Here is a 57,671-nt window from a genome sequence, read left to right on the forward strand (position 1 = left end):
AGTGTCGGGCTTCTCAGGACAGAAGGTGGATTCCGTATCAAGGCTGATCAATTTCGCGAGCAGTTTCCGGGGCGAAAGGGGATTACGTCTGTCGTCGACTTGAGGATCACGCATCCGCTCGTCGAGAACGCTGGCGACATCCTGCTGGAACATCAACTTCGGCTTGACGGCGAGCGCGCGTTGGTCATGTCGCGTCCTGCCCTTGCCGGTATGGAACCGCGTTTGGCAGAGATGGGTTTCGTCCACTTGGGTGACTTGGGTGAGCCACTGGGCAACAACTGCTGGGTGCTTGACCCTAACCACAGCGATAAATGGACGAAGAACTCCGAAGGGAAATGGCAGCGGGCAGGCAAACCTGAGATGTATCTTTCAAAGATGGAAAGCGGTGATGTCGATACAGAAGCAAGCAGCGAAGCCGAGCTGAGCGAAACGGATAGTGAGGCATCATCATCTGATGATGATCTTTCTTGGTATTTTCTGCAGAGGATGAATCTGGCCTGAGGAGGAAAGGCGGGAGCGCTCACCAGGGGCGAGCGCTCCCGCCTATGCCGCAGTCGCCGGCATGAATGCGACCGCACTCGCAAATTCCAGATGACTGCCACGGATGGTAAAGGAGGAGGGGATGTTCCGCTCAAGTCGAATCCATTTCGTCTCGAGCATGATCTGAACCCGAAGGTCGTGTCAGCGCAGAGTGCGCCGCGGTTTTGTCTCGCAACAAGCACGAAGCGGAGATCATACTCGAACAACAGCCCCTTGGCCAAACAGCGTCGGCTGCGCGACCGGCGCGCTCCTGGGCCTCAACCGCGGCGACCGCCGTCATGTTGAGCACATCGCGCGCCGTCACGCCGGGGGTGAGGATGTGAGCCGGCCGCGCCGGTCCGATCAGGATCGGGCCGACCGGCAAGGCATTCCCCAGCACCTTGATGGTCTGATAGGCGATGTTGGCGGCGTCCAGCGTCGGCATGATCAGGATGTTGGCCTCGCCCTCCAGCCGCGACTGCGGCAGCACGGCCTTGCGCGCGATCTCCGAGAGCGCGGTGTCGGCCTGCATCTCGCCGTCGGCCTCGATCTCCGGATGCCTGTCCTTGAGGAGCTGCGTGGCGCGGCGCATCTTGCGCGCCGAGTCGGTGTCGTAGCTTCCGAAGTCGGAGTGCGAGACGAAGGCGACCTTGGGCTTGAAGGCGAAGCGCTGGGCGTGAACCGCGGCCAGTGACGCCACCTCGGCGAGTTCCTCGGCGCTGGGATTCGGCCGAACCTGGGTGTCGGCGAGGAAATAGGCGCCCTTGGTCGTGATCATCAGCGACAGCGCCGCGTAGTCGCTGATCCCCGGCAGGAAGCCGATGATTTCGCGAACATGGCGCAGATGGCTCATGAAGCGGCCCTCGACCCCGCACAGCATCGCGTCGGCCTCGCCGCGCGACACCGCGAGCGCCGCGATGACCGTGTTGTTGGTGCGGACCACCGTGCGCGCCGCGTCGGGCGTCACGCCGCGCCGGCCGGCGACGTCGATATAGGACTGCACATAGGAGCGGTAACGCGGATCGTCCTCGGGATTGATCAGGTCGAAGTCGCGGCCGGCCTTGATCGCGAGGCCGAAGCGCTTGATCCGGGTCTCCACCACCGACGGACGTCCGACCAGAATCGGCCGCGCCAGCTTCTCCTCGAGCACCACCTGGGTGGCGCGCAGCACGCGCTCGTCCTCGCCTTCGGCGTAGATCACGCGCACCGGCTGGGTCTTCGCCTTGGCGAACACCGGCTTCATGGTGATGCCGGAACGGAACGCATAGCGCTGCAGCTCGGCGCAGTACTCATCGAAGTTCTTGATCGGCCGGGTCGCAACGCCGGATTCGATCGCGGCCTTGGCCACCGCCGGCGCGATGCGCAGGATCAGGCGCGGATCGAACGGGCTCGGGATCAGCGAGCCCGGACCGAACCCTGAGTCTCGGTGCTCTCGAAGCCATGGGCCACGGCGTCCGACGGCGGATCGCGCGCGAGCTGCGCGATCGCATCGACCGCGGCATGCTTCATCGCCTCGTTGATCGCGGTGGCGCCGACATCGAGCGCGCCGCGGAAGATGAACGGGAAGCACAGGACATTGTTGACCTGGTTCGGGAAGTCCGACCGTCCGGTGCAGATCATCGCGTCGGGCCGCGCCTGGCGCGCCTCGTCCGGCATGATCTCCGGCACCGGATTGGCGAGCGCCATCACCAGCGGCTGGTCCGCCATCTGCTTGACCATCTCGGGCTTGAGCACGCCCGGTGCGGACAGGCCGATGAAGATGTCGGCGCCGGGAATGACGTCCGCCAGCACACGCGCGTTGGTCGTCTGCGTATAGACCGCCTTCCAGCGGTCCATCGTGGTGTTGCGGCCCTCATAGACGACGCCGTCGATATCGCAGACCCAGATGTTCTTGCGCTGCGCGCCCATCGAGACCAGCAAATTGAGAGTTGCGATCGCGGCCGCCCCGGCGCCCGAGCAGACGATCTTCACATCGGCAAGCTTCTTGCCGTTCAGCAGCAGACCGTTGACGATCGCGGCCGCGACGATGATCGCGGTGCCATGCTGGTCGTCGTGGAACACCGGGATCTTCATGCGCTCCTTGAGCTGTGCCTCGATCTCGAAGCACTCCGGGCCGCGGATGTCCTCCAGATTGATGCCGCCGAAGGTCGGCTCCAGCGCCGCGACCGTTTCGACCACGCGCTCGATGGTGTCGGCCTTGATCTCGATGTCGAACACGTCGATGCCGGCGAACTTCTTGAACAGCACCGCCTTGCCTTCCATCACCGGCTTCGAGGCCAGCGGGCCGATATTGCCGAGGCCGAGCACCGCGGTGCCGTTCGACACCACCGCCACCAGATTGGCGCGGGCGGTCAGAGTGGCGGCCTCGGCCGGGTTGGTGGCGATCTCGGTACAGGCGGCGGCGACGCCTGGCGAATAGGCCAGCGCCAGGTCGCGCTGATTGGCGAGCGGCTTGATCGCCTGAATTTCGAGTTTGCCCGGCCGCGGCAGGCGGTGATAGGCGAGCGCCGCGTTGTGGAGTTCTTCAGACGATGACGACATGCACTCCCCCCTCGGCCCCGCACTGAAATTCGGTGGCCGGACGTAAGACTTAAGGCAAAAGCGGGATGACAGGTATGCCGCGAACGACCGCTGTATTCAGCTCATCCAGCAAGTAGTCGGCAAAAACCGGAATATGGACGGAAGTCCGAGGAAGTACGCTTGACGATAAAGCGTCCATGCTCGCGGGATTGATCTCCATCGCAGCCTTTTAGCGGTTGCGCATGCGATGCCCCAGATCGCGCAGAAAGGAGAGGCGATTCTTGCAGGGCTGACCGAACGGTGAGTGATGAAAGGCTTGTGACGAATGCGCAATAGGTCCAGCCAATCCTGTCTGTGCGATTTGCGGCCTCAATGACATTCCAACCCGCCGGGTCATGGGCGTCCATCTCGTGGTCGTCGGCGAGGATGGCAACCAGCAGTCGTGGTTCATCGCCATTTGTGCGCTGAAGCAAGAAGGTGCTTGGCCAATCTCAACGAATGACCGCATGACGGCGTCGCTCTGATTCATACGTGATCCGTCCTATGTGCGGTAAGCACGGCTTGACCTCCGAGCTCGGAACCGGCCGCTGCACCGAAGGCCCGTCTAGGATACCGCCGATCACGTCGCCAATCTTCGCGCCATCGGTGTGACGCCGCATGTGACACAGAACCAGGCCGTCACCAAAACCGGCAAGACCCGCAACAGCGCCATCGACGAACGAACCACGCGGCATCCGGGATATGGCATGTCGCAATCGCGCCGCGCGATGATCGAGTGCATCTTCGGATGGGGCAAGCAGCATGGCACCATGCGCAAGACCAAACATCGCGGCATCGCTCGCGTTGCCGCCGACTTCCTGCTCAATCTGATCGCCTATAATCTGATCCGCATTCCCAAACTGCTTGCCGCTTAGCCGCCTCTCGTCAGGGAGCGGCCAACCTCAGCCTAGCAAATTATATCCGACGCCACCGCGCCTCCCTCCAAACGACTGGCGAGAACAAGAAAGCTCCTCACCTCAACGTTCTTCAGCAGACTGCTAGAGGCAGAGAACTCGCGCCCGATTGCGTCGACGCTCGGCGAGGGCGGCATCTGCCCCGTCAGAGCTGCACCTTGCCGAGGACAACCTCTCTCGCGATGACTGAAACCAATTCGCGATGACTGGGTACTCAGACCGGCCGGTTTTCGTTACGGTTTTTCACGGGCTCCATCCTCTTCAATCCTTCTTCGTAGGAGATCTGCTCGTACGACACATCGAGATCCTTGGCTGCGTCGAGCAGGTAATCGAGCTTACCGCCTGTATTGAGCTTCTTGATGTCATCCTTGTTGATCCCGATCAGGTCCATCATCTCCTTCCAGACGGTGGATTCATCGCATGGTAGGATGTGGAAGGTAATATTGCCGAGCTTGGTTCGATATTTCGCCAACAGGTCGATGTTGTTGCAGAACATAAAGTATCTGCCAGCTGGGCTTAGCGCGCCGTCAAGGACCTCTGCGACGTCAGCAAGATATTCGAAGGAATGCAGATAGCCGGCCAGCACCGGAATCGTGCTTTCACCTTCTTGCGCGATCGTCAGAACCTGCTCGATCGAATAGTCTGGCGGCCGCTTCTCGTCCGCGACCTGGACCTGGAATTTCAGGGCGATGTCGCCGCGAAAGCCGAATCGGCCCGGCTTGCTGGTTTCGTCCTTGAGGACGGCGTTGAGCAGCCGCCCCTCCTTCTCAAGTCGGCCGAGTGCGGTGTTCTCGATTGCAGTCATTAAAATCGTCCTTGGTCGAAGCTCAATTACCGACGCCTTGGCCGGCGCGACATGCAATGCAAATTGCTTGCCGCCGCATGTGTGGCGTCTGTCCGCCGCAACATCTTGCGAAAGTACGTAAGCGTGCCGCGACGGCCGCATGAGCTATGTCAGCAAGCTGACATAGGTCTCAAAGCGAACGCGTGCGATTGAGAAAGGCAAGCGTTATCAGGCGTGTGCGTGCTGGCATGCGACTTGCCAGCCCACAGTCAGCCGTTCCCGGCAGCCAGGGGTGACTCGTGATCAATCTGACAGAGAGCGCAGTGAATGCGGTCAAGAACGCGATTGCCGCATCGACGCAGCCGGCAAGCGGCCTGCGCATCATGGTCGAGGCGGGCGGCTGCGCGGGGTTCAAATACATGATGGGCCTTGCCGGTGCGCCAGGGCCCGATGACACCGTGATCGAGCGCGACGGGCTCAGGGTGTTCGTCGACAATAAGAGCCATCAGCATCTGGTCGGCACGACAATCGACTTCGTGATGGCGCTCGAGAACCCCGGCTTCACATTCGATAACCCGAATGCGACGTCTAGCTGCTCTTGCGGCAAGTCCTTTGGATGATGGCACAAAAGAAAGCGAATCATGCTGATCGAGCCTGAGCAACTGAAGCAGCCGTCGGCCACCGAAACCGAGCGGGAGCTGGTTATTCGCGGCGTGATCGAGGAGATCCGTCCCCGTCTGCGGCGCGACGGTGGCGACTGCGAGCTGATCGATATCGATGGCGACAGGATCATGGTCCGACTAACAGGTGCCTGTGTGTTCTGCAAATTGTCCAGCGCGACACTCGAAGGCATTCAGGATCGCCTGGTCGAAAAGCTCGGTGGGCTGATCCGCCTGATTCCGGTCGCCGGCGCGCCCAACGCGCGCCATTGAGCGAGACCTGCGTGCCCATTTACCTCGACAACAATTCGACGACGCGAGCCGATCCATCCGTCGTCCAAGCAATGTTGCCGTTCTTCGCCGAACGGTTCGGCAACGCGTCCTCCAGCCATGACCTTGGCAGCGAGGCCGCAAGCGCCGTGAACCAGGCGCGCCGCAGCTTGCAGCAATTGTTAGGAAATGCCCATGAGCACGAAATCGCATTCACCTCCGGTGGAACCGAGGCCAACAATACTGCCATTCTCTCAGCGCTTGCGACCCAAGATGGGCGCGACGAGATTGTCACCACCTCTGTCGAACATTCCGCGATCCTTGCGCTGGTCGAGCAACTGGCGACAAGGGGCGTCAAGACGCATGTGATCCCCGTAGATTCGTGCGGCCGAATCGATATCGAGGCGTTTCGGCGGGCGGTTGGACCGCGCACGGCGATTGCGTCCGTGATGTGGGCCAATAACGAGACCGGTACGATCTTTCCAGTAGAATTTCTGGCTGGGTTGGCGCGTGAGGCAGGTGCGCTGTTTCACTGCGACGCGGTGCAGGCCGTTGGCAAGGTGCGCATCGATCTCAAGGACAGTGCGATCGACATGCTGTCGCTATCCGCGCACAAACTGCACGGTCCCAAGGGCATCGGCGCGCTTTATTTGCGAAAGGGTACGAAGTTCAAGCCGCTAATCTGGGGCGGATCGCAGGAGCGACGGCGCCGCGGCGGAACTGAGAATGTCCCCGGCATTGTCGGCCTTGGAAAGGCCGCAGAGCTTGCGGCCGAACGGCTCGAGCCGGAGCGGGTTCGCATTGGCGCATTGCGCGATCGTCTGGAACAGGCCATTTTGCATGGTGGCGACTGCACGGTGCTCGGCGATGTCGGCAATCGGCTATCGAACACGGCCGACATCGCCTTTGAACATCTCGACGGCGAAGCAATCGTCCATCATCTCAATCGTGCTGGCATTGCAGCCTCGCTCGGGGCCGCCTGCAATTCCGGCTCGATGGAGCCGTCCCATGTTCTGCGCGCGATGCGGGTGCCGGCGACGAGCCTGCGCGGCGCAGTGCGCTTTTCCCTGTCGCGTGAAACGACCGTCGAAGATGTCGATCAGGTCGTGAGTGTACTATCTGATATCGTGGCCCAGTTGCGCGCCATGCCGCGCGCGTGCGCCAATCCAGCCAGCGATACGGCATCATTCAGAAGGCTGACCTCATGAAAATCATGATCCGTCGCTCTCCCGAGGCGGGGCTGTCGATCTACGTGCCCAAGAAAGATCTCGAAGAGCCGATCGTGGAGTCCGAGTATGAAACGCTTTGGGGCGGCTGGATCAAAATAGCCAATGGCTGGGTACTGGACTTGCCCGAGATGGCGAGCGACACGCCGCTGCCGATTACAATCAACGCCAGGAAGCGTGGGGAGGACGGGGACAGCCGATGAGGGCGTCCCCGCGAATCGATTATGTCAACGCCGCCGATGCCGAGGCGGTTCTCACCGACGTCGCGGACAGCTTGAGAGATGGCAGCATCGTTCCCTATCTTGGACCTGACCTCGCCGCCTTGTCCGCTCCCCAAGTGCCAATGACGCCCGAAGCCTTGGCGGCGTTCTTTGCCAGCAAGGTGGCGGTGCCGCGCCGGGTCAAGGGCAATGCCTGGGCGTCGGCCCAGTACATCGAGAGCAGAAGGCATCGTTCCACGGTGACGGCGTTGATGGCGCAGGCGTTCGCCCTCCCGGTCGATCCGACGCCCCTGCATCATCATCTTGCGGCTCTGTCGGTGCCGATGATTGTCGATGTTTGGTACGATGGCGCCATGCGTGCCGCACTCGGCAAACGCGACGGATGGGGTGAGGTGCAGGGGGGCGTGCGCAGCGGCATAGGCGAGGACCGCTGGTATCGCTTTTACGATTCAGCGGGCAAAGAGGTTGATCGTGCCGCAGCCGGCAATTGGACGACAGTGCTGTACAAGCCGCATGGCGGCGCGCTGCCGGCCAAGAACTTCCTGATTTCGGAGGCTGATTACGTCGAGGTTCTCACTGAGATCGATATCCAGTCGCCGGTCCCCGACATCATCAAGGAAAGGCGGACCGGTGGGAGATTCCTTTTCGTTGGCTGTCGCTTCAACGACCAGCTGTTGCGTACCTATGCGCGCCAGATCACCAAGCGTTCGGCCGACATCCACTACGCGATCGTCGATCCGGACAGGCTTACGCGCAACGAGCTTCGCTTTCTGGTCGAGCAGGACCTGATACCACTCGCGATCGGGCTCCCGCGCGCGGTGGAGATATTGATCAGCTAGAGCATGACCCGGAAAAGTGTGATGCGGTCCTCCCGAAAGGATCATAGTTAGACCAGGCGCTAAAGCGCGATGAGAAGTCAGCTCAAACCCATCGTGCTTTAGGCGCTCGCAAAGCGGAGCCGGCGAGGCTCGACCCGCACCCCGGGGGCGAACGGCCGGGCTTGCGTCCGGAGAATCTCGGCGACTCACTTGGCGGACGATTGTGCTGACAAACGCCGGCTCTGCGCCAAATCGTTCGGCTTGTCGTTTTTCCAACACGTGCATCATCGTTGTCCTACAAACGGACGAGCCCGATCGCTCCAGCTAACTCATTGACGTGAAGAACAGATCCGGTCGTGTCAGCGATGGCACGCCGGTTGCTAACTCCTCGCTATGCTCGCCTGGGCCGGTCCAGGGAGCCGATCCGGCCCGCAGGGGAGAACCGAACATGAAGGCAGTGGCGGGAGGCGGAAATGGCGCCAATCATCCGGCGACGAGCAGCAAGATGCTGCCCACTGGCGAGCATAAGGGCTGCCGCGCCTCGGCGGCCGGAGGCAAGGCGAGCTGTGGCTCATATGCGGGTCAAGGCGATTTGCCGAGCGAAGTCTGGGAAAAGGTGAAGAACCATCCCTGCTACAGCGAAGAAGCGCATCATCACTATGCCCGCATGCATGTCGCGGTCGCGCCAGCCTGCAATATCCAGTGCAATTACTGTAATCGCAAATACGATTGCGCCAATGAATCGCGTCCCGGCGTGGTGAGCGAAAAGATCAGCCCTGAGCAGGCAGCGAGAAAAGTGCTCGCGGTTGCCGCAAACATCCCGCAGCTGACCGTGGTTGGCATCGCAGGTCCCGGCGATGCGCTCGCGAATCCCGTAAAGAGCTTCAGGACCTTCGACCTGATCGCAACGACCGCGCCCGACATCAAGCTGTGCCTGTCGACTAACGGGCTGGCCCTGCCTGACCATATCGACGCAATCGTCCGCTGCAAGGTCGATCACGTCACCATCACGATCAACATGATCGATCCAGAAATCGGTGCGAAAATCTATCCCTGGATATTCTTCAATCATAGGCGCTACACCGGGACCGAAGCCTCGAGGATACTCGCGGACCGTCAGCTTGAGGGCCTTGAGATGCTCGCGCAACGAGGCGTCCTGTGCAAGGTCAATTCGGTGATGATCCCGGGCGTCAACGACGAGCACCTGGTCGAGGTCAACAAGGCGGTAAAGTCGCGCGGTGCCTTCCTGCACAATATCATGCCACTGATCTCCGCGCCCGAGCACGGCACGGTATTCGGCCTCAATGGCCAGCGGGGGCCAACCGCGCAGGAATTGAAGGCACTGCAGGACACTTGTGAAGGCGAGATAAACATGATGCGGCATTGTCGCCAATGCCGCGCCGACGCCGTCGGCCTACTTGGACAGGATCGCAGCTCCGAGTTCACGGCAGAGAGGCTCATGACCATGGAGCTCAAATATGACTTTGAGACGCGAAAGGCCTACCAAGCCAACGTCGAGCATCAGCGCGCGGCAAAGGCCGCAGCCAAGCAAGAGGAGCTTATGGAATTGGCTGGCGAGATGAGCGATATCACGCTTCTGGTCGCGGTCGCGACCAAGGGCTCGGGCCTGATCAATCAGCATTTTGGACATGCCAATGAGTTCCAGGTGTACGAACTTTCGACATCCGGCACCAAATTCGTTGGCCACCGCAGGGTCGATCTCTATTGTCAGGCCGGTTATGGCGAGCAGGACAGGCTTGCACCCACCATCGCCGCCATTGGCGATTGCCATGCGGTATTCGTCGCGAAGATCGGCGGTTGCCCGAAGAACAGCCTGATCAATGCCGGCATCGAGCCGGTCGATCAATACGCCCATGAGTTCATCGAGACCTCGATGATCGCCTGGTTCAAAGCCTATCTCCGCAGGGTGCAAAGCGGTGAGATCCAGCATGTCGCACGCACGGCAATGCGAGATTCAGCGATGACCTCGGTGGCGTAGGGGAACTATCGATGCCGTTCAAGATCATCGCTTCGCAATGCACCGGCTGCTCAGCCTGCGAGCCGATTTGCCCGAACGTTGCGATCGTCGAGAAAGGTGGAATCTTCGCAATAGATCCGAAGAAGTGCACCGAATGCATCGGCTATTTCGACGATCCGCAATGTGTCGAGGTTTGCCCGGTCGACGACACCTGCGTGATCGATGTGTCATTGCCGCGCTACAAGGCACCGGGTTAACGGGATGAGACGATGAAGTTCAGGCCAAGCTGCGTCGGAGCGCAGTCGATAAGTTCCGTGCGGCGCGTTGATGGTGTCCCAGAAGCCCGCTTTCGGTTCGGATCAAGGGAACCGATCGCTCGAGAGCGTTCGTCGCGCGCATCGATGCTGCATCGGCCTCCGGGATCGGGTGTGCTGGTCGAGCCCAGTGCTGGTCAAAAGTTGCGCTTCGAGGCCGTGGACCGATTGTCTATTCGGCAGTGTCGCTGCCGATGTGATCGACGTGGCGGCGCAGTTCGTAGCAAGTCAATCGGAACCAGGAGCACCGCTGCCCAACGACGCAGAGAGCGCTCCAATAAACGAGCAAGGCCGACGATTACGCGGAACATTGCAGTCGACCCGACATGTTGCCGCAAGGGGGTGCAGATCATGCACACACAGCACGGTGACGACCTGCCGCGTGACGCCGAAGATCAACTGCGGTGGGCTGGACGTTACCAGGACGAGACAGCCGAAACTTACCTGTTGAAAGCTCAAGCGCTGGCCGCGGACCATGCCGTGGTCCGTTACCATGTCTGTTTCTACACGGCTCGGTTAACCCAAGCATTGGAGATCGCAAAGCCCTGTCTGCGCCGGATCAAGCGCGGAAACACAGGCGCCGACGGTTGGTTAACAGTCAGCGCGGCCGCGAGCGCTCTCGATCGCTATGAGACGCGCTTCTGTCGATTTTTGCTGAAGATGGTGTTCGGCAATCCGAATAACGGCTGTGGCAACGAAAATCTGCTCGAATTCGAACCCGCCGGCGAGGTCGGCGCCGGCGTTTGCCTTGGACGTTCCAGAACAGATGAGCAAGTGCGATGACGATTGACATCGGCGATGCCCTCGACTGGCTCGGGCATGAGATCGATTGCGGCGCCTGCCCTCATCGGTCGCTGAAGAAAGGGGGCGGCTGCGAGCCCTCGCACGCCTGCGTCCACGACAGGTACGCTCGCCGCATCGATCGCTTCTTCGAGCAGAACCCGGGGCTCGCCGACGGTTATATTGGCCACCCGTATTTCGAGGTGCGAGCGATTGTGGCCAGATACGCCAATCGCTTTCTATTGCTGCGGCTAATCAATGACGGGGATGAGACCGTGCGCTGGAACGCGGCGCAGCGGCTGCCCAGACGTTATGTCCTGCGTCTGCGCAACGATCCGCATCGCGCGGTCAGGATTGGCGTCGCGGCTTTGCTTGATGACGACGAACTGGTGCCGATGCTGTCGGACGATGACTATTACGTCCGTCGCGTCGTGGCATACCGGATTGCGCCGTGGCGGCTCGGATCACTGATGAATGACGAGGACACCGAGGTTCGCCGCATGGTGGCGCGACGTATTCCATACGATTGGCTGATGGCCATGGTGAACGACCCGCAGGCTTCGATCCGCCTCGAAATCGCGCGGCGACTGTCACCTCAGTCCCTGACCACGCTGCGGCGTGACCCTGATTGGCGTATCCGTTACGAAGTCGCGAGCCGCATTGCGGCCGACGAGTTGGCAGATCTTGTCAAAGACGAGGATAGCATGGTGCAGGAGGTCGCCCGCGCTCGGTTGACCGTCTCGTCCATCAGCCCACAAGGATGGCGAGCATGAGCAACATCGCTCGCGACAGTGACCTGGTTGAGCTGGACGGGCCCCCGGCCTTCAATTTCGGCGACAAGGTGCGGGCCAACCGCAATATCCGCAATGATGGCACCTATCCCGGCAAGGACATCGGCGCTCTCCTGGCCAAGAAAGGCGAGGTTGGTTACGTCGTTTCCATCGGCACGTTCCTCCAGCAATTCTATATCTACGGAGTCGAATTTCTTGAAACCGGCTACCGCGTCGGTATGAAGCGCAAGGAGCTCGATCCGGTCGGCATGCGCGAGGCGTCTGATCATCTGGCGCTGCCGAAAACGAGCGGATCATGACGGAGACGGGCCTTCCGAAATATCGATCAGGCCAGCGGGTCAAAACCGCGGTCGACCTCATCAATGACGGTTCTTTTCCCGATGCGCCGGCCGACGGACTCCTGCTCAGTGCCGGACGGATCGGAAACATCATCCGGGTCGCCATGCATACGCAAGCGGATGTGCCGATCTACATTGTCGATTTTGGTGGACAGCTGGTCATCGGCTGTCTCGAAGAAGAAATTGCGCTACTTTGAGGGGAGACTTTCGCGATGACTGCAGCGGTAGTGCGGAAGTCACAGACCGGGCTTGTTCCTCACCCGAACGAACTCGATCGCAAGCGGATCGAGCGCGCGTTGATCACCCGCAATCGCTATCGCTACGTCATGCCGAATGTGAAGCCGGTGAGGAGCGGCTATCTCGTCGAGAGTCCCTGCTGCTCGCACAATATCGACAAGGGCGGCGGCCTGATTGATATCGCGCTGGTCCATTATGATGTCGTGAGCGAGGTCTGGAAGCTTTTCTTCAAGAACCACGTGCGAGAGAGCTGGGAATTTTACAGCATTTTCCAACGGTTGACGTCAGCGATCGACGAGCTGAACGCGGATCCCGAGCGATTGTTCTGGCAATGATGCGGTCGGGGACCGTCATGGAGGAGCTACAATGGCGCTGGCTGCCGATGAACTGACCGAAATCGAACGGCTGCTTGCGGCGACTAGCGCCGATGCGGCATCGCTTGAGGCGTTGCGCCGTCGCTTTCCGAAGCTCGCCTGGATGCGCTGTGACGCGTCCGATGTGACGGAGCAGCCATTCCGGCGCTTCTTGGACTTCGATCTGCATCTCATCGATGGATCCGATCATTGCGTTCACATGACGGCCGACCCTGCAAAGGCAACCGGAATGCTGCTGGCGAGAAGGAATATTGGGCGGTGAGCGGTATTGGACTGGCGGAGAACCACAATAATTGTGCCGCCGACGCAAGGATGGATGTTTCCTTCGTTCCGCTGTCCGATCCCGATATCACAAGCGCCGAACTCTCTGCTGTGGAGGCGTTGCTGTGTTCGCCGCGGCTCTCGAACGGGCCGATCACCGATGAATTCGAGCAAGCATTTGCGAGTTATGTTGGCCGCAGCTATGCCGTTGCCGTGCCGAGCGGCACTATCGGTCTTCTGCTTGCGCTAAAGGCGCTCGGCATCGGGCCAGGGCAGGAGGTGATCGCCTCGCCCTACTCGTTTCGCGAGACGGTCCATGCGGTCAGTCTCGCAGGCGCGCGAGCGGTGTTTGCTGATATTGACTATTGGTCCGGAGCGTTGGTCCCGGCGAAACTCGAAGAGCGAATCACGCTCAACACGCGAGCGATCATCGCTGGGAATCCAAATGGCCATCCGGCACCCTGGTCGGAGCTGCGCGCAATCGCGCAGCGCCGCCGGCTGCTTCTTTTGGAGGATTCCACCGAGGCGATTGGATCAAGATATAGGGGCGAACTTGTCGGATGCTTTGGCGACGTCGCCGTTTTCGACTTTGCTCAGCCGTCGGCACTGAGTTGTGGCGAAGGCGGAATGGTGGTCACCGACGACATCGACTTCGCCGTTAGCCTGCGTCGCCACCGCGCCCATGGAGCAGATGAACGCTTCTCCGTCGTCGTCGGAAGCGCGCCGCCCTACCAGGCAGGCATGAGCGATCTCACAGCGGCCTTAGGACTTGCGCAGCTCAAGCGCCTTGCGGAAATTCTGGAGCGGCGGCGGCTGATCGAGCAGCTCTACAATGCGCATATGCAATCGTTTGAGGGCATCAAGCCGCCCTATATCGGCCCCGATGCGACCGAGGTGAACTGGTTTCTGTATTTGGTTCATCTCGGGACGCGCTTTACGCGATCGAGCCGCGATGCCATTGTCGACGATTTGCGCGTCGAGCAGGTCGAAGCTGTCGCCTACAGCCATCCGTTACATTTGCAGCCTCACTATCTTGATCTCGGCTATCGACGGGGTGATTTCCCGGTTACGGAAAAAATTGCCGATCGCGCCGTGGCTCTGCCATTTCACACTCATCTCTCGAACAAACAGATCGAGTTTATCGTGGAGACGATGAAGGATGCATCGGTCAATGTAGGCGCTGGCGCGGCCATCTACTGAGCTAGCCGCCATCTCATAAACCAGGCTGGGCAAGCATCGAATGATGATCACCGATTTGCCATTGCCCAAGACGGCGGGGTCGATTGCTGCGCATCTGTTGCCTGGCGCGGAGAATGCCACGTGAGGCAAATTGCGAGGGCGGAGCAGGTCGGCTCCAACGGGGCGTGGGGAAGAGCTCAGGAGGCGCTCAAAGGTCGGGCGCGAGGACAATGGCAAGCGCGAACGCAGCGTAGATGCCGCTTCGAACCCGCTGTTCGACGCGACGCTCAGCGCTTCGAAGCCCAGGGTGTCAGGGACCAATCTCCTGAGCGTTCGTCTCAAGCCTCGAAATTCGACCAAAAAAAGGAACGAGTATGAACGCGCAACAGGTCATCATTCACGTCCGATTCGCCCCAGACGGGACGGTGGCGCAGATCAGTGAGCGCCCCGCGAAGCTCACGCCAAACCAGTGGTTCAATGTTCTCAACGCGCGCGCAGGCCATGCCTATCGGCCGCTCGCTCGCGGCTGCGGGCTATTTCGGTTGCCGCGAACTGCGGTCGATGCCTTCAGACTGGAAGCTGTGAGGCGGCGATAAGGGATCAGCGACGATATGGCGGCTCGCGAGATCGACCTGTTTGCCGTCTGTCCTGCCGGCACCATTGAGCGGGGCGGTGCCAAGGGGTTTAGCCTGGCCCGGATCGACGGCGGCGGTGAGAGCCGGCCATTCCCAATTGTCGTCGTGCGGACGTTTGACAATGACTTTTTCGGTTATATCAATCGCTGCCCACATGACGGGGTCTGGCTCAACGTCGGCGGTGGCGAATTTTTCTCAGCGGACCGCTCTTTTCTTAGATGCGGCCGGCATGGAGCGATCTTCGAGATCGACAGCGGCTATTGCATCGACGGCCCCTGTAATGGACGCCTCCTCGAGCCGATCGCGATCACCGTGAAGGAGGGCGAAGTCTGTCTGTGTGGCGTCAAGCTGCTGGAGGACAATCGGCCTTCCGATTGGCTCGAAGACAGCGATGAAACCATGGCTATTGCGATCCATCCGGATTAGCCGGCGCGATCTCTCGACCGTTGATCAGGTCGTTCACGCGTTGTGTGACCAGCGGATGGAGCCACCCGTCTTGTCATTATCGACCCAAGTCTACCCGCGGAACTGCTTGTGATGCCATGAAAGCCAAAGGGGACCCGCGTGCGCCGGCGCAAGTCGTGTGGGCAGAATGCCCAAGCCGCAACGGTCGGGCCAGCCATGTTCCGATCGTCGAGCGCATTTGGCGGCCTCGCAAGGATCGGCCGGCTGATCGACGCCTGGCTCGCAGATGGAGTGAACGAAGCGAACTCATTCGCATCATGCACCGGGACGATATCGGCGGCACCAAGGAGGCGGCTAAGCGTTATCCCGAATGGACTGGCTGGCCCGAATTCAATCCTTGTTTGTGACGGATAGGAATGACTTCGACGAAAAAAGAAATGCCCTCGGCGGCCTTGGAGTCCCACCGAGGGCACCGTCTGGGGCAGGGAGAATGGGAGGCCCAGACTAACAGGACCGTTGGGGGCGTGAAATGACGATCCTGTATCGTAGATCCTTGGGAAAGTGACGCGACGGCTGCACCTGCGGCGATACGGGGAATAACCCTGCAAAGTACGAATCCTTCGTAAATGCACCGTCGCGATCGGCGCGATCGGTGAAAAGGCTATGTCCGTCGCGGGCCGTGGCTTCGATCATTGTTATGCTCGCCTCGCAAGATTGAATGCCGAGCTCATGAGATCCGCCACAAAGGTTTGAAGTGGACTTATTGACGCGCTGTGTCCCGGAATGAATCGAAGACAAACCAGATATCGATGTTTTTGATGCCGTCGACTTCGCTGTCCGCATTTCAGCGTCGGCTTCGATATCTCGCCACAGATGAGGTAACCGGGCATTGTCGGCCCGATGCCTGCCGTCACGCCGGGACATGGCTCGATCTGATGGATCAGGCCTCCTCGTCGTCGGTTTGGCAGAGAAATCAGGCTGACTAACATCCAGCGTTGTCATATGGTGACGTCCTCCATCAAGCGCACTGCAATTACGGTGCCACAGCGTGTGCTCCTGTGACGGATTAGCGCGTGACTGCGATTGCCGTCGTCGGTCTCGGCGTCCCGCGCCGATGGCTGAGTGACCTTGGCACCTTAAGCCAGCGCGTGCGCATGTTCGCGGTGAAGTGGCGGCAAGCGTCTTTCTGGGGCATGTCGTGGTAGCCGCAGGCCTTATGGAGAGGACGACAATCACGAGGATCGTTTTCCGATCCCGTCAGATGCTGTTGCAGGGGCCGGCTCATAGAGAAGGAGCGAGCGTTTTGGCTGACCTGGATCAGGCGTTGGAAGCCTGAAACGTGAGTGCGAAATCGGCGCTCGATGTGCGCGATGTCCAGCGAAAGACAACATTGCTGTCGCAAATCTGACAATGGTCGATAGTTGCAATCCGGCAAACCGAGGGCGATCGCCGCAGAAGTACACCTCGTGTCTTGGTGCGGAGCTTGCATAGAGAAGGCGGGGCGATGAAACAGACGAAGCGGAAGCAAGTAATGACAGGACGAGACGTTGTAACCTTGATCAGGAACGCCGTTCCAGACGGTGGAGGCGTCCGTGACTGATCGCTCGCCCGTCGACAATTGTTCTAGCATTCGGACCGTCCGCGTTTCTTCGCGGGCTGAAAAGACCGCCTGCCGCATCGGATCGTCTATGCGACGATCAATACGAAATTGCGTCGAGCGGCATGGGCTTCGACCCACAATTTCTTCAGATCAAGCGAACTGATCACGGGCAGGCGTATGAACGCAGAAACCAAGTTCGAACTTCCTCAGCTCTATAGGCATCATGTCTTCGCCTGCCACACCGAGCGTCCGCCCACTCATCCGCACGGCAGCTGCGTCACCTCAGGTGCGCAAGCCCTGTGGGATAGGATGGTCAAGTCGATCGAAACCCAAGGTCTCACCGATATCGGTTTCACGGCAACGAGCTGCCTCGGCTTTTGCAGCGCCGGTCCCTTGATGGTGGTCTATCCCGACGGCGTCTGGTATCGTGCGACCACGCCTGAAGACATTGACGAAATCGTAGAGTCCCATCTCAAGCGAGGCCATCGTGTCGATCGTCTCGTGATGGCGTTGAAACGGTAGCTGGAGGCTCGCTCGGCGGCGCGGACTGTCGGCCCGGTTTATCCATCGAAGGTCAGGCAACTCCGGATCATTGGACTCCCCTCCCTGGTTGGACGGCGAGGGGAGCCTCACATTCCCATTCAAGACCGCCGCGCGGACGGGCCGTGCTCTCCACTTTGCAGGCGTGACCGTCGATTTCATCGCAATCTTCGATGAGATGAGATGGATGTTCCCCTGCTTGCCGCGCTTCATCTGTGGATGAAGTCAGCCATGTTGCCGCCGCACTGATCTGATGTCAGGGCGGATGTTCTGCACGCGCCGGAATCAGAAAGTGACCTGATCACTCCCAAGCCTGACTGATAGCCTCCGCGCACTTCATTTCGGAGCCGCCGATCGCTCGCGGCTAGAGCGGATGCTGCGCTGTGCTCGACTTCGGGCACCGAGCGGGATGATGCTTTGATCGTCATCGCGCTCGATCCCGCTGTTAAGTGAATCGGTTTGCTTCTTCTCGGATCGTGCCGCGCCTCAGAACTTGTATGTGATGCCGCCGCTGACGAACCACGGGTCGATGTTGACGCGCCCGGTGACGGGAATTACGCCGTTGACGGTCGCCGAATATTCCGGCCGTAGCCATAGTTTCTTCGCGTCAACGTTGATGCCCCAATGACGGTCCAACATGTAATCGAAGCCGAACTGGACTGCTGGGCCGACCTGGTTGTTGATGTGCAAATCCGTCACGGTCAGGCCGGCGAACGGCGTATTAGCTGCCGTTTGGTTGAAAAATAGGGTGTAATTGATGCCAGCGCCGATATACGGCTTGAAGGCGCCGAAGTCCGTGAAGTGATACTGCAGGGTCAGCGTCGGCGGCAGCAGCGAGGCCTTGCCGATGTTGAGCCCATTGAGCGCACCGTCGCCACTGATGTGATGCCGGCTTACACCGAGAATCAGTTCGGCGGCGACGTTCGGAGTGAAGAAGTAGGTGATGTCGAGCTCAGGGATGGCTTGATCGCTGATCGAGAGCCCGGAACTCGGCGAGGACAGGGGCGAAACGCCGATAACATTGACCGAGCTGCCCCGGGTGTCCGGCAACACGCCGAGTAGGCGCAAGCGGAGCATCCACGGATTGAACGGCTCAGCTTGTGGGGGCGCTTTGAAATAAACCGGCGCTGGCGCTGGCGCCAGATCCGCTGCGCGTAGTGGCGTGGCCATTCCACCAAGCCATGCCGCAAGCACGAGCGGTGATGCGGTAATCATCAAGATTGTTGTCGTTCTCATCAGACTCTCCGTTCTCGAACTCAGCGCGAGGAATCGCACGATGCTCTCTCACATGAACGAGGTGGCGAAGGATTTGATGCGGATCAAATCGAACTAGTCACTTCGCAATTGCGTCGTCGAGCCCATGGTCATGTACGCACCAAATCGATCTTGCACAGCGCCTGTTGTGTCGAGTGCTTGCGCGAGATCCGATATGCGCGGTACGAAATCCGGGAGCGGGAAGACCGTCGTCTCCTGCATTCTGGATAGTGTCTCTCACCCCGCGACCGTCCCAGCGCGAGCCTCTCTCCTTGTAGCTTCATGAAGCATCAGAGGGGCTATCGTCTTGACCTCGCGCCGCGGTTGGTCGATTGCTGTGATCGATCGGCATCCGCGGACAGGACGGGTCGGCTTCTTTGCGCGAGCATCGATCGAGTTCGTCTGGGATAGCCTGCCCCAGGAGCGCTCGCGCGAGCGCCTGGTTGAATCCTGCACATCTGGCGCTGCCGGCCTCAATCAGCGGGCGCCGGATCAGCAATGGATCGTCCAGCATCAGCGCGAGTGCGCTCGCCGCGTCGCAGGTGCCCGGATCGATTTCTCCCGACTTGATCCGCGGGGCGGCACGGTTGAACCAGGAAGCGACCGGCATATCCCCGAAGAAGCGACGCAGTGTCTGCGTGCACCACGGCTCATTCAAAATATCCTTGGCGATCACGTCGTGTCCTGCCGCCCTCAACGCCTGCATCTGGCGCGCATTGGTGGAGCAGCCGGGCTTTTGATAGAAAATGATTGTCGCCATGGTGGCCTGTTCGTGCACGTTGGGAACGATCAAAGGGACGCTGGCGGGTTTGAGAACGCTCGTCCTGGTCTACGGGCGGCTTGCATGGTTAGCGGCTCGATCAGCGTGTCCGGCCAGACTTGCATGATCGCGCTCCTCGGACCTGCCGAGGTGGTTTGCAGGGCGATCCGCAAGTTTCGTTCCACAGATGGGGACATCGAACTGCTGAAGGCAGGCGCGTGTTGCAGCTTGGTACTCGGATGTTCTGTTCGATTTCTGACAGGCCACCGAATCCTGTCATGTCCAAAACACCCGAGCTCTGCTGCGCTCTTGTGACGATTGTCGAACCAAATCAGGAGCTTACAAACGTCGGTAGGCACTGGCACGACGGTTGCTACTGCGATGCAGCACCACTGAGTGAGGGCTGAGTGCACGCCGACGCGCAAGACGAGCGATGCTCTCCTTCCCTTGGACCCGTGTGCCCCGTTTCTGAGAGAGAAACAAGCTCGCGCGCAAAACAGCGCGCAACGTTCGGCAAATCGGTTGATGGAGAGCAACATGTCTTCACTGAGACAAATCGCATTCTACGGCAAGGGCGGCATCGGCAAGTCGACGACTTCGCAGAATACGCTGGCAGCGCTGGCTGAGATGGGTCACAAGATCCTGATTGTGGGCTGTGACCCTAAAGCGGACTCGACCCGCTTGATCCTTCACGCCAAGGCTCAGGACACCATCTTGAGCCTCGCAGCCAGCGCCGGAAGTGTGGAGGACCTCGAACTCGAGGACGTCATGAAGATTGGCTACAAGGACATTCGCTGCGTCGAGTCAGGCGGGCCCGAGCCAGGTGTGGGCTGCGCGGGGCGCGGCGTCATTACCTCGATCAACTTCCTGGAGGAGAACGGTGCCTATGAGGGCATCGACTACGTGTCCTACGATGTGCTCGGCGACGTCGTCTGTGGCGGCTTTGCGATGCCGATCCGCGAAAACAAGGCACAAGAAATCTATATCGTGATGTCCGGTGAGATGATGGCGATGTACGCCGCCAACAACATCTCCAAAGGAATCCTCAAATATGCCAATTCCGGCGGTGTGCGGCTCGGGGGCCTGGTCTGCAACGAACGACAGACCGATAAGGAGCTGGAGTTGGCAGAGGCGCTGGCCAAGAAGCTGGGAACCACGCTGATCTATTTCGTACCGCGCGACAACATCGTACAGCACGCGGAGCTGCGCCGCATGACGGTGCTGGAGTATGCGCCCGATTCCAAGCAGGCCGATCATTATCGCAACCTCGCGACCAGGGTCCACAACAATGGCGGTAAAGGCATCATCCCGACTCCAATCTCGATGGACGAGCTCGAGGATATGCTGATGGAGCACGGCATTATGAAGCCGGTTGACGAATCCATCATTGGCAAGACCGCCGCCGAACTGGCGGCCTCGTAAAAGGCTGCGACTCGTGGCCTCGTAAGGGCACGCGAGCGGATGCCGGTCTCCCGAACCCCCATCCCCGGGAGATCGGCATTCTGGCGGAAGACCCGTCTCCGGGATGAGGACGCGGCGTGGCATGTTTGGCCGCTGTGGAGAAACCATCATGTTCGAAACGCAAACGCTTCCGTTCTCGGCCGGCGGGACGACCGACGCGAGCGAGGACCTTCATACGGGAATGGCCGCCTACCGCCTGCTCACTGGAGTGGCGCCCGCAGACGCCGACATTACCAGCGACAGAGATTTCGATCGTCATGTGCTGGCATCGATTCTGTCCGTTGCCACGATGGATGGTGGTCTACTTGCCGAGAAGGCTGGCCTGTCGTGCCACGAACTTGCTGCCGTGCTCGATCAATACTTCCCGTCAATCCAGATCGAAGTCGAGGAGCCGATCTCGAACTTTGAGTGCGACGGGGCCGACGAGATCGCAATGGTGCGTGACCTTCTGCTCGCGCAACGATCGACGAACGGAGATATCGGCCGCTGGCTGGCTGCAATGATCGCGCGCCGCGCCATAGAGCCAAACCACCTGTGGGAGGATCTTGGATTGCGCAATCGTGGCGAGCTCTCTCGGCTCCTCAACCGCCATTTCGCGCCGCTCGCCGCGCGCAATATCAACAATATGCGATGGAAGCGCTTCTTCTATCGCATGCTGTGCGAAGATGATGGCCTCCTGATGTGCACGACGCCGGTATGCACACAATGCAACGACTTCAGTGTCTGCTTTGGCGATGAAAGCGGCGAGAGCCGGATGGCCGAACGCCGACGCGACGTTTTGCTGCGGGCGGCTCCCTGATCTCAAGCCCACTTAGGGCACGCACAAGTCTGGTGTTCCTGGCGATTTCTCCACCCACGCAAGCCGCGTTAGCTCGAGCTCAGCGTGACAAGAATTGAATTGAGGCGTCGACATTGTAACGCTGTCGCGTTTGCGACACTCGGCTCACTACGAAAGGGTTGAGTTGTCAATGACTTGAGGAGAGGGCGGCGTGGCATGGCGGTTGCTGAAACGCTGCTTGATCAAACACGGTAAGGAGTTGTCGTGATCGCTGCCACTGCCAAACCTTCCTGGTCCGAGATGACACGGGCCACGCCGATCGTGCTCAATGACACGACCCTGCGCGACGGCGAACAGGCGCCTGGCGTTGCGTTCAGCGCGGATGAGAAGCTCGCGATCGCGCAGGCGCTGGCGCGGGCAGGAGTCACGGAGCTCGAGGCAGGAACGCCCGCCATGGGCGGTGAGGAGATTGCTGCCATCCGCACCATTGTCGAGGCGGCTCTTCCGCTGACCACGATTGGCTGGTGCCGGATGCGTGAAGCCGATGTCGACGCGGCGATCGAGGCAAAGCTGTCCATGGTCAATATGTCGATCCCGGCCTCCGATGTGCAGATCGCCGCCAAGATCGGCGGCAGTCGCCAGCTGGCGCTCGAACGGGTGAAGCAGGTGGTGGGTTACGCCCGTGAGCGGGGGCTTGAGGTCGCGGTCGGCGGAGAGGACGCCTCCCGCGCCGATATCGAATTTCTCAAGCGGCTGATCGCAGCCGCAGAAGCCGCGGGTGCGCGGCGATTTCGTATTGCCGATACGCTCAGTGTGCTCGATCCCGATTCCACCTATGCCCTGGTCGGGGAGCTACGCGCGGCCGCGAATCTTGAGCTCGAATTTCACGGCCACGATGATCTCGGGCTTGCGACCGCAAATACGCTTGCAGCCATCAAGGGCGGCGCGAGCCATGCCTCGGTGACCGTCATCGGACTGGGCGAGCGGGCCGGAAATGCCCCGCTGGAGGAAGTCGCGGTGGCACTTCAACAGCTCTACGGAGTCGAGACCGGCATCATTCTGTCGGAACTCGAGAACGTCGCGACCGTGGTCGCGGCCGCGGCGGCGCGTACGATTCCGCTGAATAAGGCGATCGTGGGTGAGCACGTGTTCACTCATGAATCAGGTATTCATGTCGATGGCCTGTTGAAGGATCAACGCACCTATCAGTCGCTTGATCCCCACCTGTTCGGTCGCTCCAACCGCTTTGCGATCGGAAAGCATTCCGGGCTTTCGGCAATCACCTTGCTGCTCGACGAATTGCAGCTTGCAGCCAACGCCGATCAAGCAAGGCAGATACTTTCGCGCGTGCAAAAGCATGCCATCGCGCACAAACTGCCGGTTCAGCGCGAGACGGTGATTTCCATCTGGCGCGACGTCTGCGAACACCCTTGAGGCGGCGATGTCCAGCATTGTCGCTTGCGAACGCTTCGAAAAAGCCGCCGCACGCCGAGCGCAGTCTTCGATCTCGTTGATCGGCGAAAATAGTGTAGCCGTCCGCTCGTGCTTGCGCGGCGCGCTCCGTGGACTCCAGAGCTTTTGGTCCTGTGGCGGTCCACCGGCCAAGGCAACCGACAGGTGCCGCCGAGCCTCGAAAGGCTGCGTCGTACTCGGCCCGGACGTCGAGAGGATCCCTCCCTCGACGGGCGGCAAAGGCGCGGGTCAATGCAAATTCTCCGGCCATCGCGCATGCTCAACGCTACGCCACTGTGCGCGATCTTCTGACATGCCTGCGGCCGCAAGGCGGTCATTTCCGGCCTGCTCACCTCGAGCGTTACTGTCAGCTGATCACGACTCCTGCCGGCGATGTCATCGCCATTCCGGTCCATTTATTCGAACTTTTACAGGCGTGGTCGAGCGATATCTAGCGCCTGCGCGAGGAGCGACTGTATCGAGAGCATCAGGCTTTGCCGGATTTCAACGAGCCACCGGCGGCCCAACCCGACGGAGATTTTTCGATGAACGGCGCACAGGGAACAGGCAGCATCCTGGATCGACTCGACGAAGCCTCCTCGGCGGAAGACTTTTTTGCACTGCTCGGCGTTCCCTACGACCCCAAGATCCTCAATGTCGCGCGCCTGCATGTCTTAAGGCGCATGGGGCAATATCTCGCCAAGGAACAATTCGCTGGGGTCGCGGAGGCGGAGGTGACGGAGCGTTGCAAGGCGATGCTGGAGCGGGCCTACGCCGATTTTGTGGCGTCATCGCCGATCGAGCAGCGGGTCTTCAAGGTGTTGAAGGATGCAGTCGTCGAACCGAAGAAGCCGGCGGCATTCGTGCCGCTGAGTGCACTGAAGTAGTCCTGGGCATCACGTCGCTGCCCTCAATGGGCGTTGTTTCGGCGTGTTACGTCGTCTTCGCTTTCATCCGGATCGGCTGCGCGGCGAAATACAAGGCGGTGCTGTCACATTCCGGACCGATGTCCGGAGTCGTCGTGTCGGCGATCGTGACTACGCCGTCCAATCAGCCTCAAGCGGTTGCTTTGACACATGATTTTCGGCGGCCTCGCAACTGGTATGGCGCTTGCTGTCCGGCAGTCTGTTATCGACGCCGACGCTACAGACTTGGCAAGGTCCGAAGAGAGTTAAGGAAGATCAATGACGTTTCTTTCACTGCTCGCCGCTCGCGCCGCATCAGTTTGCGGACCAAAGCTTGCGTTCGAAATCGCCTTTGACGCGGTCGAGGCCGGGCTTGGCCGGAAGGTGGTGGCCAATGGGTCGTTCCTGCACCCGCGCAACAGCTGGAGAAAACATGCATAACGTCGTGTATATCAAGTCGGTCCTCGGTTCGGCGCAGTCCCGCGTCCAGCGCTTGACTAACAGCATCAAATGTCGAGGGAAGCGGCCGCAGACGGCTTGCTCGTCCGGCGCCACGCACGAACGTCACAAGCGGCTCAGCAGCAACGTCACATGGCTCGCCACGTCGTATGCGGCGCGCTGTGCCGCGGCTGGGGTGCAAGCATCTCGCGCAAGGCGCACTTGCCTGGCCGATCGTGCCGGACGTGATCTGCCAGATTCGACGCGGTTGCAGGGGCGGCGCGGTGCCAGCGGTGACGCTCGTCGTGAAACGGAGTGGGCAGGGTCTGCTGTCGAGAAAAGCTCGAACTACGATCCGCGCGGTACGGCCGCCATCGTCAAGCGCCTCCTTACTCACCGCGCCTGCACCGGGAAGACAGGCCCCGTGCAGACTGCCGAGAAGCTGTCAGATGCTGATCAGGTCCATCTTCGGGGACGACCCGGCAGGAAGACTAATCTTATGGCGCAGGTGCGCAGGTTCTGAGGGGAATTCATAGATATGAGCAAAGTCACTCAAGCCGCGATGCCGGCCGCAGGCGGTCGCGCAGCAGCCAAAAAAGAACTGCCGGAGCATTTCAAGGCCTACAAGCATGTCTGGGTCTTCGTCGAGCAGGAGCGCGGTCAAGTGCATCCCGTCTCCTGGGAGCTCATGGGCGCCGGCCGACGGCTCGCCGACAGGCTGAATGTCGATCTCGCCGCCGTTGTCATCGGTCCGGAAGGAGAGACCACGCGTAACGCCGCCCTTGAAGCCTTCTGCTACGGCGCCGATCTGAGTTATCTCGTCTCCGATAGTGTGCTGGCAGAGTATCGCAACGAATCCTATACCAAGGCGCTAACCGATCTCGTCAACACCTATAAGCCCGAGATCTTGCTGTTGGGAGCGACCACCCTCGGCCGCGACCTTGCGGGTTCTGTCGCGACCACGCTATTGACCGGGCTCACCGCCGATTGCACCGCCCTCGAAGTCGATGCCGATGGTTCGCTTGCGGCCACGCGTCCGACCTTTGGCGGTTCGCTGCTTTGCACGATCTATACGTTGAATTACAGGCCGCAGATGGCAACAGTCCGCCCGCGCGTCATGCCGATGCCCGAGCGCGTGATGCGCGATGCCGCCCGCATCATCATCCATCCGCTCGGTCTCATTGAAGACAGTATTGTCACCAAGGTGCTGTCGTTTATCCCAGATCGCGATTCCGAAACATCCAAGCTCGCTTATGCCGATGTCGTGGTAGCCGGCGGCCTAGGGCTTGGATCGTCGGAGAACTTCGAGCTGGTGCGCCAACTCGCAGGCGTGCTTGGCGCCGAATATGGTTGCTCGCGCCCTCTGGTCCAGAAGGGTTGGGTTCACTCTGAGCGCCAGATCGGCCAAACCGGCAAGACCATCCGACCAAAGCTCTATATTGCTGCCGGCATTTCCGGCGCGATCCAGCACAGGGTCGGCGTGGAGGGCGCCGATCTGATCGTCGCGATCAATACCGACAAGAACGCCCCGATCTTCGATTTTGCCCATATCGCGATCGTCAATGACGCCATGCAGTTGTTACCGTCGTTGACGGCGGCATTTCGAGCGCGGCTTTTGCCACAGTCGCGCGCCCGGATCGCAAGCTAGAGGAGATTGTCATGATCCAGGAGAGATTCGATGCGATCGTTGTCGGGGCCGGCATGGCTGGAAACGCTGCGGCGCTGACCATGGCCGAACGCGGGATGAAGGTCCTGCAGCTCGAGCGCGGCGAATATGCCGGATCGAAGAACGTCCAGGGCGCGATCCTCTATGCCGATATGATGGAAAAGCTGATACCCGACTTTCGCGAGGACGCGCCGCTCGAACGTCATTTGGTGGAGCAGCGGTTTTGGATGATGGACGATCGGTCCCACGTCGGCATGCATTACCGCTCCGAAGACTTCAACGAGGAGCGGCCAAACCGCTACACCATCATCCGCGCGCAGTTCGACAAATGGTTCTCGTCGAAAGTGCGGGAGGCTGGCGCGACCGTTCTGTATGAGACCACGGCCACCGAGCTTGTACGAGACAATTACGGGAAAGTCAGAGGTGTTCGGACGGATCGCCGTGACGGTGAAATCCAAGCCGACGTCGTTGTGCTGGCGGAAGGCGTCAATGGCCTGCTCGGGACGCGCGCGGGCTTGCGTGCGCGGCCGACACCCGACAAAGTGGCACTCGCGGTGAAGGAAATGCACTTTTTGCCACGCGAGACGATCGAGGCTCGTTTCAATCTCAAGGACGACGAAGGCGTCGTGATCGAGGCGGCGGGAACCATTTCCCGCGGCATGACCGGGATGGGCTTTATCTATGCCAACAAGGAGTCCATTTCGCTCGGCATTGGCTGTCTTGTCGCCGACTTCCAGCGGACCGGCGAGACACCCTACGGGCTGTTGGATCACTTCAAGAAGCATCCGTCCGTGGCATCGTTGATCGCAGGCTCCGAGGTCAAGGAATATTCCGCGCATCTCATTCCCGAGGGCGGATATAGGGCAATCCCGCAGCTCTACGGAGAGGGCTGGGTGGTGGTGGGCGACGCCGCGCAATTCAACAACGCGGTTCATCGCGAAGGCTCCAACCTCGCGATGACCTCAGGCCGCATCGCGGCCGAAGCGATTTCTCAGGTGAAATCGCGCCGCGATGGCATGACCGCAAAAAATCTGTCGCTCTACAAGAAAATGCTGGACGAGTCCTTCGTGATCAAGGATCTCAAGAAGTACAAGGATTTACCGCGGCTGATGCATACCAATTGCCAAAGCTTCTTTCTCACCTATCCGCAGCTCGTCTCCCGCGCAATGCAGAACTTCGTGCGCGTCGATGGTACGCCGAAGGTCGATAAGGAGAAAGTGACAATCAAATCCTTCGTCAAGGCGCGGTCCTGGACAGGCCTGTTCGGAGATGCCGTCCGTTTTGCTCGCGCGTGGCGCTGACGAGCAATGTCGAAGCTGGACAAAGGAGACTGGAACATGAATGCCGAGCAGTCGGTACGCGTCGAGGACAAGTTATACTACAATCGCTATCTCGTCGATGTCGGTCGCCCGCACGTCAAGGTCCGCCGGCACACGACGCCGTCGCCGCAGCTGCTTGCACTTTTGAGAGCCTGCCCCGCGCGCTGCTACGAACTCAACGACAAGGGCCAGGTCGAAGTCGCGGTCGACGGCTGCATTGAATGCGGTACCTGCCGCGTGATCGCCGAACCGACTGGCGACATCGAATGGAACTATCCGCGCGGCGGATATGGGGTGCTATTCAAATTCGGCTGAAAGGTGCACGAAACGGGGGAGTGATCTCCGTCTCGAACGGTAGTCACCGACGCACCCATTCTGCCTGGCCAGGCTCGTGCGCGGAAGGCGAGAGTTCGAGCAGGGCTCGAATGGTGGAGCGCTCTTGCAAGCCGCGCCTTGGCTATCTGCCTTTCACTCCGGCGCCGCGAATAGCTGGAGAGGGCCGATCACCCGTCGCGGCAGGCAGCTCGGGCCCGGCCGCTTCGATCGCAACCGCAACTGACTGCACGACGGCGGCAAAGCGCACCGCCGTCTGAATTGCTTCGGAACTGACGCCTGCTGCCCGCAGCGCCTTCTCGTGGGCGTCGAGACAGGTGCCGCAGCCGTTGATCGCCGAAACTGCCAGCGACCACAGCTCGAAATCGGATTTGTCTACCCCGGGATTGCCGATCACGTTCATACGCAGCCTCGCCGCCATCGTCTTGTATTCCGGGTTGGAAGCCAGGTGCACGAAGCGGTAGTAGACGTTGTTCATCGCCATCACGCAGGCTGCGGATTTTGCCGCGGTGATCGCCTCTGGCCGCATCACGGCGGCCGCGGCCGACTCCATCGCGGCGATCACGGCCGGATGACGAGTGGCGATCGCGCTCGCCAGCAGCAGTCCATACTGGCGCTGCGGTGACAGCGTCTCATCGGCCACCAAGGACGCCAGGTTGAGCCGGACATCCTTGGCGAAGTCAGGGATTTTCTCTTTCAGTTGCTCGATCGATGACATGCCGCCTCAAGCAACTTTCAAGGTTTCGCCACCGATCTCGCGGTTGCAGGGACAGAGCTCGTCGGTTTGCAGCGCGTCCAAAACGCGTAACGTGTCCTTAGGGCTACGGCCGACATTGAGGTTCGTGGCATAGAGGTGCTGGATGGTGTTGTCGGGGTCAGCGATAAAGGTGTAGCGATAGGCGACACCGTCTGGCGAACGCACGCCGAGGCCGTCGACAAGCGCTCCCTTGGTGTCGGCAAACTGCCAGATAGGCAAATTGCGCAGGTCCTCGTGCGCGCGCCGCCAGGCCAGCTTGCAGAACTCGTTGTCCGTCGAGCCACCGAGCACGACCGCCTCACGATCGGCAAAGTCTTTGGACAGCCGAGCAAACTCGGCGATCTCGGTCGGGCAGACGAAGGTAAAGTCCTTGGGATAGAAGAAGATGATCTTCCATTTCCCCGGGAAGCTCTTTTCAGTCAGCGTCTCGAACGCGCTCTGTCCTTCTTCTTCGTGCGCGTGAAACCCGGGCTTCACGCCAGTGATTTCGAACGGTGGCAACTTACAACCAATTCCGAGCATGCTTGTCCTCACTAAAATTGCTCCGCAGGGATCCTGAAGCATGGGCGAAGCAAGCGACATGCCATTTGTTCGCAAGATGCAATTGTCGACGGTGCAGCAAGGAAGGCGCATCATGGGCGTTGGAACCCCAGTTTGGCTTAGAACTGCCTTCACCCGGATCAAGACGAGTTGCGGTCGCGGACGCCTTTGAGCCAGGAGTCGAAGCGATGCGTCCGTCTAAGTCGAGTGCTGACGCGGTCGTAGGGCTTCACAGGGCGGAACCCAACACAGCCGGGTTTGCCGGGCCCGCGCTGAACAGCACGCCCGTAAATACAACTCGTCACGTCATGAATGAAAGAGTTTAAGGCTGCTTCCGCAGATGACGAGTGAATCGGCCGGATCGTCGGGGATCCGCCGTCGTCGATCGCGTCGGGACCGTGATCAGCCTGTCGGGTATGATCGTTCCCAGATGGCTGTGGCTGGAATTGTGTACGCGGATGGCCGCCAGGTGCTTGTCGACACGGTTCCACCATCGCGCCATGCATTGGCGCTCGCACGCAAGCGTCGTGAAGGCGTCCCCGGTGAAAGCCCGCCAGTCAGCAAGACATTTTGCGGGGACGGCCGTAAGAAGTGGCAAGCCATGCACGATCGCATCAGAAAATTCGGCGCGTAGGCCCTGGCCCAATGCCTCCTGGCTGGAGAATTTGTTGATCACGATAAGATCGGCGTTCTCGTTGATCGCCCGGGATACGACGCTTGCGGCTTCGGCAAGTCCACTCGTATCGAGCTTGCAGGAGGTCGCTCCTGTCCCCAGGGATTGACAGATCGAAATCTCGCGTCCTGTCGCAATGTCGACCGCGAGCATGATCGTCGTGCCCTTTGCGTTCTCGACGTATCGTTGGACAATCCCGCCGACTCGTGCGCCTTGATGAGCGAGATCCTGAGCAAAGTCGGCGAGCAGGGCATCGACGTGGTCTTCGGGCCGGTAGAGAATGGCGGCCAAGAAATTTGGATCGATCTCGCCAAATGCGGTGGTCATGGTTTGATCCTATTGTTGCTCATTCGCCCGCGTCGCAGCCGCCACGGCGCGCGGTGACGGATCGAAGGCAGCGACCGGCAAGAAGCGCGCGACTTCGGCGAAAACGTCCATCCCGTCGGAGAGCCCCAGGGCATCGAAGGATCGACGCGGAATGCGCGCCAGAATCTGGGCGGCTGAGCCTCCAATTTCGAGCGCGAGCACCAACGTGGCCTCAGCCGCGTCGAACGGCATCGAGGCTTTGATGCGTGCCGGAATGATATTGAGGATCGAGCTCGCGCGCGGCGCCTCGCGCGCGACGCTGACGTCACGGGCCGCAATGCGCAGCCGTCGCCGGGTGCCTGGCGCAAGCGGCGTCCCGGGCACCAACAGGCGCGCGCCTTTGAGGCGCAGGATGATTAATCCATATCGTCCGTCGTAGCCGCTGACGACAGCGTCAAGACTGACTGCGGCATCGCGGCGCGAGGCAAGTGGCAGGGCAGGATCGCTTTGCAAGGCCTGTAACGGGCCAGCAGCGGTCACGGTTCCATGTTCCATCATGACCAGATGATCGGCAAAATGTTCTATATCGGCCGCATGATGGCTGAGATAGATCATTGGCAGTGTAGGATTTTCGTGCAACCGCTCAAGGAATGGACGAATCTCTCGATTTTGCGCAGCGAGCAAATCCTCCACCACGAGGAGCTGGGGTTTTGACAACAAGGCGGAGCCTATCGCGACACGTTGCCGTTCGTCGGCCGACAGAGTTGAGGCCGAGCGGTCAAGCAGCGACGCCAGGCCAAGCAGTTCGACCACTTCATTGCAGTCAACCTTGGTTGGTGTGGACTTGGCGGCGGCGTAAAGCAAGTTGCGTCTGACGGACAGCTGCGAAAACAGGATCGGGCGCTGGGCAACATAGGCGACGGGGCGCAGATGCGGCGGGCGGAACCTGGCCTCGTCCTGCCACACCTCACCATCGAGCGCACAGAAGCCGGCCGGCAGGCGCGTAAAGCCGGCGATGCAGCGCGCGACGGTCTTCTTGCCGCAACCTGGCGGGCCGACGATCGCGGTTATACCCTTGGCCGGTACGCTAAACTGCGCATCAAGCGGGATGCGCCCGCGAGAGCCGCTGAACGCAACTTCGATACAGCCTGGTTTTGCTGCTCTCACTTGTCGGCGCTCATGCTGCAAATTTCGATTAAGGCAACGAGCAGGATCACCGCAAGCAGCAAGATCAGCGTGCCGCCAACGAGCCAGTTCGTTTCGCTCCAGCGTGACGTCTGCATCACGGCGATGCCATAAGGCGCGGCCGCAGCATTGCAGGTTGACAGCTGTACGATAGGCGGCGCTTTGAATAGTTCCGTGCCGTTTACGAGGGCCGCAGTCGAGCGCCGCAACGCGTGCCGGCCGATCACACAGCTGAACAAGGTTTTCGCACTTGTGGGACGATGCTCGACCAGTCCGATCGGACGCAGCACCGCTTGTGGGGCCTGGCCGCATTGCCCGCGGGTCGTGATAAAGTCAAAGGTGGCCTCGCGCCCTGCGTTTTTGCAACGTGCCGCAATGACGTCGGCTGGCCGTGTGGACTGCGGGCCTATCACCAAAGTACGGTTTATTGCCAGCGCATCTGCGTGCACAGGCTGCGTCAGAGTTGCATCGATTGGGATCAATTGACCAGGCTCATCGCGACTCCAGAAGCCGGTACTGCAACCGCTCTTGCCGCTGCAGCACCTTGCGCCCCATCCCAGCAAGCTTCGTGCCGCTCGAGCAATACTGTGCCGAACCGTTTTCGCGCCAATCGAACCGAGGACAGGTGGCTCAGCGCCGTACTCTCGAATGGCTGCGCGTTATGCTCGGGTCTTCGACGTTGCAGTCCTCCAACCGCATATCGCGGATGGGAGAGATGGTCGGACGGCTCTGCGTTGAACTGTCAAGGATGAGTTCGTCTGACGATGTGATGACCGAGACGTCTACCGTGGGCATAAGCCGACATTGTTGGAATGTGTACGATCTCGATCTCATCGATCGAGCTACCCGAGGGAAATGCGTCGCCCGACGGCTACTGTGATGGCATTGACCCCTTAGCTAGAAGTTTAGTGATCTCTTGGACGGACCTTTCAGAGATTTCAGGCATCTATGCTTCATGAGCATCACGATCGACCTCCTCGCACGACTTTGGCGACCATCGCGCCAAGAGTGAGCACCGTGCGCCCAAGCGCAAACTCCCGAACGATTTCCTGATTTCATCGAACAGCACGCCGGCAGGCCTTGTCTGAGAGCGCACAAATTCGCGCCTCACTCGCTCGTGCTGGCACATAGGACTGGCCATGGCTATCGCTTCGCTGCGCATCAGCGCCCCCAAATCCCCCTATCGGGACTGCGACATCACACTCGTGGAGGCAGCGGACCCAACGGCAGCGATAAGTGTCATGTGCACCGATGCGGAGACCGGCTTGATCATAGGCAGCCCGTCCATCGCGTCGAGCCGCTGCGATTATCTGCGAAATGTCGGAGCAGACGAGGTCATCCGCCTGATCGGCGGCACCTACCGCCTAGCCTCGGTCGCTGTCGATATCGGAGCGCAGGATCTCGCCAGGCGGAGCCGTCGGATAACGGACGAGTTGCGGTTAGCCCCACGGTTGTGGCGACGGACACGGCGACGACGAGGTTCGTGAACGGCTCCGTGCATTGCGCTCGAACACTTGCGTCGACGGCGTCGCCTCATTTGCGCTTGCCGGGTGCTATGCTGACGGCGAAATGGGCCGGGCGCAATGGTGCATCGTGCGTCAGCTGGTCGACAGCTAAACCTGGCAGTTGAAGACCTCTCTACCCGGAATGGCAGCTCCGGCTTGATCCGCTCACGACCTTGGGCGGGCGTTCAGCACTCTTGGTTGGCAACGGCGGTCTTTGATCTCTGCTTTGTCATTCAGGTGATGTTCGTCCGTCGTGACGACTCAGGCTTTGAAAAGTGCCGGTCTGACGCATTCCCTTGCTTGGTGACAGCAGAGGTTGGATCTATGGACGCAGGACGGGCTCAGCGGGGCGCTCGCACGACTTCCGAAACGTCGGAAACTGGTGAAACTTCCGAACCGAGGGAGCGATGGGGCGAAGCCATGACACTGGCGAGGGCGTCTGCCGCCGATCAGACTCCTCGCGAAGCTTCGGCTCCGAGCGAATCGCCGCGCAATCAGGTTGCGGAGAACAGGGCTGCCGAAGAGGGGCAGGGCGAGAACACGAACGGGCCGGAGGCGACGAGGCGAACGAGAGCTTGGGAAGAGGCGGGCGATATCGATGAAGCGCTGGATTTGTCGTCATTGTCCCTGACCACCTTGCCGGCTGCTCTCCCGGCCGGCCTCCGCCGCCTGAATCTTGACGACAACCAGTTGACCACTTTACCCCATCCTCTTCCGGCCGGTCTCCGGCGGCTCTATGCCAGCGGCAATCGCCTATCCAGTCTGCCCGACCTTCCTGCCGCACTGCGGCGGCTTTACGCCATCAGCAATCGGCTAACCAGCCTGCCCGCTGAGCTGCCGCCCGGGCTCCGCCGCCTGAACGTCAACAGCAATCGGCTAACCGATCTGCCCGACCTTCCACCAACACTTCAGGAGCTCGATGCCAGCGGCAACCATCTGACCAGCCTGCCCGCCCTTCCAGCCGGGCTCGAGCGCTTGAACGTCGACTATAATCAGCTGGCCGATCTCCCCGATCCCCTTCCGGCTGCGCTCGAGTGGCTCAGCGCCAGCCACAATCGGCTAACCAGCTTGCCCGAGACTGTCCCGTCAGAGCTCCTATGGCTTGATGCCAGCAATAACCAGTTGACCAGCGTGCCCGAGCCCCTGCTGGCCCGGCTAGGTCGAGAGTCCAGCATCAACCTGGAGGATAATCCGCTGCCCGAGGAGGTGCAGGCCAACCTGATGACGGCCCTGCAGTCTGGGGACTACGCTGGCCCGCAGGTGTTTTTTACAGGGGATGAAGGGGTCGCACAAGTTCAGGCGCGCTCCTTGTCCGATGTTGTCGCGGACTGGCTCGTTGGTGAGCCGAAGATGGTGGCCGCCTGGCAGGGCTTCGCCCAAGAACCGGGCGCCCAGCAATACGCACACTGTCTGGACAGGCTGAGAGGTACCGTGAACTACGGCAATGAGACGTTCCGGCAGGCGGTGCGCGATGACCTGAGGCAAGCTGCGATCAGGCCGCGATTGCGCGAGCAGTACTTCCAACTCGCCCTCGACGCGAGCACGAGTTGCGAAGATCGCATCACTTTGACTTGGAATGGCATGCAGACCGCCCGTCTGAACGTTGATGTCGAGGACGGGGTCTATGACGGGCGGCTCGAGGAACTGCTCCAGCACGGTCGTGTCATGTTCCGCCTGGAGACGCTGGACGGCATCGCGCGCGACAGGGTCAAGTCGCTCCGCCGCGCCGATCCGGACTCCGACGTCGACGAGATCGAAGTCTACCTTGCTTACCAGAATCAGCTGCGTGACCCGCTGGAATTGTTGCACATCGCCCCCGACATGCGCTTCTTGGCCGTCTCGCACGTCGATCAGAACGACGTCGCTGCGGCTGAGACATTCGTGCGGAACCAGGAGAAAACAGGGTTCGCCGATTATCTGGCAACGCGCTGGCAACCTTGGGCGACGGTCGCGCGCCGTATCGCGCCCAAAGACTACGAAGCGATGGAGAAGCGGCTCGCCGATGCAGTAGAAAATGAATTCAAGACTCGCTTGGCCCAAAGCCTCGCCGCGCTTCAGATGACCGCAGACACCCAGGCATCCTCTTCCACGTCCTGGTTGCAGGATGCCGAGCGGGAGCTTGGAGCCGAGATCAGCAGCAAGCTCGCTTGCGAGATCAAGGGCGATCTCCTGCGCAAGGTGCTCACAGACCGAGGGCTTGCGCTCTGAAGCGGTCCTCCAAGGGCAAGGGCCGTCGATCCATCCGCAATCGTCATTACAGTCATGACCTTTTCGGAGATCGACGCCGCAGATGGCAACGGCCTCTTCATTTCTCCTGCATTTGTAGTGTGCGCTGCTCGGATCACGCAAACCAGCAGCCGCAAATCGTTCCCGATTCCGGGAGCCAGCCGCCTGGTTAGCTCGCCGCGCGGCGATTGGCGCGAGCTTGCGATCTGGCGTTCATTTGGCCTTGAGTCCCGAGTGCGACAGCCCTGCCGCAAGCAAGTCGCTCGAATTGTGCTGTCGCTCTGTCGGCATTGGCAACAACCGCTGCGCACAACCTTCGACAGTCGGTTGTGCGCCGGGCGGCCAGGTCGTCGGCATCGGCGACCGCCATGCTGCATGCTCGCGCCCGGGCCTCGACATGTGCAACGCAGGACATATTTTCGCGCCCGACGTTTAAAGGGCTTGAATCGCACGTAGCGTCAGGTCGTACGATCTGAAGTACAAGGCGACGGCCCCGAAGCCTCACGATGGATAACAAACGTTGCGAATGTCCAAAGACTTCAGTCTCGCTCTGCCCGAGGCCGCTGCATGCGCCTTGCGTCGCTTACGCCCCGCGCGGGTAACGTCCCTGCGTTTGCGGCCTGAGCAGGGCATTCCATTCGGGGTCAAACCGGGGCGCCTTCGCTTTACCGCTGTGCAGCGACGGCGTACCAGGATCAGGCCCCATCTTGGCTGGCCCGCGTGCTCGTCTTTGCGGACGAAGGTAGCCAGGCTTGCGAGGTCACTGAAATCGCATGACGGGTCGATTGCGTGGCCGTAAATGGCTTCGTTTTCCTTGTGCGGCTACTTCGTCACCAACGTCTTGGACGCGCGCGTGCAAGAGGAGCGAGCGGTGCGCGGTTTGACGTCGCTCTAGCTCTGAGGTTCCTCATCCAGCATCGCCGCGTGGATCATTCCCTTCGGCCCTCGGGGCTCCCAGGTCATCGGTTGGCCGTAGAATCATCAACTATAGTTACGCAGGACGTTCGAGACCGGCCATGTATCAAGCCGCACAAATCGAGACGTCCCGATCTCGATTCGTGGCGCTGTTCAACAGCAAGCGAAGCCAGTCTCAGCCGCGAGGTTGTGGCCGTCTCGAGAACGATGATCAGCAAGCGCCTTGGGAGCGCCGCCTGGTCGCAAACATCGCGTTCCCTGCCTCGCCGCTTTGGCAGCTTCCACCTGTTCTCCGGTAGACGGGTGATGTTGCGCATTCAAACAATCCTGGAGGACGTGCGGGTCAAGAGAGATGCCGTGAACCAAGGGTCGCGCACTCGTTGGATCTATAAAGGACCTCGCTTTGCGACGGCTATCGCGGTCGTGGCGATAATAACGGCTTTGTACACGGAACACGCACGTGCTCGAGCGGTAGAAGCAGAGGACGCATTGTCGTCTTGCAGGTTGGATTTGACGCGCTTTTGTGGCCACTTTACTGGACGTCAGGATACGGATGTCGTTATGTTCTGTCTCAGAGATAACTTCAAAACCTTGCGTGCTGAATGCCGTCGCGCCATTCCGGTCGCGACGGAACGAAAGGAAAGCGCGAAACGAGGCGGCGTCCACAAGAAGGCAGCGTCGCGTGTGATCCGTCGTGAGAAACCATCGAAGCGGTCGATTCGGAAACGGTGACGGAATGAGTTTCCGAACCGATGCTCCACGAAAGTCTTCATCACGCTGAGTGAATCGAGGTTGATCAATCGGGTAGGAAGCGGGAGGAGACGAGTTTGCTCGCGTCTCGGCCAAGATGTGTTCTTCGACAATGTGCCCGATCCTCGTCACTTATTGATGTTCTAACGACGCGTACCTCGATTGACGTCAGAACCGCAGCGTCAGAGGAAATGTTGTCGCCAAGAGTCGCTCAAAAGTAGAATGTTGCTCAAGCAGGCGCTTTTCAAGGGCGTGTCGTTCCGCGTCCGGCAACTCGGCTTCGAGCAACCGACGACAACGCCAAATGCTGTTTCTTACCGATCTTATCTCGCTCAATCTGTCGTCAATTGACGTCATCACGCAAGCTGACCCGACTTTCAAGTCGCCAAGAAACCCGTCCAATCTCCCAATCTTAGGCAGCCCTCCCACGAAGCGATGTTCAATTCGATTAAGTCGCTGAGGAGAGCCTGTCACAGATTGCTTAGGTGGTCAGGAGAGCGAAGGCATGGTGTGCACGAAGGCCCTCATCAATCGATTATCATCTTGTCACTGCGCATGTGTTGGAATTTGCCGCAGGTCGAGAGGTTTCCCTGCGTTATGGTCATCTACGGTGCGGAATTCATGCGCGCTCCTACCAAGCTTGGTGGGCGCGCATGAGAGAAGTTCTTTCTAGACGGGCGAATCAAACGTGACGCGGGATACGCTCGTCTCTCTGGGGCCGAGTCCACAAGGACGATGTGCTCGTGCCGGGATCGACTGCGAAGATATCAGCGGTTGATCACGAGCCATGGTCGGGCTTTCTCGCCTCAGCTGATGGGAGGGCTGGAATGGCTTCTTGGTCGAAGCCGGCGGTCGGTCCGGGGTCGAACCGGCCGGGTCCTGATCTCGTCTCGACGCTGCCAGTATTGACATGAGCGTGGCCGACCTTGTTCATCGGCGGGTGCTCGGATCTGCGCCTAGACGAGAGCAGCAGTTCGCAAGCCGTTGTGACGATGCGACCGCCGATGGCGCTAGCGCGACCGGCGCGTCCGCTCGCGGCGATCCAGACCGCGCCCGGTCGCACGCCGAGTTCCGGGCGCGGCAATCGCCTCTTCGGTCAACGAGCGGGGTGCGTGCGCCCATCAACGTCACGGAATAGGCTATCTCCGCATCTGCGTCCAATTGGAACACGCCAATCGCGCTCGAACCAATCAACAGAACGAACCGACCGTGCTCGATACCTCAGGTGGCGCGAGCAGGCGGCCTTCCTCCATGGCGGGCCATGCCACAAACCCGCGCTGTGATACCCGGCTGAGCGTTTCGGTCAGGTGTACGTCGCTCTCTGCATAGGCCAGTTTACCGCTTGAACCTTACGTCGCGTCAGGTTGTAGGTTCGAAAGGCGATGAACGAGGCTATGCCGCGCAGGGATCATGATGCATTGGCACTCAAACTCGAGCAGCTTGCTCATCCTCAGTTCTCTCGGTGGGAGGGGCTGTTGGTTAACCCCAGGTCCACCGAGCGTCAGGAAAAGCTGACACGCCAGCAGTTGATTGGTCCTAACGAGGAGCCTCGCGCCATGTGGCACAGAACGATCGAATGGCGTGACCACTGAAACGCTTTCGTGAAGGCTGCAGCCGCGCTCGCGATCAGGTCGGCCCGATCGATCAGTGACGGGAGGCTTGGCACGAGGCAGTTCATCTCCACTCTTGGGCGCCGGATGGGCGCATCGCTCGCATGGCCACGAGGGCGCTCGTGGGGGAAGTACGGGAGGTCTGATGTTCGCGCAAACGAAGCTCGATGCCGCGCTGAGTGAGATTGAACGGGCTCGCAACATCGCGGAATTCTCGACTGCGGTGGTCAGCCACGACAAGCAGTTGCGGATGACCGAACAGGCAGTGTTCTTGCAGAAGGCTGCTGCGGAGTTCCAGCGTAGATTCTTGACATGCTTCGAGGAAACCATCCGTGCGAGAAAATCGTGGGGCTACGCCACGACATGCAATGCCGTTAGCCGAAGGGCCGGTGGTCAGCCAGGCATGGAGGCATGCGAAAGGATAGCTGCCCAGTTATCGCGGTTTGATGACACCCTGATCAGGAAAGTCGGGATCAGGGCGCTGTCGATTTTTGCATCGTCATTCGGGCGCCATCCCAGAAGAGCGGAATGCCGCAACGGAGCAATCAGAATTGCCAAGTTCTGTCGCGATGAGAGCAGGTCACTTCGGGAATTGAACAATTTGAGCCTGGCAGCACTGGTAAATGGATTTTGCAAATGGCCGGAAGAGGCGGCCTTTCGCGAGGCCACCCTTGCGATCGCCGGTGAGATCACTTCCCGCGCGGGCGGCCGCGGCCGGCTCGCTGATTTTACGCAGCAGGGAATGGCAAACCTGGTGAACGGCTTTTGCAAATGGCCAGGAGAGCCAGCGTTATGCCAAGCCGCGGTCGTGCTCGCCCGTGAGGTCCAGCGCCGTGCCGCGCAGTTGCCAGAGTTTGCCCCCCAAGGATTGTCCATCCTGGTGAACGGTTTCAGCAAGTGGCCGGAAGAACCGGCGTGTGGTCAAGCCGCGGTTGCAATCGCGCATGAGGTCGTTCGGCGTGCCAAATGGTTTGATAGTTTCAGCCAGCAGGATTTGGCGAACCTGGTGAATGGCTTCAGCAAGTGGCCAGATGAGGTAGGCGCTCGTCAAGCGACAGTCGCGATCGCGCAGGAACTGCTTCGTAGTGCCGCCCAACTGCGTGGCTACACTCAGCAAGGCCTTGCGAACCTGGTGAATGGCTTCAGCAAATGGCCTGAGGATGAAGTCTGTCGCAGGGCCACCATCGCGATCGCAGGTGAGGTCCTTTACCGCGACAGCCAACTTCCGGATCATACTCATCAAGGATTGGCAAACCTGGTGAACGGCTTCAGCAAATGGGCGAACGAGGTGATCTCTCGTCAGGCCGCCGCCGCACTCGCTCGAGAGATCCTGCGCCGGTCCCCGCGGCTAGGTGATTTTACCCGTCAGGGATTGGCGCTCTTGGTGAACGGCTTCAGCAACTGGCCAGAGGCTCCGCCGTGCGGCCAAGCGGTCGTCGTGCTTGCGGGCGAGGTCCTCCGGCGCGCCAACCCTGAGACAGGACTGCCGGGTTTTACTGCTCAAGACCTGAGGGGGCTCGTGATGGGTCTCAGCAGATGGCCGGGGCAGGTGGCGTCTCGCCAAGCCGCAATCGCGGCTGCCGATGAGATCAATCGCCGTGGTATCGGGCTCTTTGATTTTACGCGGCTCGAAGCCGAGAGGTTGATCAACGCTTTTAGCCAATGGCCCGAAGAGGTCGCGCGCCACTCTGCCATAGTGGATATCACCACGGAGCTCCAAGTCATACAGCGTCAAACCGTAGCGAATTGCATTGGAGAGAAGCGATTAGATCACGCGCTCCATTCGGCGACAGACATAAGGGGTCTTTCGCAAGCAATCGTCGACCCGCATGGTGCGAAGACGCCGAAACCCGGAAGCCGCACGCAGCATAGCTCTCGCGGATCCATCCATGGTACGCAGATTCCCTAAGGCCGAGCCAATGCTTAGAAGAAAGCAACCCTTGATCCAGGCTGAGAACGACGTGGTCGAGCATATGCTCTCGTCATTGACGGCAATCTCATTGCAGAACCGCATTGCGCCCACCGATAAACAGGTGATGCATCATTTTGGGCTTGCTTGCGAAAGAGCGGGACTGATCGCAACGGATGAATCGACGATCCGGATCCTAAAGCGTGTCTCTCGAGAGATCCACGGGGCGCGGTCGGTGTTGGAGTTCATCGCTCGCGATGCGCGTCGACTACAGTGAAACAACTGCAGTGGTCGGTATCCACTGAACTGGAGCTATACGCTAGCTGGGTCTGCTCGGCCCGATCACTTGGCGACTATCAGAAGATCAGACGGCCGGACCGGCCTTGACGAGAATTGATGCCGTTATCCTAACGCGCGATGCGCGCCGAGCTCGACAAGCCGACTGTGCCAGGCATGTCGCGAACATAGGCTTCGACAGCGCCGGTGAAGCGGCGCATTGAATACAGCGATCCGGTCGAACCTCAGCATGGACAGCGGGCACGTCGGCCTTCCATACAAGCCTCGTACTCAGTACCGCCGTTGCATGATCAGGCTCAGTTCCAAGTCCCGAAACATCGTGTAGTTCCGTCGGATCCATTGATGCAACTCGGTTGACCAATCCCTCTCGTGGCGCAGATATCCGGTAAAAGAGAAATTCAGTCGATCTATGTAGGCCTTTAGAAATATCGGTAGCGCAGGGATGTAGAGCACAGGTCCGTCATTCATGTTCTCGGGCAATCCGCCGCGCAGCACGAATTCATTATGAACGGTGACAAGATTCCCTGGCGGAATCTGTCGCCGCAGCATTTCATAACTCCGCCAGGAGATCCGATCGGCGCCTGCGACGAACAGGATGATCGGCGCGACATACTGGCGCGCCGTCTCCTTCATGAACCCGATCTCATCGCACATCTTGAAGAACTCGTCAAAGGCATGGAAACCGAGATCAATCACCTTGGCCACCCGATCATGGATGATCAGCGGGTCCACTAGCTGCATCTTGCCGTAAGTGTCGATCACGTCCGCTGTCTCGGTGATCCTTGGCAGGTAATCCAGCAATGATGGCTCCTTCAAATTGACGTCGAAGGAGAGCGCCGTGCCGTTCTTCAGCAACAAGAACTCGCTCACGAGGCGAGCGACAAGGGTTTTGCCGACCTGAGGGCTCGGAGAGCAGATGATGTAGACGGGTGTTGCTAACATCGCCAGCAATATCAGTCGAGTGTCGTACCAGGGCTGCCCTTGACTCGCCAACTATGCGTCTATTTCTCGCCGCCGCGGGTCACTGATTTGGCGCCAGCCAATTCTGTCAAGCTGATGCGGTCGTACTCACTCCAGACATTTGCGAGCCAATGCCGGACATAGCCGCGTAGCACGAAGGAGTAATTCGCAGGCTCGTCGTTTCGCGCCTTGTTCGCGATGAAGTCCACGAACGGGACTGCGGCCACTTCGACCTGCTCGTAGGCCATCTCGTTGAGCTTGGGGATGGTCAGCTCTGTTGCATACTTGATACGCTGGAAATACGAATTGTAGGTGGATTGGTCCCACTGGAAGAACTGCGTATCATTGATGAAGTTCTTTACCAGAAAATATTTTGCGCCGGCCATGAAGGATGCAGTCTCGGCGATTTCGTCAAGCGAAGCGATCGACGGCCCGAGGATGTGGAATACAGCGAAAGTGATCTGGCCCGACCGTGCTGCCTCCAGAAAGCCGATGTCGCGCAGCGAGCCGAGCGCTGAGGATAGCAGGCCGGCCCGAGCATCAATCACCGTGACCGATAGTCCCGAATTGAGAGTATCAAAGATCTTCATCTGATCCGAAGTCGTCGTCATGTCGACGATCTCGGTGATATCCGGATAGAAGCGCTTCAATGTTCCCCGTGGTGATTCCGTATCGAATGCGCGTGTCTGCACACTATTGGCGCTGAAGTAGTCCAGAAGCGTTCTGGACACTGTCGTCTTGCCGACGCCACCCTTATCTGCACCGACCACGATCACAACTGGCTTCACCATAGAAATCTCCTGGGACACTCACCATCGCGGACGCGACATGCGTCTGCGGCAAGCGTGTGCTTTGGCTGCGAACATGGCAGAACGAGGGACGCTCGAACGTATGATGCAGAACCGAGTGAGTGATGGACAGCTTTATTGCCAAGCTGACATGACGGCGCACACAACGAGCGACAAAAGATCAGAACGGAGATGTCGATGCCAATGTTGATGTTGAGCTGTGTTCGAATGTTCAGTACGGCGCCCCGCAAATGGCAGGCCATGGAGATGAAAGTCGATCGTGTCCCGAGCCGCAGCTTGGAATGCTGGCCAGCGCAACGGGTTGAATCTGACGTTGCGTCAGGTTGTGGACCTGTCACGGAGATAACCGGAGCGATGAGGGAGCAACTGTGTGCGGCCAGCTGCCAGCGGCGAACTTGCGATCAAGAAGCGGATAGATCCGGTCTATCGTGTTGCAGACGCCTATGGCGGTTAGCGATGGCAGACCGCGTGCGCATGTCACTGAGAGGCGGTAGCATAATCGGAAGGCTGGCGCGGTTCGCGAGATGGATTGCAATTCCATCCGCTCTCGTCACCAAGCCCGGGGTGGTGCCCAGCAATCGGATGCTTGACCGAGAACCCAAGGTTGGCGAACTGAAATCTCGTTGCGGCTGCCGGGAAGCGATGTCGCTAACCACGCGAACCTGACGATGACGTCCTTGAGTGACAATTCGTGAGGCCATCCGGAACGCAAGCCGCGTAAAATTGACGACGGCCGGCAACAAGCGTGTCAACAATGGGCAGTGCGGGGCTCTGCCGGTGGCAACACTTTCGCGGCCTGGACCACAGCTTGCAGCAAGTCCGATGCCCGAGACCCATGAGCGCGGCTTAGCGCGCTCGAGAGCTTGAAACAGCAACGGCTAGCACCGGCGAACGGTCGGGCGTGCCGCGCCCTGGCGGGCCGCCACAAGATGGTCTCTCAGCTTGGACCAGGCGCGCCATGGTTGGCGCTTGAGAACGTATAGCCACCGGACGTTCTCAGACATTCACAAAGCGGGAGTTTGTCGGAACTCATGCCCACAGCATCAGTGGCCCTGCGCCGCCCAAATGCGGTGTTACGGTCCGTTGTCATATCCGGTTCCGTCTGGCGCATGACCCATTTTCGTTTTTGTAGTCCGTCCGCTCGCTTACATGAAGTCCTCGTCCCATTCCGGCGTGTGAGCTGGCGCACGCGCGGGGCTGGCGTGATGAGTATTGTGTTCGCCATCGTCGATTTTCGATAAGTATAACGGCGGTTTGTCTTTTCGCTGCCATTTGCCTTCGCTGTTCTTCGTCCACTTGTCGCCGTGGCGGGTCGGGTCAAGCGCCATCATCGAGTGACCCACATCAACAAACTCAATGCTGCCGTGCGGGCTTTCGCTTGTTCGTTGATAGGCTGAGAGAGCAGCAATGGTCGCTCGCCGTCACGCCGAAGCTGGTGTCCAGCAGAATATCGCCTGCGTTGTCCACAAGCGGGTGAGTGACCTGAAAACTTACAACGGATGTGGCGATCCGTCCTGGAAACTGCTGCTGCCATTGTTCTCCTTCGAACACATCGCTCATATCATCTGCGGATACCCTCCGTGCGAAGAAGTCCAACACTCGTACTGACTAACTGGTAGCTGAAATATCGTGCGTCCTTCGAACCAGAATCCGTTCCGCCGTGGTTGTAAGCGACGTCCGCTGCGTGTTCGGCTCTCAACGACACTGAACGCGAGTACCTCTGCGGTCTTGCGGCGATATCCTTTATCTCGTCGCCATAGAAGTCTTTCACTTTCGCCGCAAATGAAGATTGTGAGAGCTCTACCGCAGGCGGATCGGAAGCCGGGGAATACGGCCGTGGAGCTGCCGAAGATGAACTGGCGTGAGAGCCACGCGCTGCTATGGTGTGCCGTCTAGCATGCCGGTAAAGCTCTGGTCCTCGGCATTATCGGAGTTGGGAGAATGGCTGGATTGGATGTTGGATGAGCCGTTGATACGGCCATACATGTCGGTGCGTATTCCTTTCGACAAATGACTTGACGTTGAGTGTGTGCCGCTCAAGCCCTGGAGCAGATAGATATTCACCCAAGCTGACGACAAGATGACGAGGATACGCTAGCATGTGAGAACCGCCTGAGGGGTGCTACTGCGACCGCCGGAGCTCATTGTGGCTCGCTCATCCGCGGTGGTTGGCTAGCGCGGCTGGTTTCGGCCGTTCCGTCAAGTGCGAGCGATAGCCTCAGATTGTTGCGCAACATCGGATTTGCGGGCTCGGCTGCGAGAGCTTGCCGATAGAGGGCCTGCGCCTCACGATGACGACCCTCACTGTCGAGAGCAACTCCCTTCGCGTTCAGGGCGCGTAGATCACCGGGGACGGCACGCAAGACGTTGTCGAGCACCTCGAGCGCTTCATCGGGACGCTTGTGCGCCAGCAAGGCGCGCGCAAGCGGAATCGCCGCATCAACATTACCCGGTTGTTGCTTTAATGAATCTCGCAAGGCGTCCTCATCGGCATCTCGACCAAGGGCGGTCGCGATGCGTTCTCGCGTAGCAGGGTCAATCTCCTTGGTGTTCAACGGCTCTCGCGCTGACGTCTCTGGCGAGAGGCCTGGATTAGTGATGCTGGTGCAGCCTCCGAGCAGTACGATGGCAAGTGAGGTGAAGAGGGCTGAACACACCGGAGGGCGCAACGAGCATAAGTGCCGCCCATCCTTTATCTCATCCGGGCTCATGCGATCTCCTTGCGACTACTGTGTACTGTTAACTGGCGGCGGGGATCGGGTCACGAATCGCTCCTGATGAAGCGCTATCCTTGGCAGCCGTGAGCTTGACCGATCCAATTGGCTGGACGGTGAAATCCGAGGCGAGATCCTGGTAGGACAGAACAGGCAGATCGATCGCGTTGCGGGTAAGAAAGCCGCGCACGAAGCGCCGGATATCCATTGAACCAAGAACTACCGGCCGGCTCTTGCTCCGTGCGATGCTGGAATGGATCTGGCGAAATTGTGAAAGCAGCTTCTCGCTCTGCCAATCCTCTAACACCAGGTAGGGACCGACTGCAGTATCGCGCACCGCGCCACGCACGATCTCCTCGGTCTCACGTTCGATGATGAAGGCGGCCACCACGCGGTGGGCGTTTGCATAGCGATGACAGATTTGTCGTTTCAGACCGGAGCGAACATATTCGGCGAGCAGCACGGCGTTCTGCTCCCGTTCACTCCATTCTGCCAACGCCTCCAGGACCAGGCGGGTATTGCGAATGGGAATCCCCTCGTCCAATAGGCGGCGTAGGACATCAGCGATCCGGGGTACCGGTGTTGTGCGCAGCACTTCCTTTACCAGATCGGCATACTCCTGCTCCATCCGGCCCAGCAGTTGACGCGTCTCCTGAATGCCCACCAAACGCTGTGCGTAGCGTGTCAATGTCGCGTGGACGCGCAAGGCGATGACGTCGCTCGGGCGGTGATGTCCGATTCCGGCGGCTTTGAGAGCCGTCGCATGACCTTGTTCGATCCAGATTCGATTCGTCTCGGGATCTTGCCGAAAGGGGATGCCGCTCAACTCGATGTTCGCCGCGTCATCGTTAAGCACGAGTTGCGTCGGGTCAACGAAATCACCTTCAACCGGCACTCCCTCGACGTCGACCCGGAATTGCGATTCATTTAAGTGTTGGTCGACTTGGGTGGGGATGCGTGGAACCGTGATGCCAAGATCTGAGGAGACCGTTGCCGAGATCTGCCCGATGCTTTGCTCAAGCTCGTGTTTGTCGATTGCATGGATCAGATTCGGGGCGAGGACCAGCGTGATTGGAAGCGCCTCTGCAGGCACGGTCTGCTTCTGAGCTTGGGCCTGAGCCGGAGCCGAACCGCTGGTGCCGGTGCCCGGCTTGGCGGCGGTCTTGCTGCCGGGTATGCCGACCTTGACGAAGCTTGCCGCAGCAAAGAGCGTGGCCAGCATGACGAACGGAGGCAAAGGGAAACCAGGGACGAGCCCCATCACAACCAGGACGCAGGCAGCCAATCGAAGCGCTTGTGTGCTGGCCGTCAGCTGGTTGACGATGTCGGCGCCAAGATTGAGTTTGGAAGGACCGTTGACACGGGTGACGATAGTTGCGGCCGTAATTGACAACAGAAGAGCGGGAATCTGCGAGATGAGCGCATCACCTATTGTCAAGATCGTATATTGATGCAGCGCCTCTTCAAGGGACATGCCCTTGGAGAGTATAGCGATCGAGATGCCTCCGAGCATATTGATGCAGATGACTATGAGCCCGGCGATGGCGTCGCCTTTCACGAATTTCATGGCGCCGTCCATAGCGCCGTGAAGTTGGCTTTCTCGCTCGAGTACGGCGCGCCGGCTGCGAGCTTCGTGTTGATCGATATGACCGTTGCGCAGCTCCGCGTCTATCGCCATCTGCTTGCCGGGCAGCGCGTCCAACGTGAAACGTGCCGACACCTCTGCGACCCGTTCGGCACCTTTGGCAAGAACCATGAACTGCACCATGGTCACGATTAGGAATATGACGATTCCGACCGCGATGTTGCCTGATATGACGAAATCGCCGAACGTCTGGATGATGCTGCCGGCGTCGCCCTCAGCGAGAATCAGCCGCGTCGTTGCGACGGTGAGAGCCAAGCGAAAGACGGTTGAGATCAGGATGACGCCCGGCAGGGACGAGAAGTCAAGTGGGGTGTTGAGATACAGCGCGACCATGAGCAGCAGTATGGCAAAGCCCAGGTTGAAGCCGATCAACATGTCGATCACGACGATGGGGATCGGCATGATCATCATTCCGATCGCCAGAAGAAGCATCAACGCGACCATCAAATCCGGGTGTGCCGGCGCGCGCATGATGAGACTGCGTAAGACGTTGGCCATGATGAGCCTTATTGTTGTTTGATTGGAGCTCTGCTGGCCCGCAACGAGACATAGCGTTTGAAGGTGGATTGCGCCTCAGCCATGCGGCCAGCCTGACGCAGGGCGTGACTGCGCAATAGCATCAAAGGCAGTCGCGAAGACGGCTGGTCGTCAAGTGTGTCAAGCCTGTCCAAAACGGCCAGTGCCTCGTGACCCCGTCGCTCCGAGATGAGAGCGTAGGCCAGCATGCGTAGCAGGTCGATATCCCGAGAATGTTCGTGAGCGACGATGCGCAACAAGGCTAAGCTCTGTGCACTCTGCCCACACGCAAGATGGACATAGGCAAGTGCGCAGAGTAAATCACGCTCCGGCCCGGAGATCAGCACGGCCTCACCGGGTTTTGGAACGTTTGGCGGTCGACCAGGTGGAAGCTGTTGCAGTCCATCCGAATTGGACATTGCTAACCTTTGATCAAGCCGTTGTTATTCTGGCGGAGCAGGATCAACCTTCGCAGCTCCAGCTGCAGAACGGCTATCCCCTCGCGTGAGGCCGCATCCTCTGGCGCGTTCGATAGCGCATCGGCCAAACGTTCGAGAAGAGGGCCGTGTTTCTCTGGGCGCAAAACATCGCAATGACGTAGGCGGGGCGTGACGAAGGCGAGCAGGTTGCCAGCGAGAGTGGGGCCATTGAGGCAAGTCAGTTCCGCGCTACGCGCGACCTCACCGAGCTGAGCGGGGGTACCGCTAGGATTGATGCGCGAAACTGGATCGATCGGGTCGAGCGCTAGTTCGCTCTCGATCGTAGCTTCAGCAGGGAGCTCTCGTGTGTAGGAATCCCCAAAAGCCGACGAGCGGCTCGTGCCTCCATTCCCATCCGTGTTTGCGATCTCGAGGCTCTTTGCTCGAGGAATGAGCGGGGTAATGGAAGGTCCATGATCGTCGACATTGGGCGGGCGAAAGGAGGCGCCAGGCTCGATAGAATGGTTGGGCAGCCTCGTCATGACAGTTTCCTTATCTATGGGGCTGCAACGTTAATAAGGCAGAATAGCAACTTGGCCATTCCGGCTCAGCAGCACACGCCCTTCTTCGATCCCATTGACTGTCCATCCATTATTCAACAGCGCGCCGACGAAATACTTTTGACCAGAAATGACGAGATAAGGGTCGCTTCCGCGCCAAACAGCTTGGACAGCAATGGACGACGGCGTCTTTTCCTCCCTGACGGCTACTGCATTGACAAGCGTATAAGCGCCATTGCTCTGGCGATCGAACCATTTCTGGACTTCCTCCCATTTCGCAAGAGAGGCGGGCGCAAGGGTGCCATTGGCGGTGACAACGCCCGTCCCAGAACCCACTTTGATGTTGAGAAGGCCCGCTCTATCAACTTCCTCTTGCAGCCGTTCGGCCGCTGCAACCGTGGTCGGAGCATCAGCTGCGTTAAGCGCCGATCGTGCCGCAACTGCCGCGGCAGGGGAGGAGGCGGAGCTGGGTGACGCAGCGCTGTCGGTACGAACGAAAAGTCTTGAGATTGTGCCGGCCGTAATGGAGCTGAGCAGGACCAAGGCGAGCGCGACGATCGACACACGCCAGCGGTCGGTACGGCGGACCGGTTGAGAGTCTTCTATCAACCAACGAATGGACATCGCGCCGGCGTGAATGACGGCGGGAAGAGGGACAACAACGCGCTCGTTCGGTGCAATGTTCTCACCTCCATCAACCCGGATTTCGTTGGCAAGAGCCTCGATCTCGATGGCATTGCAATGTGGAGTGACGCGCAGGTGATGCCGTTCGAGACCTTGCTCGACAAATACAAAATCCGCATCGAGGCCGCTGCCAATCAGGGTTGGTCCGGCCTCTGCTGTGCCCGTAAGTCCGCAATACGGTCCCGACAGCACTTCGAAACGGGGGCGATTCTGTTCATTCACGGCCGGCCTCCTGAACAGCGAACAGAGCCGCACGGCAACGCCGTACGACTCAACCCGAGTTCGCAGATTGCGCACCTGGGAAAAGTGGGACGACGGCGTCGTCCCACTTCAACTATTACTGAACCCGCTCGTCGGCGACCTTCTTGACGGTTGAAAGCTCAGTTGAAACGACGCGCACTTCCACGTCCCTCTCCGCAGCCTTGGTGCTGGTGGCGGTCAGGGCCGCGAGTTGCCGATTGAAGGCCGCTTCTCCTGCGGCTTCAGCAGCCGCGGAACCAGCCGCAGAAGTGATAGTGCCAGCTGCCCCACCTGCAGTCGAGGTATGAGACGCACCAACGTTAGGCATATTGTTTCTCCTATTTGTAGGGTGTTACCGCCATTTGCGGCTCCTCTTCGCTGACGCCGCAACGCTCGACGTCAGGAATCCTCGGCAGTCTCAGCCATTACATCGTCAAAACGGCTCATCTGACTACCTAACATTTGGGTGGCGATGGAGCCGAGGGCGACGTTAAACGCTTGACGCATTGCCGCATCCTGCGAGTTATCGGCTGGATTGGCCACGCTATCGACCGGGCTACCTGCACCCGGCGATTGGCGATGATTGCCATCCGCCCGTGCACGGTCTTTGCCGCCACGATTCGCATGCACGTCGGTATCAACGTGCCCACCGCCGCGTGCGTTCGTAATCCGCATCGGGTTCTCCTATCTCGTTCCAGTTAAGCCAGTGGAGGCAACTCTCTCTGCTGACCTCATTGTGGAAGCATTAGCTTTCGACAAGCTGACGAATCAAAAAAATGGAGCGAGCCAATGACAAATCGTCGCTCTTCACGACGATCGCGATCAGTCCGATTTCGCGTGGTGTCGAGCCGGCGCCGACTCTCGTGAGGCAGTCTCCGGCCTGTTCCCGGTCTGCACGAACTGCAGAACGGGCTCTCCATCTCACATTGTAACCGTGGCATTCGATCTCCATCCGCGTCTTCCGCCGGTGATTGCGGTCTCGACAACTTCAGAGTTGCTGACGAGAGCCGGATGGCGCGCGATTAAGGTTCGGCAACGACGGGCCGACTTGACGTTGGTCGTGTGTCGGTGCGCCGAAAGACAGATTGCGAGGCGGGAACCGATGAAACGAGTGCTGGACCTCGCGGTCGCGAATTCGCCGGCAAGCTTGCAGGGCCTGCTGATCGGCAGGGGACCCGACTGCGCGAAGACCACGCAAGCTCGCCTAGATTATGATCTTGCCATCATTCGAGACGACGGTGTGCCGCTCCGACTAGCTGTAAACACTGCCGGCTTGCGTCCGCTCGGACTCGATGCGAGCCTTCAGGTCGTTCAAATAATTTTCCGCGTAGGACTGCGCCATCGAAACCGGCAGGTTGATGCCGGCTGTCGCCGCTTCTTGAATGGCCTGTTTCACCAAGCCTTCGCGCATGGCCAGTTTGACCTCAGGGCCGGCTATACAGCCCACCGCCTGAGCCGCAAGACTGAGGCCGGCTTCTTCCAGCGCTTGTTTCAAGTTGCCGCCCGTGATGGCTGTGTGCAGAAGATTGGCTGCTTGCGCCTCGCTCTCGAGCACCATTGACGCCAGATCGGCCAATTCACCCAAGCCTGGAATGACGCCAAGTACACCAACCGCCGTTGCGGCCCAGTCGATCACCTTCGAGCCCACCTTGAGCACATCGTCAAGCACGTGCATGAAGGCGCCCCCGTTCTTCTTGGGAGACTTGATATCGGGCTGATCCTCCACGCCAATCATCATGTCTGCGACAGCGGACTGATCGGCAGCCGTTTTGGCGACATGCGTCTTCAAGTGATGCGGCGTGCGGTTGGCAGCCGACATGTTGCTGAAGAAGTGGGTGAAGTCGTTATTGCTGATGTTGCCGGAATCGACCGTATGACCGCCGCCGAAGTCAAAGACCTTATGGTGGGTCTTGTAGCCTGTGATCGAATTGTTCAGGAGCCCGAACAACAGAGGATCCGACAGCAGCTGTGAGGCCGCCTGTCGTACCTCGGGAGCCAGGCTCTTGTCATCGACCATGCTGGCGAGCTTGTCCCGCGTCAGGTCGCCCTTTCCGAAGAAAGCTGCTTGATTCTTGCTGATCGTGTTCAGCGTATCCAGCTCGGTCTGCGAGAGGTTCATCGACGATGAAGCAACCTGCAGGAAGTCCTCCTTGTGGACTTTATCTATCGAGCCACCATACAACTGTTTCCATTCGTTGGGATGATCGAGGAAGTATTGCGCGGCTGCGACAACCTGCGGCGGACATTTGCCGGTTTTGGCCTCGCCGTCGACGATCTGCTTGAAATCCGCAAGGCTCAGGTTCTTGGGCAGGTTATCCGAATACCGATAGAGTTCGCGCAACGCATCGTTTTCGCTCATAACCGATGGCTGACCGCTTCCGGTGCCGTCGGATGGAATGTAGTTGTGCTCGTAGCGTCGCGCCTGCTGGTCCTGGAATGTGGCAACCTGTGCGTGATGATCGGAGAAGCTGGAGAGGTCATCTGCCTTGATCTTGCCACCGCAGCGGCCGTCGCCTTGCGATCCTATCGCATAAAAGAGTTCCGGGTCCTGCTGCAGTGCTTCGATCGCCGCCTTGAGATCCGGCGGTGTGGAGGGATCATTGGCCAGGTCTCCAAGGGATTTCCAATCGAGCGGGCACTTGTCTTTGTGACGGTTCAGCACCGACACAATCTGCAACTCGGTATCGGTCAGGGTGCCGCTGTTCCATGTAATCCTTGAGCTGGGTACTGGCGCCGCCGCAATTCCAACGCTGCCCGCAGCAGCAGGGGTGGGCTCTGGAGCTTGCCCAAGTGCATCCAATGCCGCCTTGAGGTCTGGCGGCAAGATATTTCGCGTTTCCTGCGTGAGCTCCTCCGCCAGTTGCTTGGCTGAGTCTGCCGCCTCCGTATCCTGCGGTACGGAGTGATCGCCCGTCTTATCTTTCAAGGAGCAACCGGCCAGAATCGCCTCGAAGCTTGAAAGCTCCCCGGCTGACGGGAGGCCCGGAGCAAGCCCGGACAAAGTCCCCGTTGAGCAAGCGGTTAGCGGTAGGTTGTTGACTGACATTATACTTCCTCTGATGTGAGATTGCACCACAAGCCGGTCGATGGCGCAGCGGGAAATCGCGCCGGACAACGAACAAGAAGATCGATAGGCGGAGTCCAAGAGTCCTTGCGGTTGCTCAGCGGGTCCCGGGCGCTTGGTTCCGCTACAATCTATCGGCACATCGCCGTCTAGCTATTCACGCTGTTATGATAGGAGGGATTAGCTTTCGAGAACCTGACGGCTCTCAGAAGAATTCGCAACGAGCCAATGAAAGAGAAGTAGCCGACGGCTATGGCGCACAATACGTACCTTAGTCTCGTCATGCTTGATCGTGTCCTGACGCGGCACATTGGCGGAATCAAGAACTCGCGGGTGCTATCCTGTATTGGTCGCGTTCGGCGATTTGCGCGACAAGCTCGGACCGCCGACATCCCATGCCGGACTTAATCGCGTTGCGACGCCTGCGTCTCCGCCACAAGGCTATCTGCATCTGCTCCATTGCCGCGGCGAAGTCATGCGACCAGATACTGTTTGCCGGTGCAATCCCACGATATTATTGCCATCGTCGAGCATGTTGAGTGGAGGTCGACGGTGGCCTCGAGCGCGACCAAGCTGAAATGCTTCAGCGTTTATTCCTTATCATCTACGTTTGGCCGCCCGGCGGACCTTCGCTCGACTCTCGAGGCCAAAAGCCAGGGTCCAGTGATGGTGTAAGACGAATCACCCCATCTTCTCGCCATTCAGCTGTGTGAGGTACACCCAGGACAGTGAAAGTCGTCACCGGCAAGGCCTTGCTCGGCATGACAAGGCCGCTTCCTAGCATGTCGATCTGGGATCGCGTGGCGGTTTGGCCAGTGAAGACCCAGTAGTCCTCGGCGCGACGTCCGTCCCTCAGGACAAAATCTCCAAGTTCTGGCGGCGCATCACCGGCGCGCGGCGACGGCTCGGCTTGCGATGGTCCGGCTTGAGGCGGCCGGCGCCGCATTGGCCCGGGTTCAAGCTCCTGCCAAACTCGATCCTTGCCGCGATCGCAGCCGCTCGCGAGGGAGTGCGCAATCGGCTGTTGGGAGTTCGAGCGGATGCCGGCGCCTGATGATGGTTCGGCGTGCCAAGATCCGGCCTCGAGCTCCCGCCAAATCAGGTCCTGGCTGACATCGGCGGCTTCATGCAGCGCTAACAGTTCGTGTTCAAAGTCGCTCGGATATTGGCACGATGAGGAATTTGGCCCCGGGCTCGCGTCTGTTCGGCTTATTGAGGTAAAGTCCATCCTGTTCCACCTTTCAGATCACAGACCGGCTCGAGGTTGGGAGAGTTGTTCGGCGGAGCGCGCGGGGAGCTAAACTCAACTTGCCGTCAAGAATGATGCTCCCAGCCTTTCCGGTTCGATCGTCTGCCATCTCGACGTCTATCGTGGCGCTCGTGCAGGCTCTCATGCTGGCAGGATCAGCTTTCGAAAAGCTGACAAAGCATGCAGAGCGGCATTGAATTTTCTCCTAGGCCACCTCTTGTCATCAGTGATCTGGGCCCGGTGCGTGGACGACGCCACCTTGATGCGGCCCGGTGGGTGACATAGGGGCCTCTGGTCGTCCATCACGAACCACCACGCTTGAGGATCCGCGAAACAGCATTAGAACCGTCTCGTGCGAAGGCTTTTCGACGATCGGGCTCCGCCGCGCCTCTGCCTCCGCCACCAGGGCTTTGAGCGTCTGGTCCACGAGCGCGACAAAGCGAGGTGGACCAGACGCGAGGACGAGGCCATCTCCCGGTGCAGCTTTCAGGATATAGCGCTCGTCAGAGATCTTAAGTGCATCGAGCGCCGCCCTGAATGCATCGAAAGTGATCGGATTCAAGGCGAGCAGGCGGCTTTGCACCTCGCGCGCGTCAGATACGTACAGCACCAATCCATCATAGTACCACTGAAGATTGTAGAGATTGGTCAAATGGTCGAGAAACGCTCTCGGAGTGAGATCCGGCATCCGCCCCCGAATTCTCCCCTTCACCTCGGCGCTCACGTTGACCCGAATATTCAAGTTGTTGCCGAATTCCTGGAGCGCGGCAGCGAGGTCCTGATCCAGGACTGTATAGCTATAAGGTGTCGATGGCAGCGGTAGGTCAGCGCCGAGCGCCCTAACGATACCCAGCGAAACAAAAACCCAAACGTATAGCATGGTCTTCAAGATGTTTAGCCTCGTGGCTCGGGTGGGTGTGCTTGGAATTTGCGCTTGAGAACAGCCATCGAAACTCGCCCAAAATTGGAAATCGAAAATTTCGTCCAAACTGGAGACCAAGCGTGATCTTTAGATGACGATCTTGGCGATGCTCGTCAGCTTTTCGTCAGCTCTCTTGTCTAGGGTGCTGTGCCGATCCAGATAACAAGCGGCTAATCGCATCACGTGAGAGCTATGATTTCATGTTTGGCGTCACTCCGATCTCCGCCGGCCTTGTCGAATGCCTCTCCAGGGGCTGTTCATCGACGCAGGCCGAGTTCCAGCAGAAACTTGCACACGTCGCCTTGCATCAAGATATCGCCTCTTCCGTGACCGATGGCGCCTTGGCTCCACAAGCCGTGGAACTTCAGCGTGCCGTCGCGCCGGCAAATCCAGTCGGCGATCGTATTCTTCAGAATCTATCTGTCTTGCACCAGGGCAAACCATTTCCCTCGGGTGCAATCCCTTCGGTGATCGGCGGCGAGCCTATTCCTGCGAAAAGTCTCCAGCTTGGGCCGGCCGCGCAGCCCGTCATGCGGTCGCACGAAATGCAGGTTCATTCCATCGGAAAGCCGGAAGGCGTGGATAATTTCGAAGTGATGCTGTCGAATTTGCGGGATGTTTACAACAGCGTCATTCAGGTTTCGCTTATCTCCAAGAGTGCCGGCACAGTGAGTTCATCCTTGAACAAGCTGCTATCGTCGGGCTGAGCGACCTCGATGGCTGTTTCGATGCAAAGAGAGGTTGGTCGCAACGTGCCGGCGGGAAGCTGGTTTCATGTTTTCCTCGCGCTGCCGCTTGTGCTTTTGCTGGCCGGCTGCAAGGCCGATCTCTACACTAAAGTCCAGGAGCGCGAAGCCAACGAGATGCTGGCGCTTCTCCTTAGCAAAGGCGTCGACGCTGTCCGTGTTGTCGCTAAGGATGGGACGAGCACGATTCAAGTCGAAGAAAAGCAGCTCGCCTTTTCGATCGAGATGCTGAACGAGCAGGGGTTGCCGAGGCAGCCTTACAAGAATCTCGGTGAAGTGTTCAAGGGATCGGGCTTGGTCGCCTCTCCGGTTGAGGAACGTGCCCGTTACGTCTACGCCTTAAGCGAAGAATTGTCGCGCACGATCAACGATATCGATGGGGTGCTCTCCGCCCGTGTCCATGTTGTTCTGCCGAAGAATGATCTTCTGCGACAGGATTCGACACCATCCTCGGCGTCAGTCTTCATTCGTCACAGCTCCGATGCGAAGCTCTCGGCTTTGCTGCCGCAAATCAAGATGCTCGTGGCCAACAGCATCGAAGGGCTCTCCTACGACAAGGTCGCAGTTGTGTTCGTGCCAGTCGAGCGGGCTCAGCATGAGCTGTCGCCTGCGCCTGCCGCGACTTCGGCCCAGCCGGCCAAGTTCTTGTCAGCGCCCTCCATGCTTGCCATCGGTGTCGGAGGCGTGGGCGCAGGGTTCGGCATTGTGGCTTACGTGCTGCTGAGCACACGTGCGCGCCAGCTCGGTCAATCATTGCGCAAACTGACAAATCTCGGTGGAGCTTCGAGTATACCGGTGGTCCAAGCCGTCGGCAAAAAGCTAACCTCCGACGTGAGATAGGTAAAATGCAGTGTCGGTATCGACGTCCGCCGAACCAAATCATTCACTCGACCCGCATTCCGATCGCCTGCGCGAGCTTGCTGTCTTGATCCATCCGAGCCGTTTTGCCGCACATCTTGATGCGCTGCTGTCGGCTCCAACAGTGCTGAAGTTGCAGAATTCTTACAGGCTGCAGAAAAGATTGGCCGAATTGCTGCTAGGCAGCGAACTTTCCGCGAAAGGAGGTAGCTGGGGGAGGGACATTCTAGTCGGGCACGATCCGCGTCGGGTGGCCTTGCTCACTGGCAGCATCTGGCATGCACGTTCAGTCCTGAAGCTGGTATCAAAGCGCGATCTCACGATTCTGGTCGGACACATCGGAGCTGAAGCACATGCCTTCGGCATCCGACACTTATCCAGCGCCGTCGCGACCACACCGATAGTCGATCCTGAGCAACTTTCGCGGCAGATTGAACATGATGGATATGCCTGTCTTGGCGCTTGGCTCGAAGATGCGTCAGAGCTCGACCGCGCCCGCGTGCTTCTCCGCCTACCTGTAGGGTCCTCCGCGGAGACCCCTGCCAGCGAACACCACATCGCCGCAAGCCAATTGCTGTCTTTGGTGATGCAGCACCTGGCGACGGAGACACCAGCGGCATGATTGTCACTGACCCAGCGTTGCCAGAAGCGCCCCAGATACGTCCGCTTGGTCCACTCATACCGGCCGCTGAACTCGGAATATGGTATGATGCAATACGGACGCGCGCACTGGCGGAGCGGTATCTACAGCAGGTTCGCAGCTGGGCGAGCAAAGTCTATCAGCGCGAGCGTATGCGTGGCCACGCCGAGGGCATGAAGGCAGGCTCGGACGAAATGGCGCGGATCGTCGCCCGCGCAGCTTCTGAGTTGGCGCGGCGAAAGGCGGTTCTGGAACGGGAGTTGCCACAGCTCGTCATTGAGATCTTGAGCGATTTGCTAGGCTCCTTCGATCCGGGGGAGATGCTGATCAGGACCGTTCGTCATGCCATCGAACGAAGCTGTGGCGGTGCCGAAGTATGTCTTCACGTGTCTCCATTGAATGCCGATGCACTGACCCGTGAGTTCGCAGCGTTTGATGGAACGGATGGACGGCCCAAAATCAGAATTGATCCGGATCCGGCGCTGACGCCGGACCAGTGCGTTTTGTGGACCGAGTTTGGCAATGTCGATGTGGGGCTTGCCGCGCAGCTGCGTACTTTGCGTCTCGAACTTGGCTCGTCTTCTTGGATGGGCGAACCGTGACCGTGCCGCGATCAAGCGACCACGGTGCAGCTGGAGAAAAATCCGTCCACGCTGCGTTATCGTCTTTGCGATCTGCGGCAATGCAGATCGATACGCGTGCTGTGCGCGGACGAGTCAAACGGGCAATCGGCACGTTGCTTCACGCCGTGCTACCAGGGGCTCGCGTTGGAGAGATTTGCGTGTTGCAGGATCATGGTACGGGATGGTCGCTTGAGGCCGAGGTGATCGGGCTGCTTCCGGACGGCGTGTTACTCACGCCAATCGGCGACATGGTGGGTTTATCTAGCCGTGCGGAGGTGGTTCCGACCGGGCGAATGCAGGAAGTATCGGTCGGTCCCGATTTGCTCGGCCGCGTGATCGATAGCTTTGGCCGGCCACTCGACGGCAAGGGCACGGTAAAGGCAGCGCACACTCGCCCGCTGCGCGGCGCGGCGCCCAATCCAATGACGCGGCGCGGTATCGAGCAGCCGTTTCCGCTCGGCATCCGCGTGCTGGATGGACTTCTGACGTGTGGGGAAGGCCAGCGAATCGGAATCTATGGAGACGCCGGTTGCGGCAAGTCGACGCTGATGTCGCAAATTGTAAAGGGAGCTGCCGCCGAC

Annotated in this window: 54 protein-coding genes and 2 pseudogenes (2 of these 56 cut by a window edge); 35 read left to right on the top strand and 21 right to left on the bottom strand. The window is 59.5% G+C overall.

All coding sequences use genetic code 11. The features are described 5' to 3' along the window. Positions 1 to 501 carry the 3' portion of a host specificity protein gene (locus P6U30_RS09470; protein WP_407151044.1) on the top strand. Its footprint begins 396 nt before the window's first position, so 501 of the gene's 897 nt are visible here — the last part of the coding sequence; its start codon lies off the left edge, out of view; the stop codon is at positions 499 to 501. 231 nt (positions 502 to 732) lie between these two features. Here the strand turns inward: P6U30_RS09470 and P6U30_RS09475 are convergent. Next, a pseudogene (locus P6U30_RS09475) lies at positions 733 to 3,060 on the bottom strand (NADP-dependent malic enzyme). A gap of 587 nt (positions 3,061 to 3,647) precedes the next feature. Here P6U30_RS09475 and P6U30_RS09480 point away from each other — a divergent pair. Beyond that, positions 3,648 to 3,953 (top strand): annotated as a pseudogene (locus tag P6U30_RS09480) (transposase); the annotation flags it as partial. A gap of 253 nt (positions 3,954 to 4,206) precedes the next feature. Here the strand turns inward: P6U30_RS09480 and P6U30_RS09485 are convergent. Further along, entirely contained in the window at positions 4,207 to 4,797 is a 591-nt protein-coding gene (locus tag P6U30_RS09485; RefSeq protein ID WP_280978234.1) for a hypothetical protein, read from the bottom strand. Positions 4,798 to 5,075: 278 nt separating this feature from the next. On the opposite strand from P6U30_RS09485, the gene P6U30_RS09490 reads away from it, so the two are divergent. From P6U30_RS09490 to P6U30_RS09570, 17 genes are all read left to right on the top strand, one after another. Next, positions 5,076 to 5,396: an iron-sulfur cluster assembly accessory protein gene (locus tag P6U30_RS09490; protein ID WP_280973451.1), complete on the top strand. Its 321-nt coding sequence runs from the start codon at positions 5,076 to 5,078 to the stop codon at positions 5,394 to 5,396. A 21-nt stretch (positions 5,397 to 5,417) separates the two neighbouring features. Beyond that, positions 5,418 to 5,708, top strand: a complete 291-nt coding sequence (locus tag P6U30_RS09495; protein WP_280973450.1) for a NifU family protein — start codon at positions 5,418 to 5,420, stop codon at positions 5,706 to 5,708. Beyond that, on the top strand, positions 5,705 to 6,913 hold the full coding sequence (nifS, locus tag P6U30_RS09500) for a cysteine desulfurase NifS (RefSeq protein ID WP_280973449.1): 1,209 nt from the start codon (positions 5,705 to 5,707) through the stop codon (positions 6,911 to 6,913). Before P6U30_RS09495 ends, nifS begins: the two co-directional genes overlap by 4 nt. After that, a complete protein-coding gene (gene nifT / locus P6U30_RS09505) occupies positions 6,910 to 7,134 on the top strand; it encodes a putative nitrogen fixation protein NifT (protein WP_280973448.1) in 225 nt (74 codons plus the stop codon). The genes nifS and nifT overlap by 4 nt, the downstream gene beginning before the upstream one ends. Continuing rightward, entirely contained in the window at positions 7,131 to 7,991 is an 861-nt protein-coding gene (locus P6U30_RS09510; RefSeq protein ID WP_407151045.1) for an SIR2 family protein, read from the top strand. The genes nifT and P6U30_RS09510 overlap by 4 nt, the downstream gene beginning before the upstream one ends. Positions 7,992 to 8,475: 484 nt before the next feature. Beyond that, complete coding sequence (gene nifB / locus P6U30_RS09515; protein WP_407170410.1) at positions 8,476 to 9,969, top strand: nitrogenase cofactor biosynthesis protein NifB; 1,494 nt, start codon at positions 8,476 to 8,478, stop codon at positions 9,967 to 9,969. Positions 9,970 to 9,980: 11 nt separating this feature from the next. Beyond that, a complete protein-coding gene (locus tag P6U30_RS09520; protein WP_280973445.1) occupies positions 9,981 to 10,205 on the top strand; it encodes a 4Fe-4S binding protein in 225 nt (74 codons plus the stop codon). A gap of 408 nt (positions 10,206 to 10,613) precedes the next feature. Beyond that, complete coding sequence (locus tag P6U30_RS09525; protein WP_280980792.1) at positions 10,614 to 11,045, top strand: hypothetical protein; 432 nt, start codon at positions 10,614 to 10,616, stop codon at positions 11,043 to 11,045. Then, complete coding sequence (locus P6U30_RS09530) at positions 11,042 to 11,815, top strand: 4Fe4S-binding leucine-rich repeat protein (RefSeq protein ID WP_280973443.1); 774 nt, start codon at positions 11,042 to 11,044, stop codon at positions 11,813 to 11,815. Before P6U30_RS09525 ends, P6U30_RS09530 begins: the two co-directional genes overlap by 4 nt. Continuing rightward, positions 11,812 to 12,132 (top strand): nitrogen fixation protein NifZ, encoded by a 321-nt coding sequence (locus P6U30_RS09535; protein WP_407152468.1) that lies wholly within the window; start codon positions 11,812 to 11,814, stop codon positions 12,130 to 12,132. Before P6U30_RS09530 ends, P6U30_RS09535 begins: the two co-directional genes overlap by 4 nt. Further along, the gene (locus P6U30_RS09540) at positions 12,129 to 12,368 is read left to right on the top strand and encodes a nitrogen fixation protein NifZ (protein ID WP_280973441.1); all 240 of its coding nucleotides are present in this window, start codon (positions 12,129 to 12,131) and stop codon (positions 12,366 to 12,368) included. Before P6U30_RS09535 ends, P6U30_RS09540 begins: the two co-directional genes overlap by 4 nt. Before the next feature lie 15 nt (positions 12,369 to 12,383). Beyond that, positions 12,384 to 12,743, top strand: a complete 360-nt coding sequence (locus tag P6U30_RS09545; RefSeq protein WP_280973440.1) for a DUF3024 domain-containing protein — start codon at positions 12,384 to 12,386, stop codon at positions 12,741 to 12,743. 31 nt (positions 12,744 to 12,774) lie between these two features. Next, on the top strand, positions 12,775 to 13,044 hold the full coding sequence (locus P6U30_RS09550) for a DUF6129 family protein (RefSeq protein ID WP_280973439.1): 270 nt from the start codon (positions 12,775 to 12,777) through the stop codon (positions 13,042 to 13,044). Between the two features lie 50 nt (positions 13,045 to 13,094). Next, positions 13,095 to 14,243, top strand: coding sequence for a DegT/DnrJ/EryC1/StrS aminotransferase family protein (locus P6U30_RS09555; RefSeq protein WP_280978232.1), 1,149 nt, complete (start codon positions 13,095 to 13,097; stop codon positions 14,241 to 14,243). A 590-nt stretch (positions 14,244 to 14,833) separates the two neighbouring features. Beyond that, positions 14,834 to 15,283, top strand: coding sequence for a Rieske (2Fe-2S) protein (locus tag P6U30_RS09560; protein ID WP_407169065.1), 450 nt, complete (start codon positions 14,834 to 14,836; stop codon positions 15,281 to 15,283). Positions 15,284 to 16,335: 1,052 nt separating this feature from the next. Further along, the gene (locus tag P6U30_RS09565; protein ID WP_407169066.1) at positions 16,336 to 16,467 is read left to right on the top strand and encodes a hypothetical protein; all 132 of its coding nucleotides are present in this window, start codon (positions 16,336 to 16,338) and stop codon (positions 16,465 to 16,467) included. 572 nt (positions 16,468 to 17,039) lie between these two features. Further along, entirely contained in the window at positions 17,040 to 17,384 is a 345-nt protein-coding gene (locus P6U30_RS09570; protein WP_280980786.1) for a ferredoxin, read from the top strand. A 504-nt stretch (positions 17,385 to 17,888) separates the two neighbouring features. Here the strand turns inward: P6U30_RS09570 and P6U30_RS09575 are convergent. Then, entirely contained in the window at positions 17,889 to 18,638 is a 750-nt protein-coding gene (locus tag P6U30_RS09575; protein WP_407169067.1) for an OmpW/AlkL family protein, read from the bottom strand. A 298-nt stretch (positions 18,639 to 18,936) separates the two neighbouring features. After that, positions 18,937 to 19,416, bottom strand: coding sequence for an ArsC/Spx/MgsR family protein (locus P6U30_RS09580; protein WP_280980785.1), 480 nt, complete (start codon positions 19,414 to 19,416; stop codon positions 18,937 to 18,939). A gap of 537 nt (positions 19,417 to 19,953) precedes the next feature. Here P6U30_RS09580 and nifH point away from each other — a divergent pair. The 8 genes from nifH (at position 19,954) to P6U30_RS09620 (ending at position 27,750) form a co-directional block, all read left to right on the top strand. Continuing rightward, a complete protein-coding gene (gene nifH / locus P6U30_RS09585; RefSeq protein ID WP_280978230.1) occupies positions 19,954 to 20,838 on the top strand; it encodes a nitrogenase iron protein in 885 nt (294 codons plus the stop codon). Positions 20,839 to 20,986: 148 nt separating this feature from the next. Further along, positions 20,987 to 21,676, top strand: a complete 690-nt coding sequence (locus P6U30_RS09590) for a nitrogen fixation protein NifQ (RefSeq protein WP_280973434.1) — start codon at positions 20,987 to 20,989, stop codon at positions 21,674 to 21,676. A 279-nt stretch (positions 21,677 to 21,955) separates the two neighbouring features. Then, positions 21,956 to 23,089: a homocitrate synthase gene (nifV, locus tag P6U30_RS09595; protein ID WP_280984940.1), complete on the top strand. Its 1,134-nt coding sequence runs from the start codon at positions 21,956 to 21,958 to the stop codon at positions 23,087 to 23,089. Positions 23,090 to 23,652: 563 nt separating this feature from the next. Continuing rightward, on the top strand, positions 23,653 to 23,994 hold the full coding sequence (nifW, locus tag P6U30_RS09600) for a nitrogenase stabilizing/protective protein NifW (protein ID WP_280973433.1): 342 nt from the start codon (positions 23,653 to 23,655) through the stop codon (positions 23,992 to 23,994). A 297-nt stretch (positions 23,995 to 24,291) separates the two neighbouring features. After that, complete coding sequence (locus P6U30_RS09605; RefSeq protein ID WP_280973432.1) at positions 24,292 to 24,453, top strand: hypothetical protein; 162 nt, start codon at positions 24,292 to 24,294, stop codon at positions 24,451 to 24,453. Positions 24,454 to 24,988: 535 nt separating this feature from the next. Further along, positions 24,989 to 26,098 (top strand): electron transfer flavoprotein subunit alpha/FixB family protein, encoded by a 1,110-nt coding sequence (locus P6U30_RS09610; RefSeq protein WP_280973431.1) that lies wholly within the window; start codon positions 24,989 to 24,991, stop codon positions 26,096 to 26,098. A gap of 11 nt (positions 26,099 to 26,109) precedes the next feature. Then, entirely contained in the window at positions 26,110 to 27,417 is a 1,308-nt protein-coding gene (locus P6U30_RS09615; RefSeq protein WP_280980782.1) for an FAD-dependent oxidoreductase, read from the top strand. A 36-nt stretch (positions 27,418 to 27,453) separates the two neighbouring features. Then, complete coding sequence (locus P6U30_RS09620; RefSeq protein WP_280980781.1) at positions 27,454 to 27,750, top strand: ferredoxin family protein; 297 nt, start codon at positions 27,454 to 27,456, stop codon at positions 27,748 to 27,750. A 142-nt stretch (positions 27,751 to 27,892) separates the two neighbouring features. Here P6U30_RS09620 and P6U30_RS09625 read toward each other — a convergent pair whose 3' ends face one another. From P6U30_RS09625 to P6U30_RS09645, 5 genes are all read right to left on the bottom strand, one after another. Then, the gene (locus P6U30_RS09625; protein ID WP_280973428.1) at positions 27,893 to 28,486 is read right to left on the bottom strand and encodes a carboxymuconolactone decarboxylase family protein; all 594 of its coding nucleotides are present in this window, start codon (positions 28,484 to 28,486) and stop codon (positions 27,893 to 27,895) included. A 6-nt stretch (positions 28,487 to 28,492) separates the two neighbouring features. Continuing rightward, positions 28,493 to 29,047, bottom strand: a complete 555-nt coding sequence (locus tag P6U30_RS09630) for a peroxiredoxin (RefSeq protein ID WP_280973427.1) — start codon at positions 29,045 to 29,047, stop codon at positions 28,493 to 28,495. 340 nt (positions 29,048 to 29,387) lie between these two features. Beyond that, complete coding sequence (locus P6U30_RS09635) at positions 29,388 to 30,065, bottom strand: DUF2478 domain-containing protein (RefSeq protein WP_407169068.1); 678 nt, start codon at positions 30,063 to 30,065, stop codon at positions 29,388 to 29,390. A gap of 9 nt (positions 30,066 to 30,074) precedes the next feature. Beyond that, on the bottom strand, positions 30,075 to 31,211 hold the full coding sequence (gene modC / locus P6U30_RS09640) for a molybdenum ABC transporter ATP-binding protein (protein WP_280980779.1): 1,137 nt from the start codon (positions 31,209 to 31,211) through the stop codon (positions 30,075 to 30,077). Then, a complete protein-coding gene (locus tag P6U30_RS09645; protein WP_280973424.1) occupies positions 31,208 to 31,711 on the bottom strand; it encodes a hypothetical protein in 504 nt (167 codons plus the stop codon). The genes modC and P6U30_RS09645 overlap by 4 nt, the downstream gene beginning before the upstream one ends. 1,347 nt (positions 31,712 to 33,058) lie before the next feature. On the opposite strand from P6U30_RS09645, the gene P6U30_RS09650 reads away from it, so the two are divergent. From P6U30_RS09650 to P6U30_RS09660, 3 genes are all read left to right on the top strand, one after another. Continuing rightward, on the top strand, positions 33,059 to 34,942 hold the full coding sequence (locus tag P6U30_RS09650; RefSeq protein WP_280984939.1) for an NEL-type E3 ubiquitin ligase domain-containing protein: 1,884 nt from the start codon (positions 33,059 to 33,061) through the stop codon (positions 34,940 to 34,942). A gap of 3,438 nt (positions 34,943 to 38,380) precedes the next feature. Beyond that, positions 38,381 to 40,144: a hypothetical protein gene (locus tag P6U30_RS09655; RefSeq protein WP_407151048.1), complete on the top strand. Its 1,764-nt coding sequence runs from the start codon at positions 38,381 to 38,383 to the stop codon at positions 40,142 to 40,144. Between the two features lie 31 nt (positions 40,145 to 40,175). Continuing rightward, positions 40,176 to 40,421, top strand: coding sequence for a hypothetical protein (locus P6U30_RS09660; RefSeq protein WP_407151049.1), 246 nt, complete (start codon positions 40,176 to 40,178; stop codon positions 40,419 to 40,421). Between the two features lie 290 nt (positions 40,422 to 40,711). Here the strand turns inward: P6U30_RS09660 and P6U30_RS09665 are convergent, their stop codons facing one another. From P6U30_RS09665 to P6U30_RS09720, 12 genes are all read right to left on the bottom strand, one after another. Continuing rightward, positions 40,712 to 41,383 (bottom strand): hypothetical protein, encoded by a 672-nt coding sequence (locus P6U30_RS09665; protein ID WP_407152469.1) that lies wholly within the window; start codon positions 41,381 to 41,383, stop codon positions 40,712 to 40,714. 59 nt (positions 41,384 to 41,442) lie between these two features. Beyond that, a complete protein-coding gene (locus P6U30_RS09670; protein WP_407151050.1) occupies positions 41,443 to 42,192 on the bottom strand; it encodes a hypothetical protein in 750 nt (249 codons plus the stop codon). 1,163 nt (positions 42,193 to 43,355) lie between these two features. After that, a complete protein-coding gene (locus P6U30_RS09675) occupies positions 43,356 to 43,541 on the bottom strand; it encodes a hypothetical protein (protein WP_407151051.1) in 186 nt (61 codons plus the stop codon). Positions 43,542 to 43,563: 22 nt separating this feature from the next. Then, a complete protein-coding gene (locus P6U30_RS09680; RefSeq protein WP_407151052.1) occupies positions 43,564 to 43,770 on the bottom strand; it encodes a hypothetical protein in 207 nt (68 codons plus the stop codon). 581 nt (positions 43,771 to 44,351) lie between these two features. Beyond that, the gene (locus P6U30_RS09685; RefSeq protein ID WP_280980776.1) at positions 44,352 to 44,765 is read right to left on the bottom strand and encodes a tetratricopeptide repeat protein; all 414 of its coding nucleotides are present in this window, start codon (positions 44,763 to 44,765) and stop codon (positions 44,352 to 44,354) included. Positions 44,766 to 44,949: 184 nt separating this feature from the next. Beyond that, on the bottom strand, positions 44,950 to 47,067 hold the full coding sequence (sctV, locus tag P6U30_RS09690; RefSeq protein WP_407151053.1) for a type III secretion system export apparatus subunit SctV: 2,118 nt from the start codon (positions 47,065 to 47,067) through the stop codon (positions 44,950 to 44,952). 439 nt (positions 47,068 to 47,506) lie between these two features. Further along, on the bottom strand, positions 47,507 to 48,046 hold the full coding sequence (locus tag P6U30_RS09695; protein ID WP_407151054.1) for a hypothetical protein: 540 nt from the start codon (positions 48,044 to 48,046) through the stop codon (positions 47,507 to 47,509). Between the two features lie 30 nt (positions 48,047 to 48,076). Continuing rightward, positions 48,077 to 48,970, bottom strand: coding sequence for a hypothetical protein (locus P6U30_RS09700; RefSeq protein WP_407151055.1), 894 nt, complete (start codon positions 48,968 to 48,970; stop codon positions 48,077 to 48,079). Positions 48,971 to 49,085: 115 nt separating this feature from the next. Further along, positions 49,086 to 49,316 carry a nodulation protein NopA gene (locus P6U30_RS09705; protein ID WP_280980771.1) on the bottom strand — a complete coding sequence of 77 codons (231 nt, stop codon included), beginning with the start codon at positions 49,314 to 49,316 and terminating at the stop codon, positions 49,086 to 49,088. Positions 49,317 to 49,387: 71 nt separating this feature from the next. Further along, positions 49,388 to 49,663: a hypothetical protein gene (locus P6U30_RS09710; protein ID WP_407151056.1), complete on the bottom strand. Its 276-nt coding sequence runs from the start codon at positions 49,661 to 49,663 to the stop codon at positions 49,388 to 49,390. 577 nt (positions 49,664 to 50,240) lie between these two features. After that, on the bottom strand, positions 50,241 to 52,034 hold the full coding sequence (locus tag P6U30_RS09715) for an HrpF/NolX family T3SS translocon protein (protein ID WP_407151057.1): 1,794 nt from the start codon (positions 52,032 to 52,034) through the stop codon (positions 50,241 to 50,243). Positions 52,035 to 53,524: 1,490 nt separating this feature from the next. Continuing rightward, positions 53,525 to 54,181: a nodulation protein NolW gene (locus tag P6U30_RS09720; protein ID WP_407152470.1), complete on the bottom strand. Its 657-nt coding sequence runs from the start codon at positions 54,179 to 54,181 to the stop codon at positions 53,525 to 53,527. A gap of 242 nt (positions 54,182 to 54,423) precedes the next feature. Here P6U30_RS09720 and P6U30_RS09725 point away from each other — a divergent pair, with 242 nt between their 5' ends. The 5 genes in view from P6U30_RS09725 to sctN are tightly spaced (at most 10 nt apart) and all read left to right on the top strand, a layout consistent with a single transcriptional unit that may run on beyond the window. Next, positions 54,424 to 54,930 carry a nodulation protein NolB gene (locus P6U30_RS09725; protein WP_407151058.1) on the top strand — a complete coding sequence of 169 codons (507 nt, stop codon included), beginning with the start codon at positions 54,424 to 54,426 and terminating at the stop codon, positions 54,928 to 54,930. Between the two features lie 9 nt (positions 54,931 to 54,939). Beyond that, a complete protein-coding gene (sctJ, locus tag P6U30_RS09730; protein ID WP_407151059.1) occupies positions 54,940 to 55,809 on the top strand; it encodes a type III secretion system inner membrane ring lipoprotein SctJ in 870 nt (289 codons plus the stop codon). 10 nt (positions 55,810 to 55,819) lie between these two features. Then, the gene (locus P6U30_RS09735; RefSeq protein WP_280973408.1) at positions 55,820 to 56,449 is read left to right on the top strand and encodes a nodulation protein NolU; all 630 of its coding nucleotides are present in this window, start codon (positions 55,820 to 55,822) and stop codon (positions 56,447 to 56,449) included. After that, entirely contained in the window at positions 56,446 to 57,069 is a 624-nt protein-coding gene (gene sctL / locus P6U30_RS09740; RefSeq protein ID WP_280973407.1) for a type III secretion system stator protein SctL, read from the top strand. Before P6U30_RS09735 ends, sctL begins: the two co-directional genes overlap by 4 nt. Positions 57,070 to 57,071: 2 nt before the next feature. After that, positions 57,072 to 57,671, top strand: the 5' portion of a protein-coding gene (gene sctN, locus P6U30_RS09745; protein ID WP_407152471.1) for a type III secretion system ATPase SctN. It continues 750 nt past the right edge of the window; 600 of the gene's 1,350 nt are visible here — the first part of the coding sequence; its start codon is at positions 57,072 to 57,074; its stop codon lies beyond the right edge, outside the window.

The sequence above is a fragment of the Bradyrhizobium sp. ORS 111 genome (assembly GCF_045571485.1).
Classification (GTDB): domain Bacteria; phylum Pseudomonadota; class Alphaproteobacteria; order Rhizobiales; family Xanthobacteraceae; genus Bradyrhizobium.

Excerpts from the sequence above, each read along its gene's own strand:
- P6U30_RS09485 (WP_280978234.1), bottom strand. The coding sequence starts at position 4,797 with ATGACTGCAATCGAGAACACCGCACTCGGCCGACTTGAGAAGGAGGGG.
- P6U30_RS09495 (WP_280973450.1), top strand. The coding sequence starts at position 5,418 with ATGCTGATCGAGCCTGAGCAACTGAAGCAGCCGTCGGCCACCGAAACC.
- nifT (WP_280973448.1), top strand. The coding sequence starts at position 6,910 with ATGAAAATCATGATCCGTCGCTCTCCCGAGGCGGGGCTGTCGATCTAC.
- P6U30_RS09510 (WP_407151045.1), top strand. The coding sequence starts at position 7,131 with ATGAGGGCGTCCCCGCGAATCGATTATGTCAACGCCGCCGATGCCGAG.
- nifB (WP_407170410.1), top strand. The coding sequence starts at position 8,476 with ATGCTGCCCACTGGCGAGCATAAGGGCTGCCGCGCCTCGGCGGCCGGA.
- P6U30_RS09520 (WP_280973445.1), top strand. The coding sequence starts at position 9,981 with ATGCCGTTCAAGATCATCGCTTCGCAATGCACCGGCTGCTCAGCCTGC.
- P6U30_RS09525 (WP_280980792.1), top strand. The coding sequence starts at position 10,614 with ATGCACACACAGCACGGTGACGACCTGCCGCGTGACGCCGAAGATCAA.
- P6U30_RS09530 (WP_280973443.1), top strand. The coding sequence starts at position 11,042 with ATGACGATTGACATCGGCGATGCCCTCGACTGGCTCGGGCATGAGATC.
- P6U30_RS09535 (WP_407152468.1), top strand. The coding sequence starts at position 11,812 with ATGAGCAACATCGCTCGCGACAGTGACCTGGTTGAGCTGGACGGGCCC.
- P6U30_RS09540 (WP_280973441.1), top strand. The coding sequence starts at position 12,129 with ATGACGGAGACGGGCCTTCCGAAATATCGATCAGGCCAGCGGGTCAAA.
- P6U30_RS09545 (WP_280973440.1), top strand. The coding sequence starts at position 12,384 with ATGACTGCAGCGGTAGTGCGGAAGTCACAGACCGGGCTTGTTCCTCAC.
- P6U30_RS09550 (WP_280973439.1), top strand. The coding sequence starts at position 12,775 with ATGGCGCTGGCTGCCGATGAACTGACCGAAATCGAACGGCTGCTTGCG.
- P6U30_RS09555 (WP_280978232.1), top strand. The coding sequence starts at position 13,095 with ATGGATGTTTCCTTCGTTCCGCTGTCCGATCCCGATATCACAAGCGCC.
- P6U30_RS09560 (WP_407169065.1), top strand. The coding sequence starts at position 14,834 with ATGGCGGCTCGCGAGATCGACCTGTTTGCCGTCTGTCCTGCCGGCACC.
- P6U30_RS09570 (WP_280980786.1), top strand. The coding sequence starts at position 17,040 with ATGAACGCAGAAACCAAGTTCGAACTTCCTCAGCTCTATAGGCATCAT.
- P6U30_RS09575 (WP_407169067.1), bottom strand. The coding sequence starts at position 18,638 with ATGAGAACGACAACAATCTTGATGATTACCGCATCACCGCTCGTGCTT.
- P6U30_RS09580 (WP_280980785.1), bottom strand. The coding sequence starts at position 19,416 with ATGGCGACAATCATTTTCTATCAAAAGCCCGGCTGCTCCACCAATGCG.
- nifH (WP_280978230.1), top strand. The coding sequence starts at position 19,954 with ATGTCTTCACTGAGACAAATCGCATTCTACGGCAAGGGCGGCATCGGC.
- P6U30_RS09590 (WP_280973434.1), top strand. The coding sequence starts at position 20,987 with ATGTTCGAAACGCAAACGCTTCCGTTCTCGGCCGGCGGGACGACCGAC.
- nifV (WP_280984940.1), top strand. The coding sequence starts at position 21,956 with ATGACACGGGCCACGCCGATCGTGCTCAATGACACGACCCTGCGCGAC.
- nifW (WP_280973433.1), top strand. The coding sequence starts at position 23,653 with ATGAACGGCGCACAGGGAACAGGCAGCATCCTGGATCGACTCGACGAA.
- P6U30_RS09605 (WP_280973432.1), top strand. The coding sequence starts at position 24,292 with ATGACGTTTCTTTCACTGCTCGCCGCTCGCGCCGCATCAGTTTGCGGA.
- P6U30_RS09610 (WP_280973431.1), top strand. The coding sequence starts at position 24,989 with ATGAGCAAAGTCACTCAAGCCGCGATGCCGGCCGCAGGCGGTCGCGCA.
- P6U30_RS09615 (WP_280980782.1), top strand. The coding sequence starts at position 26,110 with ATGATCCAGGAGAGATTCGATGCGATCGTTGTCGGGGCCGGCATGGCT.
- P6U30_RS09620 (WP_280980781.1), top strand. The coding sequence starts at position 27,454 with ATGAATGCCGAGCAGTCGGTACGCGTCGAGGACAAGTTATACTACAAT.
- P6U30_RS09625 (WP_280973428.1), bottom strand. The coding sequence starts at position 28,486 with ATGTCATCGATCGAGCAACTGAAAGAGAAAATCCCTGACTTCGCCAAG.
- P6U30_RS09630 (WP_280973427.1), bottom strand. The coding sequence starts at position 29,047 with ATGCTCGGAATTGGTTGTAAGTTGCCACCGTTCGAAATCACTGGCGTG.
- P6U30_RS09635 (WP_407169068.1), bottom strand. The coding sequence starts at position 30,065 with ATGACCACCGCATTTGGCGAGATCGATCCAAATTTCTTGGCCGCCATT.
- P6U30_RS09650 (WP_280984939.1), top strand. The coding sequence starts at position 33,059 with ATGGACGCAGGACGGGCTCAGCGGGGCGCTCGCACGACTTCCGAAACG.
- P6U30_RS09655 (WP_407151048.1), top strand. The coding sequence starts at position 38,381 with ATGTTCGCGCAAACGAAGCTCGATGCCGCGCTGAGTGAGATTGAACGG.
- P6U30_RS09665 (WP_407152469.1), bottom strand. The coding sequence starts at position 41,383 with ATGTTAGCAACACCCGTCTACATCATCTGCTCTCCGAGCCCTCAGGTC.
- P6U30_RS09670 (WP_407151050.1), bottom strand. The coding sequence starts at position 42,192 with ATGGTGAAGCCAGTTGTGATCGTGGTCGGTGCAGATAAGGGTGGCGTC.
- P6U30_RS09675 (WP_407151051.1), bottom strand. The coding sequence starts at position 43,541 with ATGATGGCGCTTGACCCGACCCGCCACGGCGACAAGTGGACGAAGAAC.
- P6U30_RS09680 (WP_407151052.1), bottom strand. The coding sequence starts at position 43,770 with ATGAGCGATGTGTTCGAAGGAGAACAATGGCAGCAGCAGTTTCCAGGA.
- sctV (WP_407151053.1), bottom strand. The coding sequence starts at position 47,067 with ATGGCCAACGTCTTACGCAGTCTCATCATGCGCGCGCCGGCACACCCG.
- P6U30_RS09695 (WP_407151054.1), bottom strand. The coding sequence starts at position 48,046 with ATGACGAGGCTGCCCAACCATTCTATCGAGCCTGGCGCCTCCTTTCGC.
- P6U30_RS09705 (WP_280980771.1), bottom strand. The coding sequence starts at position 49,316 with ATGCCTAACGTTGGTGCGTCTCATACCTCGACTGCAGGTGGGGCAGCT.
- P6U30_RS09710 (WP_407151056.1), bottom strand. The coding sequence starts at position 49,663 with ATGCGGATTACGAACGCACGCGGCGGTGGGCACGTTGATACCGACGTG.
- P6U30_RS09715 (WP_407151057.1), bottom strand. The coding sequence starts at position 52,034 with ATGTCAGTCAACAACCTACCGCTAACCGCTTGCTCAACGGGGACTTTG.
- P6U30_RS09720 (WP_407152470.1), bottom strand. The coding sequence starts at position 54,181 with ATGCTATACGTTTGGGTTTTTGTTTCGCTGGGTATCGTTAGGGCGCTC.
- P6U30_RS09725 (WP_407151058.1), top strand. The coding sequence starts at position 54,424 with ATGTTTGGCGTCACTCCGATCTCCGCCGGCCTTGTCGAATGCCTCTCC.
- sctJ (WP_407151059.1), top strand. The coding sequence starts at position 54,940 with ATGGCTGTTTCGATGCAAAGAGAGGTTGGTCGCAACGTGCCGGCGGGA.
- sctL (WP_280973407.1), top strand. The coding sequence starts at position 56,446 with ATGATTGTCACTGACCCAGCGTTGCCAGAAGCGCCCCAGATACGTCCG.